General features: G+C 64.6%; 58 protein-coding genes, 1 rRNA gene and 3 pseudogenes (2 of these 62 only partly in view). 28 read left to right on the forward strand and 34 right to left on the reverse strand.

Annotated features, from left to right (window positions below):
• Positions 1-145: ribosomal RNA gene (locus HPF_RS15625) — 16S ribosomal RNA — on the reverse strand (it extends 1384 nt beyond the left edge of the window).
• A gap of 428 nt (positions 146-573) precedes the next feature.
• Between HPF_RS15625 and HPF_RS15630 the strand changes: the two are divergent.
• Positions 574-892, forward strand: a pseudogene (locus tag HPF_RS15630) (transposase); the annotation flags it as partial.
• 59 nt (positions 893-951) lie between these two features.
• On the opposite strand, the gene istB (HPF_RS15635) reads toward HPF_RS15630, so the two are convergent.
• From istB (HPF_RS15635) to HPF_RS15750, 24 genes and pseudogenes are all read right to left on the reverse strand, one after another.
• On the reverse strand, positions 952-1767 hold the full coding sequence (gene istB / locus HPF_RS15635) for an IS21-like element helper ATPase IstB (RefSeq protein WP_133157104.1): 816 nt from the start codon (positions 1765-1767) through the stop codon (positions 952-954).
• Positions 1760-2851 (reverse strand): annotated as a pseudogene (gene istA, locus HPF_RS15640) (IS21 family transposase); the annotation flags it as partial. The pseudogene istA and the gene istB (HPF_RS15635), both read right to left, overlap by 8 nt.
• Before the next feature lie 32 nt (positions 2852-2883).
• Positions 2884-4443 (reverse strand): IS66 family transposase, encoded by a 1560-nt coding sequence (gene tnpC / locus HPF_RS15645; protein ID WP_424955179.1) that lies wholly within the window; start codon positions 4441-4443, stop codon positions 2884-2886.
• Between the two features lie 74 nt (positions 4444-4517).
• A complete protein-coding gene (gene tnpB / locus HPF_RS15650; protein WP_133157105.1) occupies positions 4518-4850 on the reverse strand; it encodes an IS66 family insertion sequence element accessory protein TnpB in 333 nt (110 codons plus the stop codon).
• Positions 4847-5239, reverse strand: coding sequence for an IS66-like element accessory protein TnpA (gene tnpA, locus HPF_RS15655; RefSeq protein WP_079365167.1), 393 nt, complete (start codon positions 5237-5239; stop codon positions 4847-4849). Before tnpA ends, tnpB begins: the two co-directional genes overlap by 4 nt.
• 76 nt (positions 5240-5315) lie before the next feature.
• Positions 5316-5765 (reverse strand): annotated as a pseudogene (locus HPF_RS15660) (IS21 family transposase); the annotation flags it as partial.
• A gap of 109 nt (positions 5766-5874) precedes the next feature.
• On the reverse strand, positions 5875-6174 hold the full coding sequence (locus HPF_RS15665) for a hypothetical protein (RefSeq protein ID WP_079365169.1): 300 nt from the start codon (positions 6172-6174) through the stop codon (positions 5875-5877).
• A gap of 640 nt (positions 6175-6814) precedes the next feature.
• Positions 6815-7597, reverse strand: coding sequence for a HipA domain-containing protein (locus HPF_RS15670; RefSeq protein ID WP_279512591.1), 783 nt, complete (start codon positions 7595-7597; stop codon positions 6815-6817).
• Positions 7506-8822: a type II toxin-antitoxin system HipA family toxin gene (locus HPF_RS15675; RefSeq protein WP_133157107.1), complete on the reverse strand. Its 1317-nt coding sequence runs from the start codon at positions 8820-8822 to the stop codon at positions 7506-7508. Before HPF_RS15675 ends, HPF_RS15670 begins: the two co-directional genes overlap by 92 nt.
• Before the next feature lies 1 nt (position 8823).
• Entirely contained in the window at positions 8824-9060 is a 237-nt protein-coding gene (locus HPF_RS15680; protein WP_133157108.1) for a helix-turn-helix transcriptional regulator, read from the reverse strand.
• Positions 9061-9335: 275 nt separating this feature from the next.
• Positions 9336-10427: a HipA domain-containing protein gene (locus HPF_RS15685; RefSeq protein WP_133157109.1), complete on the reverse strand. Its 1092-nt coding sequence runs from the start codon at positions 10425-10427 to the stop codon at positions 9336-9338.
• Positions 10428-10445: 18 nt separating this feature from the next.
• Positions 10446-10694 carry a hypothetical protein gene (locus tag HPF_RS15690; protein WP_133157110.1) on the reverse strand — a complete coding sequence of 83 codons (249 nt, stop codon included), beginning with the start codon at positions 10692-10694 and terminating at the stop codon, positions 10446-10448.
• Positions 10691-11014: a helix-turn-helix domain-containing protein gene (locus tag HPF_RS15695; protein WP_133157111.1), complete on the reverse strand. Its 324-nt coding sequence runs from the start codon at positions 11012-11014 to the stop codon at positions 10691-10693. The genes HPF_RS15690 and HPF_RS15695 overlap by 4 nt, the downstream gene beginning before the upstream one ends.
• Positions 11015-11518: 504 nt before the next feature.
• Positions 11519-12157, reverse strand: coding sequence for a 3-oxoacid CoA-transferase subunit B (locus HPF_RS15700; protein ID WP_133157112.1), 639 nt, complete (start codon positions 12155-12157; stop codon positions 11519-11521).
• 11 nt (positions 12158-12168) lie between these two features.
• Positions 12169-12870 carry a 3-oxoacid CoA-transferase subunit A gene (locus HPF_RS15705; protein WP_133157113.1) on the reverse strand — a complete coding sequence of 234 codons (702 nt, stop codon included), beginning with the start codon at positions 12868-12870 and terminating at the stop codon, positions 12169-12171.
• Between the two features lie 27 nt (positions 12871-12897).
• Entirely contained in the window at positions 12898-13908 is a 1011-nt protein-coding gene (locus tag HPF_RS15710; RefSeq protein WP_133157114.1) for an NAD(P)H-quinone oxidoreductase, read from the reverse strand.
• Between the two features lie 3 nt (positions 13909-13911).
• A complete protein-coding gene (locus HPF_RS15715; protein WP_133157115.1) occupies positions 13912-14298 on the reverse strand; it encodes a nuclear transport factor 2 family protein in 387 nt (128 codons plus the stop codon).
• Positions 14295-15794, reverse strand: coding sequence for a bifunctional 3-(3-hydroxy-phenyl)propionate/3-hydroxycinnamic acid hydroxylase MhpA (mhpA, locus tag HPF_RS15720; protein ID WP_207959173.1), 1500 nt, complete (start codon positions 15792-15794; stop codon positions 14295-14297). Before mhpA ends, HPF_RS15715 begins: the two co-directional genes overlap by 4 nt.
• A gap of 8 nt (positions 15795-15802) precedes the next feature.
• The gene (locus HPF_RS15725) at positions 15803-17110 is read right to left on the reverse strand and encodes a TRAP transporter large permease (RefSeq protein ID WP_133157116.1); all 1308 of its coding nucleotides are present in this window, start codon (positions 17108-17110) and stop codon (positions 15803-15805) included.
• Positions 17103-17600, reverse strand: a complete 498-nt coding sequence (locus HPF_RS15730; protein WP_133157117.1) for a TRAP transporter small permease — start codon at positions 17598-17600, stop codon at positions 17103-17105. Before HPF_RS15730 ends, HPF_RS15725 begins: the two co-directional genes overlap by 8 nt.
• Position 17601: 1 nt before the next feature.
• On the reverse strand, positions 17602-18627 hold the full coding sequence (locus HPF_RS15735) for a TRAP transporter substrate-binding protein (RefSeq protein ID WP_165961719.1): 1026 nt from the start codon (positions 18625-18627) through the stop codon (positions 17602-17604).
• A gap of 43 nt (positions 18628-18670) precedes the next feature.
• Positions 18671-19564: a phytanoyl-CoA dioxygenase family protein gene (locus HPF_RS15740; RefSeq protein ID WP_133157119.1), complete on the reverse strand. Its 894-nt coding sequence runs from the start codon at positions 19562-19564 to the stop codon at positions 18671-18673.
• Positions 19565-19591: 27 nt separating this feature from the next.
• A complete protein-coding gene (locus HPF_RS15745) occupies positions 19592-20026 on the reverse strand; it encodes a PaaI family thioesterase (protein ID WP_133157120.1) in 435 nt (144 codons plus the stop codon).
• A gap of 10 nt (positions 20027-20036) precedes the next feature.
• Positions 20037-20888 (reverse strand): fumarylacetoacetate hydrolase family protein, encoded by an 852-nt coding sequence (locus HPF_RS15750; RefSeq protein ID WP_133157121.1) that lies wholly within the window; start codon positions 20886-20888, stop codon positions 20037-20039.
• A 100-nt stretch (positions 20889-20988) separates the two neighbouring features.
• Here HPF_RS15750 and HPF_RS15755 point away from each other — a divergent pair, with 100 nt between their 5' ends.
• Positions 20989-21540, forward strand: a complete 552-nt coding sequence (locus tag HPF_RS15755; RefSeq protein WP_133157122.1) for a VOC family protein — start codon at positions 20989-20991, stop codon at positions 21538-21540.
• 43 nt (positions 21541-21583) lie between these two features.
• The gene (locus HPF_RS15760) at positions 21584-22330 is read left to right on the forward strand and encodes an IclR family transcriptional regulator (RefSeq protein ID WP_133157123.1); all 747 of its coding nucleotides are present in this window, start codon (positions 21584-21586) and stop codon (positions 22328-22330) included.
• A gap of 69 nt (positions 22331-22399) precedes the next feature.
• On the opposite strand, the gene HPF_RS15765 is transcribed toward HPF_RS15760, so the two are convergent.
• Positions 22400-23335, reverse strand: coding sequence for a metallophosphoesterase (locus HPF_RS15765; protein WP_133157124.1), 936 nt, complete (start codon positions 23333-23335; stop codon positions 22400-22402).
• Between the two features lie 60 nt (positions 23336-23395).
• On the opposite strand from HPF_RS15765, the gene HPF_RS15770 reads away from it, so the two are divergent.
• Positions 23396-24055: an NUDIX hydrolase gene (locus HPF_RS15770; RefSeq protein WP_133157125.1), complete on the forward strand. Its 660-nt coding sequence runs from the start codon at positions 23396-23398 to the stop codon at positions 24053-24055.
• 166 nt (positions 24056-24221) lie between these two features.
• On the opposite strand, the gene istB (HPF_RS15775) is transcribed toward HPF_RS15770, so the two are convergent.
• Both istB (HPF_RS15775) and HPF_RS15780 read right to left on the reverse strand, forming a co-directional pair.
• The gene (gene istB / locus HPF_RS15775; RefSeq protein WP_133157126.1) at positions 24222-25055 is read right to left on the reverse strand and encodes an IS21-like element helper ATPase IstB; all 834 of its coding nucleotides are present in this window, start codon (positions 25053-25055) and stop codon (positions 24222-24224) included.
• A 253-nt stretch (positions 25056-25308) separates the two neighbouring features.
• Positions 25309-26247 carry a LysR family transcriptional regulator gene (locus tag HPF_RS15780; RefSeq protein WP_243721592.1) on the reverse strand — a complete coding sequence of 313 codons (939 nt, stop codon included), beginning with the start codon at positions 26245-26247 and terminating at the stop codon, positions 25309-25311.
• A gap of 130 nt (positions 26248-26377) precedes the next feature.
• Here HPF_RS15780 and HPF_RS15785 point away from each other — a divergent pair, with 130 nt between their 5' ends.
• Genes HPF_RS15785 through HPF_RS15830 form a run of 10 tightly spaced genes read left to right on the forward strand, consistent with a single transcriptional unit; the run spans position 26378 to position 37537 of the window.
• Positions 26378-27352, forward strand: coding sequence for a Bug family tripartite tricarboxylate transporter substrate binding protein (locus tag HPF_RS15785; RefSeq protein WP_133157127.1), 975 nt, complete (start codon positions 26378-26380; stop codon positions 27350-27352).
• Positions 27353-27374: 22 nt separating this feature from the next.
• Positions 27375-30338 (forward strand): xanthine dehydrogenase family protein molybdopterin-binding subunit, encoded by a 2964-nt coding sequence (locus HPF_RS15790; protein WP_133157128.1) that lies wholly within the window; start codon positions 27375-27377, stop codon positions 30336-30338.
• Positions 30335-31165: an FAD binding domain-containing protein gene (locus tag HPF_RS15795; protein ID WP_133157129.1), complete on the forward strand. Its 831-nt coding sequence runs from the start codon at positions 30335-30337 to the stop codon at positions 31163-31165. Before HPF_RS15790 ends, HPF_RS15795 begins: the two co-directional genes overlap by 4 nt.
• A complete protein-coding gene (locus HPF_RS15800) occupies positions 31162-31683 on the forward strand; it encodes a (2Fe-2S)-binding protein (RefSeq protein WP_015015897.1) in 522 nt (173 codons plus the stop codon). The genes HPF_RS15795 and HPF_RS15800 overlap by 4 nt, the downstream gene beginning before the upstream one ends.
• A 3-nt stretch (positions 31684-31686) precedes the next feature.
• A complete protein-coding gene (locus HPF_RS15805; protein WP_133157130.1) occupies positions 31687-33264 on the forward strand; it encodes an AMP-binding protein in 1578 nt (525 codons plus the stop codon).
• A gap of 22 nt (positions 33265-33286) precedes the next feature.
• Positions 33287-34738, forward strand: coding sequence for a UbiD family decarboxylase (locus HPF_RS15810; protein ID WP_133157131.1), 1452 nt, complete (start codon positions 33287-33289; stop codon positions 34736-34738).
• Positions 34735-35349, forward strand: a complete 615-nt coding sequence (locus HPF_RS15815; RefSeq protein WP_133157132.1) for a UbiX family flavin prenyltransferase — start codon at positions 34735-34737, stop codon at positions 35347-35349. Before HPF_RS15810 ends, HPF_RS15815 begins: the two co-directional genes overlap by 4 nt.
• A gap of 34 nt (positions 35350-35383) precedes the next feature.
• Positions 35384-36190 carry an enoyl-CoA hydratase/isomerase family protein gene (locus HPF_RS15820; RefSeq protein ID WP_133157133.1) on the forward strand — a complete coding sequence of 269 codons (807 nt, stop codon included), beginning with the start codon at positions 35384-35386 and terminating at the stop codon, positions 36188-36190.
• A gap of 30 nt (positions 36191-36220) precedes the next feature.
• Positions 36221-36658, forward strand: a complete 438-nt coding sequence (locus HPF_RS15825) for a DUF2390 domain-containing protein (RefSeq protein ID WP_133157134.1) — start codon at positions 36221-36223, stop codon at positions 36656-36658.
• Positions 36659-36688: 30 nt separating this feature from the next.
• The gene (locus tag HPF_RS15830) at positions 36689-37537 is read left to right on the forward strand and encodes an AraC family transcriptional regulator (RefSeq protein WP_133157135.1); all 849 of its coding nucleotides are present in this window, start codon (positions 36689-36691) and stop codon (positions 37535-37537) included.
• Between the two features lie 3 nt (positions 37538-37540).
• Here HPF_RS15830 and HPF_RS15835 read toward each other — a convergent pair whose 3' ends face one another.
• Entirely contained in the window at positions 37541-38218 is a 678-nt protein-coding gene (locus HPF_RS15835; protein WP_243721593.1) for a TetR/AcrR family transcriptional regulator, read from the reverse strand.
• A gap of 108 nt (positions 38219-38326) precedes the next feature.
• On the opposite strand from HPF_RS15835, the gene HPF_RS15840 reads away from it, so the two are divergent.
• The 6 genes from HPF_RS15840 (at position 38327) to HPF_RS15865 (ending at position 44636) form a co-directional block, all read left to right on the forward strand.
• Positions 38327-39169 carry a fatty acid hydroxylase family protein gene (locus tag HPF_RS15840; RefSeq protein ID WP_243721594.1) on the forward strand — a complete coding sequence of 281 codons (843 nt, stop codon included), beginning with the start codon at positions 38327-38329 and terminating at the stop codon, positions 39167-39169.
• Positions 39170-39390: 221 nt separating this feature from the next.
• Entirely contained in the window at positions 39391-40368 is a 978-nt protein-coding gene (locus HPF_RS15845; protein WP_133157136.1) for a TRAP transporter substrate-binding protein, read from the forward strand.
• A gap of 61 nt (positions 40369-40429) precedes the next feature.
• A complete protein-coding gene (locus HPF_RS15850; RefSeq protein ID WP_243721595.1) occupies positions 40430-41026 on the forward strand; it encodes a TRAP transporter small permease in 597 nt (198 codons plus the stop codon).
• The gene (locus HPF_RS15855; protein ID WP_133157138.1) at positions 41023-42285 is read left to right on the forward strand and encodes a TRAP transporter large permease; all 1263 of its coding nucleotides are present in this window, start codon (positions 41023-41025) and stop codon (positions 42283-42285) included. The genes HPF_RS15850 and HPF_RS15855 overlap by 4 nt, the downstream gene beginning before the upstream one ends.
• Before the next feature lie 58 nt (positions 42286-42343).
• A complete protein-coding gene (locus HPF_RS15860) occupies positions 42344-43102 on the forward strand; it encodes an SDR family NAD(P)-dependent oxidoreductase (RefSeq protein ID WP_133157139.1) in 759 nt (252 codons plus the stop codon).
• Positions 43103-43166: 64 nt separating this feature from the next.
• On the forward strand, positions 43167-44636 hold the full coding sequence (locus tag HPF_RS15865) for an aldehyde dehydrogenase family protein (protein ID WP_133157140.1): 1470 nt from the start codon (positions 43167-43169) through the stop codon (positions 44634-44636).
• 533 nt (positions 44637-45169) lie between these two features.
• Here HPF_RS15865 and HPF_RS15870 read toward each other — a convergent pair.
• The 4 genes from HPF_RS15870 to HPF_RS15885 all read right to left on the reverse strand — a co-directional run bounded on the left by HPF_RS15870 (position 45170) and on the right by HPF_RS15885 (position 48493).
• Positions 45170-46198 carry a hypothetical protein gene (locus HPF_RS15870; RefSeq protein ID WP_133157141.1) on the reverse strand — a complete coding sequence of 343 codons (1029 nt, stop codon included), beginning with the start codon at positions 46196-46198 and terminating at the stop codon, positions 45170-45172.
• Between the two features lie 347 nt (positions 46199-46545).
• Positions 46546-46854, reverse strand: coding sequence for a hypothetical protein (locus HPF_RS15875; RefSeq protein WP_133157142.1), 309 nt, complete (start codon positions 46852-46854; stop codon positions 46546-46548).
• A 26-nt stretch (positions 46855-46880) separates the two neighbouring features.
• Positions 46881-47519, reverse strand: a complete 639-nt coding sequence (locus tag HPF_RS15880) for an NUDIX hydrolase (RefSeq protein WP_133157143.1) — start codon at positions 47517-47519, stop codon at positions 46881-46883.
• A gap of 2 nt (positions 47520-47521) precedes the next feature.
• Positions 47522-48493: a restriction endonuclease gene (locus tag HPF_RS15885; RefSeq protein WP_165961720.1), complete on the reverse strand. Its 972-nt coding sequence runs from the start codon at positions 48491-48493 to the stop codon at positions 47522-47524.
• A 116-nt stretch (positions 48494-48609) separates the two neighbouring features.
• On the opposite strand from HPF_RS15885, the gene HPF_RS15890 reads away from it, so the two are divergent.
• The 5 genes from HPF_RS15890 (at position 48610) to HPF_RS15910 (ending at position 51790) form a co-directional block, all read left to right on the forward strand.
• A complete protein-coding gene (locus tag HPF_RS15890) occupies positions 48610-48942 on the forward strand; it encodes a helix-turn-helix domain-containing protein (protein ID WP_133157145.1) in 333 nt (110 codons plus the stop codon).
• Between the two features lie 49 nt (positions 48943-48991).
• Positions 48992-49204 carry a hypothetical protein gene (locus HPF_RS15895; protein WP_133157146.1) on the forward strand — a complete coding sequence of 71 codons (213 nt, stop codon included), beginning with the start codon at positions 48992-48994 and terminating at the stop codon, positions 49202-49204.
• Between the two features lie 152 nt (positions 49205-49356).
• A complete protein-coding gene (locus HPF_RS15900; protein WP_133157147.1) occupies positions 49357-49710 on the forward strand; it encodes a DUF3489 domain-containing protein in 354 nt (117 codons plus the stop codon).
• The gene (locus HPF_RS15905) at positions 49707-50102 is read left to right on the forward strand and encodes a DUF2924 domain-containing protein (protein WP_165961721.1); all 396 of its coding nucleotides are present in this window, start codon (positions 49707-49709) and stop codon (positions 50100-50102) included. Before HPF_RS15900 ends, HPF_RS15905 begins: the two co-directional genes overlap by 4 nt.
• Positions 50102-51790 carry a recombinase family protein gene (locus HPF_RS15910; protein ID WP_133157149.1) on the forward strand — a complete coding sequence of 563 codons (1689 nt, stop codon included), beginning with the start codon at positions 50102-50104 and terminating at the stop codon, positions 51788-51790. The genes HPF_RS15905 and HPF_RS15910 overlap by 1 nt, the downstream gene beginning before the upstream one ends.
• 238 nt (positions 51791-52028) lie before the next feature.
• On the opposite strand, the gene HPF_RS15915 is transcribed toward HPF_RS15910, so the two are convergent.
• Positions 52029-52880: a LysR family transcriptional regulator gene (locus HPF_RS15915; protein WP_165961722.1), complete on the reverse strand. Its 852-nt coding sequence runs from the start codon at positions 52878-52880 to the stop codon at positions 52029-52031.
• An 83-nt stretch (positions 52881-52963) separates the two neighbouring features.
• On the opposite strand from HPF_RS15915, the gene HPF_RS15920 reads away from it, so the two are divergent.
• The 3 genes from HPF_RS15920 to HPF_RS15930 form a co-directional block, all read left to right on the forward strand.
• On the forward strand, positions 52964-53707 hold the full coding sequence (locus tag HPF_RS15920; RefSeq protein WP_133157151.1) for a sulfite exporter TauE/SafE family protein: 744 nt from the start codon (positions 52964-52966) through the stop codon (positions 53705-53707).
• A 6-nt stretch (positions 53708-53713) separates the two neighbouring features.
• On the forward strand, positions 53714-53905 hold the full coding sequence (locus tag HPF_RS15925; RefSeq protein ID WP_133157152.1) for a hypothetical protein: 192 nt from the start codon (positions 53714-53716) through the stop codon (positions 53903-53905).
• A 242-nt stretch (positions 53906-54147) separates the two neighbouring features.
• Positions 54148-55252, forward strand: partial view of an IS1182 family transposase gene (locus HPF_RS15930; protein ID WP_133156498.1) — the 5' portion only. It continues 344 nt past the right edge of the window; 1105 of the gene's 1449 nt are visible here — the first part of the coding sequence; the start codon lies at positions 54148-54150; the stop codon falls past the right edge of the window.

The following is a 55252-nucleotide window of genomic DNA, read 5'->3' on the forward strand; positions in this document are numbered from 1 at the left end:
GTTATCCCCCACGACTGGGCACGTTCCGATGCATTACTCACCCGTTCGCCACTCGTCAGCACCTTGCGGCCTGTTACCGTTCGACTTGCATGTGTAAAGCATGCCGCCAGCGTTCAATCTGAGCCAGGATCAAACTCTTTAGTTCGATCTTGAATTACTCATAAAAACGGAATTGAAGTGAACTTCACTTCTATTCTCATGAGCGTTTAAAGTCTTGCGACTTGAACTCTTTCGAGTCCTGTTTCGCAATCGCCTTCAAACGCCCACGCTTATCGGCTGTATGTTTTTAATGATCCTCAAGAAACCCAAGCATCGCTTGCTTTCTTGTTTGCTTTGCTGCGATCAGCGAAGCCTTGCAGTATACACCAGTTTTTGAGCTTGTGTAAAAAAAATGAAAGAGGCACTGTCAAGGCAACGGGCTATTCCTCGAGCTGTGCCCACCATCCGCTGCGCGTGGATGCACCGAGCATCCGTGCCAAGCCGGCTAATCGCGGTATCCACATGACGCTGCACACGTTTAAGTAAGGTCTGCAAAGCCCCGGCGCCCATGGCCCGATGTGAGACATTGACGGCATGAAGCAACTGAGCCTGGGCGAGAACGGATTCGAGCGCTTGGGCCTTGAAGACGCGCGAGCGCGAGTTCCTAGACGAGATGAACCTGGTGGTGCCCTGGGCTGCGCTGGTGTCCTTGATCTCGCCACATGCGCCTGCACCGGGCGCCAAGGGCGGACGCCCGCTGTTTGCCGTCAAGACCATGCTGCGCATCCACTTCGTCCAACAGTGGTTCAACCTCTCGGACCCGGCTATGGAAGAGGCGCTGTACGACATGGCGCTGTTCCGTGAGTTTGCGGGCCTGGATACCGGTGAACACAACCTGCCTGTTGATTCATCAGCACAACTGAGCCAGTGATCACGTCGAATACTGAGCCACTGGTTTGATGGATATTCTGGCTACTCGGTTGTGGATAAGTCTATCGGGTCTGCTGTTTTTCGGTCTCCTTTCTGAGCTTTGCTGCGTGGCTTTGATGGTGCCGCGCCAGCGGCACTGGAATGCTTGAATCGCCAGCTCTCGTTGCCCGTCTCTACGATGTGGCAGTGGTGCGTGAGGCGGTCGAGCAAAGCCGTGGTCATCTTGGCGTCGCCGAAGACGCTGCTCCATTCGGAGAAGGTGAGGTTGGTGGTGATCACCACGCTCGTTCGCTCGTAGAGTTTGGACAGCAGGTGGAACAGCATCGCGCCGCCCGACTGCGTGAACGGCAGGTAGCCCAGTTCATCCAGGATCACCAGATCGACGTACATCAACCGGTGTGCCAACTGCCCGGACTTGTTCTGCGCCTTCTCCAGTTCCAGGGCGTTGACCAGCTCCACCGTGGAGAAGAAGCGCACCCGCTTGCCATGCTGGCGGATGGCCTCGATTCCCAGGCTGGTGGCCAGGTGGGTCTTGCCTGTGCCGGGGCCACCGACCAGCACCACGTTGTGGGCCGAGTCCACGAAGCCAAGGGTGTGCAGCTGGCGCACCAAGGCTTCATCAATGGGCGTGTGGGCGAAGTCGAAGCCGGCGAGATCGCAATGCGACGGGAACCGCGCCACGCGCATCTGGTAAGCCATGGAGCGCACCTCGCGCTGCGCGGTCTCTGCCTTGATGAGCTGGTGCAGCACGGCCTCGTGATCCAGCGACTTCATGCGCGCAGTGCCCAGCACCTCCGGCCAGGCACTGGCCATGCCGTGCAAGCCCAGCGCCTTGAAGGCATCCATGAGGTCATGCATGGTCGGACTCCGGTGAGGCCTCTTGAGGCTGGGCGTTGCGCAGCGTGTCGTAGCGCTGCAGGTTGGCCAGTGGCGGTGTGTTGAGCGCGAGCAGTGTGGCCACCGGCGGCTCGGGCATGCGCTGCTCCTGCAGGCGCGAGAGCAGGTTGAGCACGTGCTCGGCACTCACCCGCCCCGACTGCAGCGCCAGCTCCACGGCCACCAGCACGGCTTCGAGCCCATGCAGGCTCACGCCCATGAGCACCTGCGCCATCACCCTGTCGCCACCGCTGTGGCGCAGCAACTGGCGCTGCAACTCCTGCAGGGGTTCGGGCATGGTCTTGAAGGGCGCGCCGTTGCGCAGCGCGCCGGGCTTGCGCTCGATCAGCGCGATGTAGTGCATCCAGTCGTAGAGCGTCTGGTCCCGCTCGAAGCTGCGCTGCAGGCGCACCTGTCGCCCATCGGGACCGACCACCAGCAGGCCATCTGCGTAGGCCCGCAGACTGACCACCGCGTGGATCCATTCGCATGGCACGCTGTAGCGGTTGCGCTGGAAGTGGATCAGCGAAGTGGCAGAGACCCGCACCGGCTGCTCCACATAGCCATCAAACGCCCGGGGGTTGGGCATGAGGCGTGCACGTTCGTCCTGCCAGACGTCGGCCACCGTGAGGTGCCCCCACTCTGGGTGACTCATCTCGCCCCAGGCCTCCACACAGGCTTGCTCCAGCCAGTCGTTGAGCTCGTCAAGCGATCCCCAGCGGCACTCACTGGCCTCGCGCCAGATGTCCTTGCGCCGGTCCTGAACGTTCTTCTCGACGACTCCCTTCTCCCAGCCGGCGGCCCGGTTGCAGAACTCCGGCTCGAACAGGTAGTGCCCGGTCATGGCCTCGAAGCGCGCATTGACGCTGCGCTGCTTACCCTGACCGACCTTGTCGACCGCGGTCTTCATGTTGTCGTAGATGCCCCGCCGTGGCACGCCACCGAAGAGAGCGAACGCCCGCGCATGTGCATCGAACAGCATCTCGTGCGCCTGACTGTAGTACGCCACCAGACAGAAGGCGCGACTGGCCGCCAGCTTGGTGTGTGCCACCTCCAGGCGTAAGCGTCCGGCAAACCCAGGCCTACCGAGGCCGGTGATCAGGCGTCGGCGGGTTTCCAGCGGTGTGGCAGGAGCTCGACGATGCGGCTGGCCTTGTGCGTGGGCAGTCGCGTGAGCACGTCCTTGAGGTAGGCATACGGGTCGTGCCCGTTCATACGGGCCGACTGGATCAGGCTCATGACGGCGGCCGCTCGCTGGCCCGCACGCAGGCTGCCGGCAAACAGCCAGTTGTTACGACCGATGGCAATGGGCCGGATCTGGTTCTCGATCCAGTTGTTGTCGACCGGCAGTTGTCCGTCATCCACGAATCGGGTCAGCGCATCCCAGCGCCGAAGGCTGTAGTCCAGCGCCTTGGCGGTTGCTGATCCGTCGGGCACCTGGCGCCGTTGCAGCGTCATCCACTCGTTAAGAGCGTCCAGGATCGGCCGGGTCTGCTGCTGCCGAACGGCTTGCCGTTGCTCGGTGTCCAGCTCTTTGACGTCCCGCTCGATCTCATAGACCCGGGCGAACTGCTGCAGGGCGAACTCGGCGATCTGGCTCTGGTTGGCCGCGTGCAGGTCGAAGAACTTGCGCCGGGCATGGGCCAGACAGCCAACCTCGGTCACGCCGCTGGCGATCAAGGCCTTGTATCCGCTGAAGTCGTCGCAGGTCAGGCTGCCCTTCCAGGCCTTGACGGTGCCGTGGCCCAGGAAGCGCCGGGCGTGCTCGCCCGAGCGCGACTCGCAGAAGTCGTAGACCACAGCCTTGATGCTCTCGAAGGCCCCCGGCGCATAGGCCCAGAGGTAGGCGCGGTGCGTCTTGCCATCGCCGGGCTTGAGCATGGCCACCGGCGTCTCATCGGCGTGTAGCACCCGGTGGCTGAGGATCTCGGTCTTCAGGGCATCGACCAGCGGCTGCAGCCGCACCCCGCAGGTGCCCACCCACTGCGCCAGGGTCGAGCGAGGGATGGCCAGGCCAGCGCGGCCGAAGATCGCCTCCTGCCGGTACAGCGGCAGGTGATCGGCGTACTTGCCCACCAGCACCTGGGCCAGCAGGCCGGTGGTGGGGATGCCTTTGTCGATGACGTGCGCCTCGACCGGCGCTTGTTGAATGGTCTCGCACCGGGCGCAGGCCCACTTGCCGCGGATGTGGCGCTCGACACTGAAGACGCCGGGCACATAGTCCAGCTTCTCGGCCACGTCCTCCCCGATGCGTTTCATCTGGCAGCCACACGAGCAGGTGGTGGACGTGGGTTCGTGGCGGATCTCGCGGCGTGGCAGGTGCGCTGGCAAGGGCAGCCGCTTGGCTTGTTTCTTCTCGGGGGTGGTCGGCGTTTGCGCCTGCGACAGCACGTCGATCTCGCTGGCCACGGCCGCCAGGTCCGCTTCGATCTCGTCGTCGAGCAGGCTCTTCTGCTCAGGGCTGAAGCGCTCTGATTGGGCGGCGAACTTCATGCGATTCAAGAGCGCGTTCTCGTGCGTGAGCTTGTCGATGAGGGTCTGCTTGAAGGCAAGCTCCTGGTCCTTGGCAGCAGCGGCTTGCAGCATGGACAGCAGCGCCGAGCGCAATTGCTCGGGACTCAGACCATCCAGGGATTGCGGCTCTACGACCATGGGCATGACTGTGCCAGCGCCGGTAACGCCACGCCATTGGCACATGCACCGATTGGCAGGCCGCATGTCAGCGATCAGATTCAGAGCACGGTGATGAGGCCACCATCGCCCAGGCGCTGCCAGGGCAGGCCCAGCACCAGAGCGTCGAACTGCGAGCGGCTGAGCGTGGTGGTCAACGCACCGTCACGCGGCCAGACGAACTTGCCGCTGTTCAGGCGCCGCGCCGCCAGCCACACCCCAATGCCGTCGTGTACCAACACCTTCATCCGGTTGGCTCTCCGGTTGGCAAACAGGTAGGCGTGATGCGGGCGCGCAGCACCGAAGACCGCCACCACGCGGGCCAGGGCCGATTCCGTTCCGGCGCGCATGTCCAGCGGCTCGGTTGCCAGCCACAGGGCGTCAATACGGATCATCGCAGCAACTCACGCAGTGCCTGGGCGCATTGAGCAGCCGCCGTCACCGGCCAGTTAATCGTGATGGTGGTACCGGCACGCTGCAGCTCGATACGAATAAACTCGCCCTCCGCGCCCGAGGCAGCCCCTGCCGTCTGAGCAACGCGAACATCGCTGACGCCCGTCGGAACAGGTAGGGCAACAAAGGCCGGCGGTTGCTGCTGGACGTGTGTTCCCGTCAAGCGATCTTCGCGTAACCAGCGGTGCACCATGTTCGGGTGCAGGCCGTGACTCAAGGCTACACCCGCCACAGATGCACCAGGCCCACGGGTTCGAGTCAGTACCAGCGCCTTGAAATCAGCGCTGTACTCGCGCCGCAGTCGGCGCTGTCCATCGATCAATCGTTCCATCGTCCCCACGATCTCCTTCGTGGGGACGATCGTCGATTACCGTCATCGACTCAAGATGGGTTCACCGGACGCATACCTCCAGGCGGCGGCGCAGCCCACCGATGAACAGGTACTCGCCGCTACAGTCGAACTGGAATGCCTCGCCCAACTCGAAGCTCAGCGGCACAAACCCCGCGCCGCGTGACGCGTTGCCTTGCTCTTGCTGCCAGCGCTGGGCAAAGGCGTACACCGGTCCCCGACTGCCGCTGTAGCCCTGCGCCCGCAGCGCTTCAAACATCGCCTTGATCCCGCGCCGATCGCGTTTGCTGCGATGGCTATCGGCCTTGAGCCATTGGCTCAACTGATCCTTGTACGGGTCCAGGATGCTGGGGCCCGACACCCGTTGCGGGTATCGGGGCTCGACCATCTGTCCGTCCTTGAGCCACTTGGTGGCTGTATTGCGCGAGATGCCCAGCCTGCGGCTGGCCTCGCGCACCGACACGTCCTGCCTCAGCACGAGGCGGCGCAACTTGCTCAATGTGCTCACGTTGATCACTCCTGCTCCCCCGTGCTGAAAAACTCAGCACGATAGAGCGGCAACGTGGCTCAGATTTCAACGTGAACGCGTCCCGAAATGGCCCAGCTCTGGAAATGAATCAACATTCATACAAGGAGAGCAGCTTCCTTAGGTAGTGTCCTGTGGAGATGTCTCCGCCAAAACTGAAGCCACCTCTCCCCGTGAACTCATCTTGCAGTTCATCTGTGCTGCTGATTTGTCGCAAGAGTTCTGCGGTGAAGTCGTACCAGCGCCTGGCCTCATCGTTCTCATTGATCGACGCATTGGGAACCGCCCTGCCGCGCTCCAACTGCAGCTTGATCCGCTCCTTCGCCTCCGTGAGCGGAACAATCAATCGAGTCCGCTCTTGCGTTCTTTCGTCTTGCTTGCTGCGAGCCATGTGTCAAGTTGGATGAAAACGGGGGAGCTGCATGCTAAGGCATCTCACTGTTCGATCCCATGGCTACCGGCCCCAATGACTGCATGACGACGGACAGCGTGCGTTCGGCTAGCGGAGACGAGGGGCAGCAACCGCTGCGAACCGGACCACCCTACCCCACTCAACGACCTCTGGTCACCCCTACCTGCCATGGTCTGGGGAGATCAAAAGTCAGCACTGATTGAATTGACCTGAAGCTTTGCCAAAAGCCTCACTGCCAAAAAGCTGCGTTAGAGAATGGCCCGCAGCAAAGGCCAGAAAAGCTGCAGCGAGAGAAGCCACAGAGAATCGGCCACCGGCCGCAACCCCGCGAAAACACTGGGCCCAGAAAGACAAAAGGCCCCCACTTTCGTGGGAGCCTTGTCTTACTGGCGGTGGACGCAGTCCGCAGCGAACCTGTATCGCCCCTGCAGTCGTGTCAGCCGCTCTTTCTCTTGCTCAGAAATTTGGTGTGTGAACGCTGGGCCTTGCTGGCCAACACCCCATTAAAGAATAAATACGCGCGCGCGAAAAAGGGATTCCGCCTTCGGACCCTGCAAGCCCCCCACCCTCCTGCCCGACCTGCCCGACCCGCCCGGCCCTGCCTCCGTCGGCTTGGAGCTCATGGCCGCCGGCCGCCCACCAACTCCCGGGCCTTGCGAAGCTGCGCGTTCTCCATGGCCGCTTCAAGTGTTGCGATGTCGGTGTTCGTCATGCGCACCGGATACTGCTCGGCCTTCGCCTTCCACCGGCTGATGACCTCGACCATCCTCTTGAGGAGCGTGCGCGCCTCGTCGTGGGGTATATCGAATGCCGCCGAACGCCTGAGCAGCTGATCCACATCCCATCGCAGGCCCGGCCCCGGGATGTGGGACTGGGCCGGTTGGCATTCGGGCTCCATGGCGGGGCGCAGTGCGGTGGCGGGTGCCAGCTCCCAGCGAGCAAGGGACCGGTACACGAAGCCGAACTTTCGCAGCGACACACGGGCGTTGATCAGCTGCATGGACATCAGGCGGAGCCACAACTGTCGTGCGTCTGCCTTGAAATTTTTGCTGCATGCCCTCATGACCGCCAGCAGATCCAGCCAGTCCGGTTCTTCGCCCTCTTCCGCGAGCAACAGGCTTCGGGCGGACAGGTAGGGCTTTCGACCGCCATCCACGTCCCGATCCGATCGCTGGGTGATCAGCACCGTTGCGTTGCACAGGTTCTTCAGCGCCATGTCCACCACCCGGATGCCCACTTCCCGGGCCAGCTGAGCGATGAGGCCGAGCAGGCCGCTTTGGCGTCTGGAAAGGGCGCGGTGACCCCCTGGCTCAGGAATCTGAATCGGTTGCGGTGCTGGGCATGGCCAGACGGCGCAGGGTGGTGGCGCAGCGGTCCTCAATGAGCTTGCCAATCTGCGCAATGACGGCGTGCTGGTGGCCCTGCCCGGCCAGTTGGGCCTGGGTCTGGTGGGCACGTTCGGGCAGGCGCTCGGCGGCGCGCTTGAGGGCCTTTTTCACCTGGGCGGGTGACAGCCCGGCTTCGCTGGCGAACTGCGCCCAATGTCGGGGGTAGAGGTCGGTAAAACGGTACTTGCTGCCGATCTTCATGGCCATGCGATCGGACAGATCAGGGTAGGCTGCGGTGCAGAGCGCGTCGTACATAGGAGCCAGCACTGCGCCAAGTGGGGTGTAGAGCAGTGAGAAGTTCTTGGCGTGGGCGTCGTGGTTGCCGATGAGGGCGTTGAACAGCACGAAGTCCAGCAGCTTGATGAGCTGGGGCGCGCTGGGGCGGGTGGCGCTGCGCACCAGGGCGAAGGCCTGGGTCAAGTCGGGGCCACCCTCGTTCTGGTATTTCAGCTCGGGCGGCACGCCCAGGGCCTGGCAGAAGTCTTCCTGGTGCAGGCGTTGTGTGGCTGCTGGCGTTTGCTGGGCGTTGGACGGCTGGACGGCCAGACGGTCGTAGCGTTGAACGAGCAGAAATGGCTGGTCCTGCACGCGGCGGATCTCGGTGGGCGCGGCATCGAGCCCGATGGCCCGCGCGAGCGCCATGCAAAAGCCCTCGTTGTAGACGCTGCCCTCGATGCCCTGAATGGTCGGCTTGAGGATGTGGGTGCTGGGAGAACCGAACAAGGGCAGGCCGATGCGGTCGCCCTGCACCACCACGGGCAGCTTGTCTTGCGCACCCGCCAGCGACAGGCGCAGGTCGCCGTCGCCCGCCAGCATGGGCCTGCGCGGCATGTCGCCCAGCAGCTTGAGCAGGTCGGCATCGTCCAGCCAACGCACAGCGTTGGGAACCGCAGCGTCGACGGGCGCCTGCCCGGGCTCCAGCAGGGTGACAGCGCCCGCACATTCACCGCCGATGCCGTCGAGCAGGGCAAAGTCATTCTGACGGGAGACGCCCAGTGCCTGCGCCACGAGCCGGCGCTTGTCGCCCTCGGGCAGCAGGCCTGCGAAGAAAGGGCGCGTGGCGCGGTCGTCGAATTCGTCCGCCTGCAGCGGCAGCGATTGGGACAGGGGCGTGGCGTGGCCGCTGGCCAGCCATTCGGGCCGGTAGCGGAACGCGAGGCGGCCTTCGGACTGTGTGAGGGTGCCGATGAGGGTGCCCGGGTGAGCGCCTGTCAGCCAGACATCGAGTTGACGGACCATGTCAGACCCCCTCGCTCGGGGTGGGCAGGCCATCGACCTGCAGTTCGCCTCCCAGGGCTTGCAGCACGCGCAGCACGCTTTCGAGCCGCACGGTGGGTTTGCCGGCTTCCAGCTCGACGATGAAGCGCACGCCAACCCCGGCCGTCAGGGCGAGCTGGGGCTGGGTGAGCTGCAGCTGTTTGCGCGCGCGGCGCACGGCCTGGCCGAGAGAGGTGGGAGAGTCGATGCGGGCGGCCATAGAAATTTCCTGATCGGGGCATTATGTATGGACTTAGCGCGCTTAGCAAGAAAGTACCCCGATAGGGAAATTTCTGAACAAATCAACGCCGAGCCTGACCAGATGCACCGATCGGTAAACGCAGCAGCGCTGAGGGCAATCACTGCGTGGAATACGCACGTTCAAATCTGAGCGCATACACGCCAGCCTTTCAAGAAACACACGCGCGCACGAAAAAGGAGCTTCGCCCTCGGACCCTGCAAGCCCCCCTTCATCTGGCCTGCTGGATCCCGCCCTCATTGGTGCACCGCTCCTGCCCGGCGACTGCCCACCAACTCCCGGGCCTTCCGAAGCTGCGCGTTCTCCATGGCCGCTTCAAGTGATGCCAGGTCGGTGGTCGTCATGCGCACGGGGTATTGCACGGCAGCGACCTTCCACCGGCTGATGACCTCGACCATCCTCTGGAGGAGCGTGCGTGCCTCGTCGCGGGGTATCTCGAATGCCGCCGAATGCCTGAGCAGATGATCCACATCCCATCGCAGGCCCAACCCTGGGGCGCCGGATATGACCGGTTGGTGGTCGGGCTCCATGCCGGGTCGCAGTGCGGTGGCGGGTGCCAGCCGCCAGCGACCTAGGGCGCTGTACACAAAGCCGAACTTTCCCAGCGACACACGGGTGTTGATCAGCCGCATGAACACCAGGCGCAGCCACAGCTGGCGGGCGTCTGCCCCAAAATCTTTGCTGCATGCCCGCATGGCCTTCAGCAGATCCAGCCAGGTGATTTCTTCGCCCTCTTCCGCAAGCAACAGGCTCCTGGCAGACAGGTAGGGCAGCCGCCTCCCATCCGCGTCCCGATCCAATCGCTGGGTGATCAGCACCGTCGCGTTGCACAGGTTTTTCAGCGCCATGTCCACCACCCGGATACCCACTTCCCGGGCCAGCTGTCCGAGGAGCATTTCCGCCCTGGCCACCGGATAGCGATCGGCCACGCTGGGCAGCCGGGCCACCGCCAGCGTTCCCCTATCCTGCTTCTCTGCGTCCTGAACAAAGCAGACCTTGGGACGGGAACCGCCCAGAGCGGTGGCACTGGAGAGCAGTAGCCGGGTCTGGCGCTCGTCGGCGTCCCCGCGCTCGAAGGCCGCAGTTGCCCTGGCCATGGTGTCCAGGTCTGCGGCGAACGGCAGGTCGAAGCGCCTGCCGGACACAGTCAGTGCCGGGTTCCTGGGCCGGATCCGCAGTGCACCGAGCCGGCAGAGCTCGTGGGTCGCGCACAGGGACACCAGGGCCCGGGACTCCAGACCTGCGAGGGGATGGGTGGTGAGGGTGGCCTCACCCAGGGATCGTTCCAGGATGCCTTGTGCAAACCCGTCTGGTTGCGTGTCCGCCAAGGCCGCAAAGAAGGGGCTTCACTGACCCAGGGGACGGGTTCTCCACTGGCCGTGGTGGTGGCAGCGCAGATCGGGTGACGGGCTGAAGAGCAGTTCGCGGCCCAGCCACCGCCGATCGAAGGAGAACTCAGAACACTCGGTGGGTCCGTCCTGGATATGGTGCAGCACGCCCAGAGGCTGCTCGGACTTCCCCATGGTGATGTCGAGGATCTCGTCCCTGCGCGGACCGTAAGCGCTCGGTGGTGGCATCAGGGCTGTGGTGTTCATTCGGCGACCTCATCCGATGGGCAGCCCCGGATGCGCTCGGGCAAGGCGGCGTCCTGCATCAGCAGGCCGATGGTGTCTTGTGGGGTGTCGAGCAGGGCATTGAACTGGTCAAGCGATCCAAGAGCGGACATCACGCCGAGCAGGTGCTGGATGGCCACACCCGCATCGCCCGCCTCCAGACGCCGCACCGTGCTGACCGAGGCACCGATCTGCTCGGCCATCGCCCGCTGGCTCCAGTGGCGCCGCCGTCGGGCCAGTGAGATGTTGGAGCCCAGGCGCTTGAGCGCGCGTTCATGGGAAGGGGAAAGGGAGTTTTTCATGGCAGGTCCTCAGTAATGGAACTGCCTTGATTCGACTGTCACGACACCCTGCAAGAGGCGGCCGTTGGATTTTTGCCAACGAGCGAAGGATCAGATCAGAGCGCTCAAGCCTGACAAGTGCTCGTATTTGAACGATCTGTGGTGGACCTGTCCCAACCGGTCTGAGGCCTGTTGGTCATCACGGCGCCTTGCTCCAGTCCGGGGCCCTGCCCGGGTCAACACATACATGCGTGCAGATCTGAGCGCTTACAGCGCATAGACATCCAGATTCGAACAACCGACCTGAGGCTTATCCCCACCGGAGCTGGAGAAGCCTGTGGATATCTCGTGGACGGATGTGCTGCACCCGCGTCTTTACTGGCGGTGCGGCCCGTTGCCATAAATACAGGCGGCAAGAGTCACCAGATCGTCCCTGTGAGATAAGAGCACCGATCCGGACGCCAGAAAAGCGCCGCTTGCGGCAGCGCTGTGCACCAGCACCAACTCCACCAAATGTGCAAGCTGTCACTTGATAGGAAGTCCAACCAGCCGTTCCAACTCCGCCCGGGTCAAGCCGTCCACCGCATCGATCAGCCAAAGGCCATCTGGCCTGCATTCCAATGTGGCGAGGTCGGTGTAGATGCGCTTGACGCAGGCCACACCAGTGAGCGGGTAGCTGCATCGCTCGACCACTTTGCTCTGCCCTTGCTTGTTAAGCAGATCCATCATCACCCAGGTCTGGCGCGCACCTACCGCCAGGTCCATGGCGCCGCCAACGGCCGGTATGGCGTCGGGCTCCCCCGTGCTCCAGTTGGCGAGATCGCCCATGGCGGACACCTGGAATGCACCGAGAACACAAATGTCGATGTGGCCGCCGCGCATCATGCTGAAGCTGTCGGCATGATGAAAGAAGCAACCACCGGGAAGCAGGGTCACTGGCTGCTTGCCCGCGTTGATCAGATCAAAGTCTTCGGTGCCCTCAGACGGCGCAGGCCCCATGCCCAGAATGCCGTTTTCGCTGTGCAGCACCACCTCGACGCCGCTTGGCAGATGGTTGGCCACCAGGGTGGGCATGCCGATGCCGAGGTTTACATAGGCGCCGTTGTGGATGTCGCGGGCGACGCGTTGGGCCAGCGCGCTTCTGGAGAGGGGGGTGTACGTCATTGCGGGTCCTTTCAGGGCGTTGCCTTGAAGCCGCCTGCGCGGGTCGCGCTGCGAGCAACGCACACCACCCGGTCCACGTGAATGCCTGGTGTCACCACCGATTCAGGGTCCAGCCCACCGAGCTCGACGAGTTCGTGCACAGAAGCCACCGTGGTTCGGGCCGCCATGGCCATTACCGGTCCGAAATTGCGCGCGGCCTTGCGGTACGTGAGGTTGCCCCAGCGGTCGCCACGCTCGGCCTTGATGAGAGCCACGTCGCCATGCAGGGGCGACTCGAGCACATGGCCCTTGCCATTCACGACACGGGTTTCTTTGCCGGCGGCCAGTTCGGTGCCGTAGCCGGTGGGTGTGAAGAAGCCGCCGATGCCCGCACCAGCCGCTCGCAGGCGTTCGGCCAGAGTGCCCTGGGGAACCAGTTCCAGTTCAATTTTCCCGGCCCGGTACAGCCTGTCGAAGTGCCAGGAATCCGCCTGCCTGGGGAAGCTGCAGATGATCTTCCGCACACGGCCTTGTGCAAGCAGCAAGGCCAGGCCCTCGTCTCCGCTGCCGGCGTTGTTGGAAACCACAGTGAGATCACGGGCCCCCTGTTCGAGCAGCGCGTCGATGAGCTCGGTGGGTTGTCCGGCGGTGCCAAACCCGCCTATCAGAATGGTGGCGCCGTCGGCCACGCCCTCGAGCGCTGCACAAGCGGATGCCACGGTCTTGTCAATCATGTCTCTGCTCTCAGAAGGGTTCTCATATCACGTCAAGGAGGACGCGGTGGTTAATACGATCTTGCCGATGTGGTGGCCCTCTTCCATCGCTCGGTGGGCCTCTTGCGCTTGCCCCAGCGCAAAGGTTTGAGAGATCACGGGGCGGACTCCCCGGCTCGAGATCAGGGGCCACAAGACCACCCCCAGGCGCTCGGCGATGGCCGTCTTCTCTGCATCCGGCAAAGGCCGCAGAAGCGAACCTGTCACCACCGCCTCCTTGGCCATCAGCGCACGCAAGGGGACCTGCAAGGCCGCGTCTTCTCCTGGCGACAGGTGAACGATGCGACCCCGTCGGGCCAGGGCCTTCACATTGGCAGCCGAGTACTTGCCGCCCGACATGTCCAGAATCACGTCCACCCCCCGGCCTGCGGTGTGCACCAAGACCGCATCAGCAAAATCCTCATGGCGGTAGTCCATCGCCAGGGTCGCACCCAGGCGCCGCGCGGCAGCCACTTTTTCCCCGGAACCACAGGTGACGAACACGGGGTGACCGAGTGCGGACAGGATCTGAATGGCCAGTGTGCCCACGCCGCTGGTGCCCCCGTGGATCAGGATCGATTCACCCGCCGCGAGACGCGCCACAACAAAGAAGTTGTGCCACACCGTGAATGCCGCCTCAGGCAGCGCCGCAGCCTCTGTCCAGCTCAGACCCTCGGGCACCATCAGCACATGGGTCGCCGGTGCCGTCGCAAACTGCGCGTAGCCGCCGCCATCGGTCAGCGCGCAGACCCGTTGCCCCAGCCATTCGGGCGCCACGCCATGCCCCACCGCAACCACGAGCCCGGCGACCTCCAGTCCCGGAACATCGCTGTGTTCAGGGCTCGGGCCGCGCCGACGCTGGTTGCAATCGTGCCTGTTCACGCCCGCGGCCTGAACAGCGATCAGTACCTCGCCATGTTTCGGATGCGGCGTGGGAGCGCTGAACTGGGAGAGCACATCGGGCCCACCGGGCGCAGTGATCCTGATCACCGCTTGCAGGGTTGGTATGTCAATGCCCATGGGTCAGCCTGGAACAGGAGATTGCTGGCGGGTGGATTGCAGCAGGCGCAGCTTCCAGCCCGCGCCATCGCCCATGTCGCGCACCCATATCTCGCTCACCCACGAGCGAACGGTCACGGGTTGTTCCTCAGGGTTGCGTTGCAGACGCATCTCCAGCTCACCCACCACCAGCGCACAGTCGCTCATCACCTGCACACTCGGGTTGAGCAGGTCGATCGCCAGAAAGCGCGGACCGGTCCGCAGGTAAGCCAGGAGCTGCGCTTTGTCGTGCCGCAGTCCCGTGGCGTGCACGTAGACCAGATCCTCGGCCAGCCAATCCGCCAGCCGGTCCAGATCGCCCGCCATCACCTCGTCGGCACGGGCCCGTTCACATGCCAGCAGCGTGTTCATGCCGCATGCTCCCCGGCCACATAACGTTGCACCAAGGACTTGATGTCAGCGGCCTTCGTCGCGACCGCGGCGATGTGCCGGTCAGGTCGCAACAACAGGGCGACACACCCCAGGTCGTTCAGCCACTGCCTGACAGCCGCATCCCTGGCTTCCCGCACCACCAACTGCTCATGGCTCGAAACCGCGCACGCACCCAACGCGTCAGGTGCGACAACCAGTGCAAACCGGTCACCCAGGCCATCGTCAAAGCGATCTCCGTCGTCCAGCAGCGGCTGCGGCGCCACGCGTCCGGCCACGTCTCCGCCTGCATGCCAGCCCGGGCCCAGTGCCGGCTGGGGAGTCCTGAACACCTCGGGGTTGGCGGACATGCGGGCATCGCGCTCGCGTGCGACGGCTTCGTCGGTGGTCTGGATGACCCCGCCCAATCGCACAGCGGTTTTGATGAACTCGCGCACATGGGGCGATCGTTCGCTTTCATAGGTGTCCAGCAAGCTGGGCGGGAATCGGCCTTTCACTACGGCCACCAGCTTCCAAGCCAGGTTGAAGGCATCGCGGATGCCGGCGCACATGCCCTGCCCCATGAAGGGAGGAGTCTGGTGCGCCGCGTCACCGGCGATCAACATCCGGTCGCGGCGCCATCCACGCGCAACGACCGAATGGAAGGTATACACAGCCGGTCGTTCAATCACGCCGTCGTCCGGGGTGATCCAGCGCGCCAGCAAGGCCCAGACCGACTCCGGGCGGACGATCGAAACCGGGTCGTCGCCGGGCATGAGCATCAGCTCCCAGCGGCGTCGGTTGCCCACGCCACGAACGTACGTGGAAGGGCGAGCCGGATCGCAATACTGGATGCTGTGGTCCCCCAGGTCGGGCCGATCGCGGCGGAGCAACACGTCCAGCACCAGCCAGCGCTCGTGCGAGTTCATGTCGTCGAGTTCGGTGCCCATGAAGCGGCGCACCAGGGACCGTGCACCATCGCAACCCACGACATAGCGGGCTCGAGCGGTCATCAGCCGTCCGCTGGCCATATCCTCCACCCGAAGCTCAACGCGATCGTCCCTTGGTTCGACCGAAAAGACGTCGTGTCTGAGGCGAACCTGAACCGTCTTGTGATCAAGCAGCCGCTTCCGCAAGGTTTCTTCAAGCTGGGGCTGGTGAAAGCGGTAGCTCGGATGCCAGCCCTGCGGTCCGAGCTCCCTGGAGCGGCTGTAGTCGATCAGAACGCGACCTGCGGCATCCACGAATTTCATGCCCGGCGATACCAGCAGGTGCGGGTAGAGCATGTCGACGATGCCCATTGACTGAAAGACCCGCATGCATTCACCATCGAAGTGGATGGCGCGGGGCAGGCGGTAGATGTCGCCTTCCTTTTCGATCACCAGGACCTTGAGACCCTGCTGACCCAGCAGATTGGCCAGGGATGCACCACAAGGTCCAAGGCCGATGATCGCAACGTCGTGCAACGTGTCTTCGTCGAAGGCAGTGTCGTTTTTCATTGTTGATTTCAACCTTTCAGAACCTGCGGCAACCAGAGCGACAGCGCGGGAAACATCAGCAGCACGGACAGGCGCAGGATGTTGGAGACCAGGTAAGGCGTCACCCCCCGGTAGATGGCTGTGAGCGGGATCGTGGGGGCAATGCCCTTGACCACAAAGACGTTCATGCCCAGAGGCGGGGTCAGCATGCCGATCTCGATGATCACGACGTTGATGACGCCCCACCAGATCGGGTCAAAGCCCCAACTGATGATCAATGGCAGAACAAAAGGCATGGAGATCACCATGGCCGCGACCTCGTCGAACACAGCGCCGGCCAAGATGAACATCACCATCAGCGCCAGCACCGCCGCCCACACCGGAATGCCCGACGCCTGCACGGCTTCCACCATGGCCTGGGGTGCCTGGGTCACCGCCGCAAAGTAGCCGAACAGCGACGCACCGATGATGAGCACATAGATCATTCCGCTGGTGCCTGCCGTGCCCATGAGTGCCTGCCGCAGCGTTTTCCGGGTGAGCGCGCGACGCCAGACGGCGAAGCCAAACGCCAGCACCGCGCCCACCGCGGCGCTCTCGGTGGCGGTGAACACCCCCGCGGCCATGCCACCGATCACGGTGGCCGCCAGGAACACCACCGGGCAGCTCATGCGTGCGGCCTGCCAGCGCTCTGCCGCCGTTGCACGCGGGCCGATGGGGGCGTCCTGTGGGCGCAGCCGTGTGTGGACCGCGATGGCACACAGGTGGAACACCAACGCGATCAGCGCCGGGACGAGTGCGGCGATGTACAGGGTGATGATCAGTTCCTGTGCCAGCACCGCGTAGATCACCATGATGGAGGACGGCGGTATCAGAATGCCCAATGTGCCCCCGGAGGCCACCGTGCCTGCAGCAAAACCCGGGCTGTACCCGCGCGAGATCATGGACGGCAGTGAAGCCTTGCCGAAGGTGGCCGCCGTCGCAACCGAGCTGCCGCACACGGCGCCGAAGCCGGCACAGCCACCGACGGTGGCCATGGCGAGGCCGCCGCGTCGATGCCCCACCAGGGCATAGGCCAGGCGGTACAGGTCCTCGGGCAGTCCCGCCACGCTGGCGAACGACCCCATCAACACAAACAGCGGAATCGTTGCCAGCTCCAGCGAAGCCAGGTTGTTGGTGGTCTCCGATGCGATCATGGCCAGCGCGGGGTCGAAACCGGCGAGCAGGCCGAAGCCCACCACGCCCGCAGCGCCCATGGCCACGCCAACCGGTACGTGCAGCGCCACCAGACCGAAGGTCGCGAACAGCCCCAGCAAGGTCAGGACGACAGGATCATTCATTGCTGTTGTCCTCCGGCATGCGCTTCCACACCGTGAGCGCGGCGCCCGAGGCGGCCAGAACGATGAACAGCGCCACCGCTGACCACCAGAGCCAGACCGGCCACCTGAGCACGGGTATGAGCTGTTGGGTTTCGTGCATTTCCATGGCGAAGCGCACGTATTGCCAGGCCATCAAAGCGAAGAAGGCTGCCGTCACCACCGCGGCAAAGCGGTCCAGCGCGGTCTTGAAGCCACTGCCCAGGCTGCGGCCCAGAATGTCGACCGAGATGTTGGTGCGCGACACCAGCACATGAGGGAAGCAGGCCGCCAGAAGCACTGCACCGGTCAGCGAGGCGATGTCCACGAAACCGCGGATGGGGCTGGCGAACACGAACCGCAGCAGCACGTCCACCGCCGTGCCTGCGGCGAGCAGCAGCAGGCCACCGACCGCCGCGAGGGCGAGCCCTGCCGCCGCGCGTTCCACACGCGCGGACCAGATGCTGTCGCTCATGTCAGGCGCCGGCGCGGATGCGCTTGAGGTGTTCGGCAAAGGCCGCGTGGATGCGCTGATTGCGTGGCTTGGCCGTGCGCCAGCTTTCGTTCACCGGGTCGATGACCTTGCGCCATTCCGCGACCTCCGCCTCGCTCGGCGTGGTCACCGTGTTCCTGCCAGAGGCGGAAACACGCGCCCTGACTTCCTTTTCCTGGCGATCAAAGGCCTGACCCAGCTTGCGGGCCAGCGCCTCGCCACTGGCCCCTTCAAGGGCCGAGCGGGCTTCGGGCGGCAGCGCATCGAAGCGGTCCTGGCGCATCACGATGCCCACCGCCACCGCACCCAGCGGCAGATCCAGATGCTGCGAACTGACTTCGTTGACCTTGAAGTCACCGACGAAGCCCCAGTTGTTGAGCGTCATGTCCACCACGCCGCGCGACAGCGATTCAGCGATCTGGCCGCCACCGACCTGCACCGGGGCCCCGCCCAGCGCTTCGATCACGCGGGTGAGGTGGTCACCGGATGCGCGGACCCGCTTGCCCTTGAGATCTGCCGGCAGTCGCACCGGCTTGTTGGCGTGGATGACCACCGGCGGCGTGGCCCCCACCGCGAGCATTTTCAAACCTTCGAACCCGACCAGCGTACCCTCGGCATAGAGCCGATGCAGCGCGACGCTGGCTTCGGTGGCGTTGCTGGTCACGAAGGGCAGACCCACGATCTCGGTGTCGTCGAATCGGCCTGGCGTGTAGGGCAACACCACCCACCCCACGTCCGCCACGCCGTCGGTGACCAGCTTGAGTTGCTGCAAAGGGTTTCGCCCCAGCGTACCGCCGGCGAACATGTCGATCTGCAAGGACCCTTTGGACGCTGCCGTGGCTTCTTTCGCCAGAGGCGTCAGCACGTTGGCCGTGATGTTCGCCATGGGGGGCTCGAAACTGCTGAACTTGAGTTTCACTGGATCGGCGGAGCGCGCGATCGTGGGGGCCAGGCACAGGGTCGCCATGGTGGCGACTGCGCGACGACGAGTCAGATAGGAAGTGGGCATTTTCTTTGTCTCCTGGGTGGTTGGGGTGTCGGTGTCGGTTTCGTCAGCCAGCGCGGGCCAGCAGCCCCCGCTCGCGTTCCCAGACGACAGGCAGCGCAACGTCATCTGCGGGGAACTCACCAGGTGCGACGCCGGGGTTGCGGCGCAGCGACATGGTGTGAGGCCGCGGGTCCCATTGCACGTCTCGGCCCAGGTAGCGGATCGACAGACCGATGCGCCACTGTGTCTGCGACGCATTGCCGGCGGCGCCGTGCACGGTCATCGGGTGGTGGCACAGCACGTCGCCCGGCTGCATGTCCCAGCAGGAAATCTGCGCCTCCGGGTGGCTGCCATCGCCATAGTCGGGACAGACCTCCATCGACTCGTCCATGAAACGGGGGTCGAAGTCGGGCGTGACCGCACGGAACATCTTGTTCCACCGATGCGAGCCCACGACGTACTGCACACCACTGGTCTGCCTCGAGACCGGCGCCAGCGCGATCCACAGGGAGATCAGGTCGTTGCCGCGGAAGGGCCAGAACGGCAAGTCGTTGTGCCAGGGTGTCGGGGCCGCTGTACCAGGGGACTTGATGAAGAGCTGGTCGTAGAAGAAGCGCACGCTGTCGGACCGCATCAGACGCGCGGCTACCTCGGGCGCTGGCGATGCATCCCGCAGAAGGGCAAAACGCGGGTCCAGGTCCGACTGATAGACGCTCGAATAGAAGCGCCCCTCGCCTGCACCGAGCTGGGGTTCTCGCACACGGCCTTGTCCGCTGTCCATGGCCTGCAACGCCGCTTCGCGAAGCATCTCGCACCAGGAAGCATCGAAGACCTGGCGCAGGCAGACCACGCCATCGCGCTCATAGGCCGCGACGTCTTCGTCCGTCACGGTCCGCAGGGCATGCAGGTGCAAGTCAGGCACAGGTGTGGAGGTGGTGTCAATGACGGGATGAGACATGAAGAACTTTCCGAAGTACTTGCGGGGTCAACGCCCTGCCTGTGGAACAACCATGCAGACAGCCGTGGCGCTGGCCACGGCGATGTCGCCCTGGACCAGCTCCGCGCCCGCATGCGCGACGGTGCGTCCTTTGCGCACCAGATGCGCCCTTCCCTGGATCGGGCCGACCTGCGCCGCCTTCAGGAAGGACACGTTCAGACTCAGTGAGGCCACACGCTCACCCGCCTGCAACGTGGCATCGACCACGCTGGCCGTGAGCGCATCCAGCATGGCGGCCAACATGCCGCCCTGGACATGCCCCGCCGGGTTGGCGAAGCTGGCATCAGCCTCGAAATCCGCATCCAGTTCGCCACGTTCCAGGTCGATGCGAACGATGCGCTGTTTCAACAACAGCGACACCGGCGGCGGTGGCAGCTCGCCCCGGTGCATGCGCCAGAACCAGCCGCCTGAAAATTCGTGCATCGAAGGAACTTCAGACATCGTCGGCCACGGGGTTGCGCAACACGCCGATGCGGTCCACCTCGATCTCGACCACATCACCGGCCTTCATCCACACGGGTGGCGTGCGCCTGGCCCCCACGCCACCCGGTGTGCCCGTGACGATCACATCGCCTGGTTCCAGCGGCGCGATGGTGGACACATAGGCAATCTGCCGCGCGATGCTGTGAATCATCATGTCGGTGGTCGCGCGCTGCAGCTCCTCGCCATTGAGCCGCGTAGTCAGCGTCATCAGGGAGCCGAAGGGGATCTCGTCGGACGTCACCATCCAGGGCCCGAAGCCACCGGTGCGCCAGAAGTTCTTGCCCGGTGCCCATTGCTGGGTGTGACGCTGCCAGTCGCGCACGCTTCCGTCGTTGTAGCAAGCGTAGCCAGCGACATGCCGGCCTGCATCGGCCTCGGCGATGCGGCGGCCTGGGCGGCCAATGACCACTGCGATTTCCGCTTCGTAGTCGAACTGAGTGGACTCGCGTGGCCGGAGCATGGCCTGCCCGTGGCCCACCTGGGAATCGGCCACACGCAGGAAGAACGTCGGCTGTTCAGTGATCTCGCGGTTGGTCTCGCGCACATGTTCGCCGTAGTTGAGGCCGCAGCACCAGATCTTTCCCGGGTTGGGGATCACGGGCAGCAGATCGACGTCCGCCAAGCCAAAACCCGCCACTCCCTGTGCGACCACCGCGGCGGCCTCAGTCAGGGCATCTGCGGTCAGCAAGGCCTTGAGATCGGTGTAGCGGGAGCCCAATACAGCGCCCAGATCCACCACCCCTTTTTCAGTGACCGCGCCGTAACTCTGCTGACCATTCCTTGAAAAGCTCACCAGTTTCATGTTGTCTCCTGTCCTCTTATGAAAGTTGCAAAATCTCGAATAGCGAGATTTAATCACTTTTCAGTTTTGACCGTCAACACTCGTCTTGTGAGGGAAAACCATGAGCAGACCCGGCTTCCGCTTCAGTCACTTCGGCATGTTCGTGACCAACATCGCCCGGCTCGAAGACTTCTACACACGCATCCTCGAATTCACCGTGACAGACCGCGGCGAACTGCCCGGCCCCAATGGGCCGATGGAGCTGGTGTTCCTCAGCCGAGATCCGGACGAGCACCATCAGATCGTGCTCATCAGCGGTCGTCCGGCCGACATGGGGTTCAATCCCATCAACCAGATCTCGCTCAAGGCCGACAGCCTGGCCACCCTGCGCGCCATGCTCCAGACCCTTCAGCGCGAAGGCGCTTCCGATGTCACGCCGGTCACGCACGGCAACGCCGTTTCCATCTATGTGCGAGACCCTGAAGGCAACCGCCTGGAGCTCTACATCGACCTCCCGTGGTACGTCTCTCAGCCGATGCGCGTGCCAGTCGATCTGTCGGGCGACGAAGGCGCGCTCATGCAACGCCTGGAAGCGCATGCAAGGTCGTTGCCGGGTTTCAAGCCGCGCGCCGAATGGCGGGCGGAGATGGCCAGGCGCATGGGTGTGGAGTGAGCGCGCCCTAGAATCCGGATACCCCATCTTCGGTCAGCCGCGCATGAGCAGTTCTTCCAATGTGTTTGCCATCCTCGGGTTGTTCACACAGGAGCGCCCGGTATGGCAACCCGACGAAATCAATGCGGCGCTGGGGTACACGCGTCCCACCGGCTACCGCTATGTGAAGGAGCTGGTCGAAGCCGGCATGCTTCAGAAAGTTTCGGCTGGGCACTACGCCCTAGGCGGACGGATCATTGAGCTCGACTACCAGCTGAGGCAAAGCGATCCGGTCCTGCTGGCCGCGGCCCCGGCGATGATGACCGCTGCGAAGCGCAGCGGGTACGACCTGGTGCTCAGTGTTCTCTATGCCGGACCGCGGGTGATCGACATTCACCGCGCGAACGGAACGGAGAATCTGGTGCTGACCTATGGGCGTGGCAGGCCCCGCCCCATGTTCCGCTCTGGTGCGCCCAAGGTACTGCTGGCTTGGCTGGAACGGGCGCAGTTGGTCAAGATCTACGCCCAGCATTCGCAAGAGATTGCTGCCAACGGCATGGGCCAGGATTGGGCCGAGTTCCGCACCTTTCTGAAAAACATCCGTCGCCAGGGCTACTACCGGTCGCTGGGTGAGTTGCAGCCTGGGGTTGGCGCGATGGCCGTGCCTGTGCTCAATGCCGATGGCGACTGTGTGGGTGCACTTGCCATCGTGGGTTCGGGTCCACGAATTGCAGAGGAAAGCGACGCCAAGCTGTTCAGATGGCTCAAAGCAGCGACCGACGATATTCAGGTGCGGCTCAAGGCATCCTGAAGTACCCTCAATTTCCCTAGCCTGTCAGAAACAGAGCTTGTGAGACGTCACCGTTAGCACCCGTCACATCTAGGCTGCGCTCACGAAGTGGCCAGGATCAAGTTGATCCTCCCCCTCCCACCGATAGGCCACCAGCGGCCCTCCCTTGCCGGCGCTGTAGTCCACGCATGCAAAGTGGCTGCCCTGCAACACCGGGTCTCCCTGCATCCAGTAGTGGCCGTAGAACACAGGCTTGCTTTTGTCGTAGACAGGCTTGGCCTTCGCGCTCAGCGGCAGGTCCGGCAACTTCTGTCGCTCAGGCTCCGGCATGATCGCCAGATCACGGTAGGTGTCGCTGCCCTCTTCCCACCAACGGATGCGGACGTTGCGCCGCTCGTGGCCGTCTTTGTCGTGGAAGAAGTGCCCATCAGGCAGTGGCACTTCGATGCCCTTGGTCAGCGCTTCCACGGCAGAGAACACAGGATCATCCTCCCGACTCGCCCTGACTATCAATTCCGGCGTCAGAGTGCGACCAGGCCCCAGCAGTGGCGCCAGCGAGGACATCAGCCCGTCGTGCCAGCAGGCGTGCACCACTCGTAGTTCAGGCAGCTCCAGCCAAAGGGGCAAGGTCAGAAACCAGTCAATCAGCTCCTGATGCATGGGAGTGCCCTCCACTTCGGCCAGGAAGGCCTGGTGCTGGTGGCGGTTCTTAATTCCCTTCTCGCCGTGGCGCGGCCGCAGATAGTGCTCTGCGCTTTCGCCCTCCGGATCCTGCATGAACCACGCCACCGCGTTGAACTCGTGGTTGCCCATCACCGCCTGCGCGCTGCCAGCGTCCACCATTTCGCGCACCAGTCGGCAGCTGTCCACCTGGCGCGGGCCTCGGTCGATGAAGTCGCCCACAAAGATGGCCGTTCTCGACGGATGGCGGTAAGCACCTGCCTTGCGCTGGTAGCCCATGGTCTCGAGCAGCGCCTCCAGCTTGTCCGCCTGCCCATGAATATCTCCCACGATGTCATACGCCATATCGTCAACCCTTAGTGGCACAATGCAAATATCATAACAACATATTGACACTCTGCAACTATGGTCGTCGTGCGAGAGCTGTTTCCTCTGGTCGGTGTGGACGTGGCCCTGTTCTGTGTGGACGATGACGGCTTGAAGGTGCTGCTGGTCAAACGGGCCGAAGATCCGTATGCCCGCCACTGGGCACTGCCCAGTGGCGTCCTCAAGCCACACCTGGACGACTCGCTGATGGCCGCCGCTCGACGTGTACTGGCCCACAAGGTGAGCGTGGAGCTGCCGCATGTGGCCGAGGTATCCACCTTCAGTGGTCCTACCCGTGATCCCCGAGGCTGGTCCATTGCCACTCTGTTCTACGCCTTGCTGCCCAAGGACAAGATCAATGCACTCGTACGCAACAAGGTCGAAGCTGTCCAGTGGGTCAGTGCCACCAGTACCCGTCATCGTCTGGCCTTCGACCATGAGGAACAGCTGCAGGCCGCATTGCGGGCTCTGCGCTCGCGGGTGGAAGGCGACGTGCTGCCGCTGCACCTGTTGCCCGAGAAGTTCACCCTGACCCAACTGCAGAAGGTCTGTGAGGCCATCCTCGGCCGTGCCCTGGACAAGAGCGCGTTCCGGCGTCGACTCAAGGGCTCTACAGACCTGGTGGAACTGGACGAGTACGAGCGTGGTCCACAACGACCAGCGCAGCTCTTCAAGGCTCGGGAGGGCTTCACGTTCTGAGCAGATGCAAGGGCGGTGACACGAGGTCCTTGCAAGCTCCTCGCTCAAGTTGTCCTGGTGCTTCAGAAAATCTCGCTCAGCGCACAGCACACGTTGTTGATTTCCGCGCAATCCTGACCCCGGTTTTTCATCCAATATTGACCCCACCTGTTGGGGTGTAGCCGGGCTACGCGTCTGTGGATAAGTCTACTGTTGGTGCGTTCGTTTCTCCTTTCTCAATGACTTCCGGCAGGGCCGTCCTGGGCCGCCTTTTCTGAACGGTCTTGGGTGCTGCGCTGGAATGCTTGAACCGCCAGCTCTCGTTGCCGGTCTCCACGATGTGGCAGTGGTGGGTCAGCCGGTCGAGCAGTGCGGTGGTCATCTTGGCGTCGCCAAATACCTGACTCCATTCCCCGAAGCTGAGGTTGGTGGTGATCAGCACGCTGGTTCTCTCGTAGAGCTTGGAGAGCAGGTGGAACAGCAGCGCTCCACCGGCCTGGCTGAACGGCAGGTAGCCCAGCTCATCCAGGATCACCAGGTCCATGTAGACCAGCCGGTGGGCCAGCTGTCCGGCCTTGCCCTGGCTCTTCTCCAGCTCCAGCGCGTTGACCAGCTCCACGGTCGAGAAGAAGCGCACCCGCTTGCCGTGCCGCTGGATCGCCTCGATCCCGATGGCCGTGGCCAGGTGTGTCTTGCCGGTGCCCGGACCGCCGATGAGCACCACGTTGTGCGCGGCCTCGATGAACGCGCGGCCGTGCAGCGTGCGCACCAGTGCCTCGTCCACACTGGCCTGGCCGAACTCGAAGCCGGCCAGGTCACGGTGGGCCGGGAAGCGGGCTGCGCCCATCTGGTACGCCATCGAACGCACCGAACGCTCGGCCTGCTCGGCCCGCAGCAGCTGACTGAGGAAGGCTTCAGGGCTGAAGTCGGTGTGCCGTGCCTGCGCCGCCACCTCTGGGTAGTTGGCGGCCATGCCATGCAGCTTCAGGGCTTTGAGGGCGCCGATGATCTCCTGGCTCATGCGCGCACCCCCTGTGCGTCATCGTCGCCGACCGAGCGAAGCCGGTCGTAGCGCTGCACGTTGGCCTGCGGCGCCACCGTCAGGGTCACCACGCGCTACTACCTGATCGAGCGCGGCCGGGTGGTGGCCCAGGGCGATTACTCGAACGACGCCGGCCGGGCGGCACTGCTGAGCCGAATCAGCGTATCAGACGGCCCTGTTGGATTGGGTTGTGGCGCATGCGGCCAGCAATGGCACGGCAGCGGCCAGGGCTTCACGGCCGTCCGTCATCGCCGTGAGGCGGCACAGACCCCAGGCCCACCAGATGGCGGCGCAGAACGGAGAGGAAAGCGGCGGCGGCAGGATTGAGCGGCCTGCTCGGGTCGGTCACGGCCACGATCTGGCGCCTCAATCGAGGGGAGACGAAGCGATGCACCTTCACTTCCGCTCGTTCGAGCAGGCCGCGCACGGCGACATGGGGCAGGAGCGTGCAGAAATCGCTCTCGCGCACCAGCTTCAGGATGGCGCTGATGGAATCGATCTCGAGGCTGGGGCTCAGGTGGACATCCTCCGCTTCGGCAAAGTTCTCGATGATCCCGCGCAGACCGTGCCGGCGTGTGGGAAACACCAGCTTCAAGGCCGACATGCCGCTGAAACTCAAGGAAGCAGGCACGTCTGCGTGGGCCGGCCCCATGACCAGAAGCAGATCCTCGTCGGCGATGGTTTCGCTCTTGAGCGTCAGCGCCCGCCGTGGCTTGTTGATCACAGCGGCATCGAGTTGGCCGAGCGCCACCGCATCGATGAGGTCGCCGCTGAAGCCATCCGTCATCGACAGTTCGACCTTCGGATGGGCCGGGGAGAACTCAAGGATCGCGTCGACCAGCACGCCCTGCGCGATGGTCACGATCATACCGAAGCGCACCTCGCCGCTCAGCTCGCCCGTGGCTTCAACCACCTGTTCGCGCGCGCGTTGGTAACCCGTCACGACCGGTAAAAACAGGCGGTACAGGCGGCGGCCTTCGGGGGTGGGTTGCATACCTTGCGGCGTGCGCACGAAGAGTCGCTGCCCCACCTCCGCCTCGAGCTTGGCCATCTGCATGCTGAGTGCCGACTGGACGATGTGCAGGCGGCGTGCCGCGCGGGTTACCGAGCCGTCCTCGTAGAGGGTGATGAAGTACTGAATCTGCCGGAATTCCATGGTCGTCCAAGCCATCACTTAATCTGATTCACATCATCATAAAACTTTAATTGACCTGATACCAACGAACTCCTAGACTCGCCCTCCACTAAGCAGTCCCGCCCCCGTGCCCCCTGAGAACAATCAATCAACGGAGACAACATTCATGATCCCTACACCCCGCAAGGCGTTGCAATTGCTCGCGGTGCTCGCCGCCTTCGGCACCGGTGCCGCACAGGCGCAGGAGTACCCCACCAAGCCGGTGCGCATCGTTGTGCCTTATCCGGCCGGCGGCTTCAACGACACGCTCGGCCGGCTCGCGGCCAAGCACCTGGGCGACTACTGGAAGAAGCCGGTGATCGTCGACAACAAGCCGGGCGCCGGCACCATGATCGGAACCAAGGAGGTAGCCGGCGCGGCGCCCAATGGCCACACCATCCTGGTCGTGCAGTTCCCGTATGCCGCCAACCCCTGGCTGTACAAGAACATCGCATACGACACGCAGAAGGCCTTCGCGCCGGTGCTGCTGGCGGGACGCTCGCCCATGCTGCTGGTGACCCACGCACAGAGTCCGTACCGCACCGCCTCAGAACTCCTTGCAGCGGCCCGCGCCAAGCCGAATGTGTTGACCTATGGCTCCTCGGGTGCCGGCTCTTCGAACCACCTGGCGATGGCCTTGTTCGAAACCGCCACCGGTACGCAGATGCGCCAGGTCCCCTACAAGGGGAGCACCCCCATGCTGACCGACCTGGCCGGTGGCCAGTTCGACGTGGCCATGGACCTGCTGCCGCACGCGATGCCCTTCATGCAATCGGGGCGCGTGCGCCCGCTCGCCATCGCAGCACCGAAGCGGTCGCCCCTGCTGCCCGACGTGCCCACGGCGGCAGAAGCCGGCATCCCCGGCTACGAGGTCTCGTCCTGGCATGGCTTCGTGGTGCCGTCCGGCACCCCGCAATCCGTCATCGACAAGCTCAACACCGACCTCAACCGGATGCTGCACGAGGACGAGGTGCAGAAGGCCTTCGCCGCGCAGGGCGTCGTGCCCGACGGCGGAACGCCGGCGCAGTTCCGCGGCTTCATCGATGGCCAGATGGCCCTGTGGAAGAAGGTCGTGAGCGACCGCAACATCACTGTGGACTGAGAGGCCGTGCCCGGCTCCACACATGCTTGAAACACCCACTCCCCACCTGGGCCGCCGCGCGCAGCGTGTCGAAGACCGCCCGCTGCTCACCGGCCGGGGCCGTTACGGTGACGATGCGCCCGTGCGCGCCGGCACGCTGCATGCAGCGGTGCTGCGCTCGCCGCATGCACATGCCCGGCTGCTGGCCGTTCGTGCCGACAAAGCCTTGGCACTGCCCGGCGTGCGCGCCGTCCTGACCGCCGCGGACGTGCAACGCTGGTCTAAGCCCTTCATCGTTGGCGTGAAGGCGCCGATGGAACTGTGGGCCCTGGCCGTGGACAAGGTGCGCTACGTGGGAGAGCCGGTCGCCGTGGTGGTCGCCGAGAGTCGCTACATCGCGGAGGATGCGCTGGAACTGCTGGAGGCCGACTACGAATCCCTGCCGCCGGTCACGGACATACGCGCCGCGATCGCAGAAGGCGCTCCGGTGCTGCACGAGAAGGTGGGCAGCAACGTGGTGAGCGACCGCAGCTTCCGCTATGGCGACCCCGAACAGGCCTTCGCCAGCGCTCCGCACCGGGTTGCGCTCACGGTCGAATACCCGCGCAACTCCTGCACGCCGATCGAATGCGCGGTGGTGGTGGCGGAGTTCCTCTGCGAGAATGATGGCTACGACGTGCAGTCCAACTTCATGGGGCCGTTCTCGCTGCACACCGTGATGGCGATGGCACTGAAGGTTCCAGGCAACAAGCTGCGCCACCGCACCTTCCCGGATTCCGGCGGCAGCTTCGGGGTGAAGCAGGCCGTGCTCAATCCGGCCGTGCTGATGTGCCTAGCGGCGCGCAAGGCCGGCGCCCCGGTCAAGTGGGTGGAAGACCGGCTCGAGCACCTGACCGCCGCCACCTCGGCCACCGGCCGCCTGTGCCACGCGGCTGCGGCGGTCGAAGCCGACGGCCGCATCACCGCCCTGTCGCTGGACCAGTTCGACGACTGCGGCGGCTACCTGCGCGCGCCCGAGCCCGCCACCTTCTACCGCATGCACGGCTGCCTGACTGGCGCCTATGCCATCGCCAACCTCAGCGTGCGCAACCGGGTGGTGCTGACCAGCAAGACGCCCTCCGGCCTGGTGCGCGGCTTCGGCGGGCCGCAGGTGTACTTCGCGCTGGAACGCCTGGTGCAGCGCATCGCAGTTGAACTGAACATCGACCCGCTGGACGTCTACCGGCGCAACTTCATCCCCCGCGACGCGTTCCCCTACCGCGCGGCTGCCGGGGCGCTGATCGACTCCGGCGACTACCAGCGAGCCTTGGAACTGGCGCTGCACGAGGGCGGCCTGGCCGAGCTGCGCCAGCGCCAGGCGGCCGCCCGCGCCGAGGGCCGGCTATACGGCATCGGCTTCGCTGCCATCGTGGAGCCCTCCGTCTCCAACATGGGCTACATCACGACGGTGCTGCCCCGCGAGCAGCGCGCCAAGGCCGGGCCGAAGAACGGCGCCATCGCTGCCGCCACCGTCAGCATCGACCCGCTGGGCGGCGTGACGGTGGTCATCGCTTCCGCGCCGGCCGGCCAGGGCCACCGCACCGTGTGCGCCCAGCTGGCGGCCGACGTCTTCGGCGTCGATCCGGACGAGGTGGCTGTGAACGTTGAATTCGACACCGCCAAGGACGCTTGGTCGGTCGCAGCCGGTAACTACTCCAGCCGCTTCGCCGGTGCCGTGGCGGGCACGCTGCATATTGCTTGCCAGCGCCTGCGGGACAAGCTGGCGCGGATCGCCGCCGCGCAGTTTGGATGCGAGCCCGACCAGATGGTATTTGCAGGCGGCAAGGTCTATCCCAAGGACGCGCCCGAGCGTGGCCAGCCCTTCGGCCGGCTGGCGGCCAGCCCGCACTGGGCGCCCGGCCTGCTGCCCGAGGGCGAACCCGTTGGTTTGCGCGAAACGGCCTTCTGGTCACCGCCGCAGCTGACCGCCCCGGACGATGACGACCGCGTCAACACGTCGGCGGCCTACGGCTTCGCCTTCGACATCTGCGCTGTCGAGGTGGACCGCGCCACCGGCCGCGTCCGCATCGACCGCTATGTGACCACGCACGACGCCGGCACCCTCCTGAACCCGGCCCTGGCCGACGGCCAGATCCGCGGCGCCTTCGCCCAGGGACTCGGCGCGGCGCTGATGGAGGAGTTCCGCTATGGCAGCGACGGCAGCTTCCAGTCCGGCACCTTCGCCGATTACCTGGTGCCCACCACCTGCGAGGTGCCCGACCCGGTCATCGTGCACCTGGAAACGCCCAGTCCGTTCACACCGCTGGGTGCCAAGGGACTGGGCGAGGGCAACAACATGAGCACGCCGCCCTGCATTGCCAACGCGGTGGCCGACGCGCTCGGTTTGGCCGACGTCACGCTGCCGCTGACCCCCTCACGCGTGATGGACCTGCTGGGCATGGCCGACCCGCCACCCTCCCAGGGCGCCGCGCCGGCCCGGCCTGCGGGCGGCAAGGCCGGCAAGGCCTTGGCGGCGCAAGGCGAGATCCTGCTGCCGGCCGAACCCGAGGCGGTGTTCGCCGTGCTGATGGACCCGGCGGCCCTGGCCAAGGTCATCCCCGGTTGCCATGCACTGCATCAGACCGGCCCCTATCGTTACCGTGCGGACGTGACGGTGGGCGTGGGCATGATCAAGGCGCGCTATGCCGCCGAGATCGCGCTGAGCGACCTGGAGCCGCCGCACCGCCTGCGGCTTGCCGGTTCCGGCCTGTCCAGCATGGGCTCGGCCAGGGGCAACGGCCTGGTCACGCTCGAGCCCAGGGACGGCGGCACGCTGCTGCGCTACGACTACGAGGCCGAGGTCTCGGGCAAGGTGGCGGCCGTGGGTGGCCGCATGCTGGAGGGCGCGGCCAAAATCGTGCTGCGGCAGCTGTTCGAACAACTCGGCCGGCAGGCGGGCGGCAAGGGTGCCACGCCTTCGGGTTCATGGTGGCAGCGCTTGCTGGCCCGCATGGGAGTGGCGCGATGAAGCCGGCGGCCTTCGACTACGTGCGCGCGGAATCCTCCGAAGAGGCGGTGCAGCAGCTCAAGGCGCTCGGCCCCGAGGCGCGGATACTGGCCGGCGGCCAGTCGCTGATGGCCGTGCTCAACATGCGGCTGGCGCAGCCCAGCGTGCTCATCGACATTTCGCGCACCGACGACTTGAACTTCGTGCGCAGCGAAGGCGGCATGTTGGCGGTGGGGGCGGCAGCCACGCAAGCGTGTGTGGAGTGGCGCTCGACGCTGGCGCAGGAAGTGCCGCTGCTGTCGCAGGCCTTCCCTTTCATCTCGCATTTCCAGGTGCGCAACCGCGGCACCGTGTGCGGCTCTGTGGCCCACGCCGATCCGAGCGCCGAGATCCCGCTGGTGCTGCTGGCGCTGGGCGGCGAGGTGGTGCTGCGCAATGCCAGGAAGCGGCGCACCCTGCCTGCGGCCGAATTCTTCCAGGGCATGTTGATGACGGCGCGCGCACCCGACGAACTGGTGGAGCAGGTGCGCTTTCCGCTGGCCCAACCGGGCCAGCGTAGCGCCTTCACGGAGTTCTCGGCCCGCCATGGCGACTTCGCCATTGTTTCGGCCGCCGCCGTGGTCGACGCGCGCGGCCTCTGTCTCGCCATCGGCGGGGTGTCGGACCGGCCGCGTCTGGCGCAGTGGCCGGCCGGCCTGCGCGGCGCCGAGCTGGACAGCGCCCTCAACGACTTCGCCTGGGAGCTCGAAGCCCAGGACGACGCGCATGCCAGCGCTACCTTCCGCCGCCACCTCGTGCGCCAGCTCGGCGCGCAGGTAATCGCCCAAGTCACGGAGACCTCCCGATGAAGCAGTGCAGCCGCGACCACCAGCACACCGTGCGCCTGACGCTCAACGGCGCCGCCCGCAGCGCAGCCTGCGAGCCGCGCATGCTGCTATCGGACTTCCTGCGCGAAGGCCTGGGCGCGACCGGCACGCACGTGGGCTGCGAGCACGGCGTGTGCGGTGCCTGCACCGTGCAGATCGACGGCGTGGCCGGCCGCTCCTGCCTGACGCTGGCGCTGCAGGTCGACGGCCGCCGCGTCGACACGGTTGAAGGACTGTGCGATGGGGACGGGCCGATGTCCGACCTGCAGGAGGCCTTCAAGCGCCACCACGCCCTGCAGTGCGGCTTCTGCACCGCGGGCATCCTCATGAGCTGCGACGACTACCTCAAGCGTGTCCCGGACCCCAGCGAAGCGCAGGTGCGCGACATGCTGTCGGGCCATCTTTGCCGCTGCACCGGCTACACGCCCATCGTGGCGGCGGTGCTCGAAACCGCGTCGCTGCGCCGCCAGGCCGCGACCACCCCCCACCCCGGAGACTGATCCATGCTCGACCTCGGTACGACCTTCCTGCAAAGCGTCGAACGCAGCCCGCACGCGCTTGCCCTAGTGGACAGCGGCGTGCGTCTCACCTATGCGCAGTGGCACGAGCAGATCGGCCGCACCGTGGCGGGTCTGCAGCGCCTGGGACTGGGCCGGGGCGACCGGCTGCTGTCGGTGCTGCAGAACCGCCACCAGGCGGCCACGCTGCACTGGGCCTGCCAGTTCCTGGGCGTGGTGATCGTGCCGTTGAACTGGCGCGCCAAGGCCGACGAGATCGACTACTGCCTGGCCGACGCTGAGGCCAAGGCCGTGTTCTTCGACGCCTCCAGCGAGGAGGCCACCCGTGCCAGCGGCGGTGCGCGCGCGCTGCCGCGCATCGGCGTGGGCACGTTAGAAGGCAGCGATGCCACCGGCGATTGGGAGACCCTGCTGGCCGGCCCGGCGTCGCCGCTGCAGACCGCGGCCGATGCCGAGGATTTGTCGCTGATGCTCTACACCTCGGGCACCACCGGCAAGCCCAAGGGCGTGCCGCGCCGCCACCGCCAGGAGCGTGCTGCAGCGCTGGCGCACGTGGCGCAGAACCTTTACCGCCGCGGTGAACGCACGCTGGGCGTGATGCCCCTGTACCACACGATGGGTGTGCGCTCCCTGCTCGCCATGGCCCTGGTCGACGGCGTGTTCGTGTGCATGCCCCGCTTCGACACGCAGGAGGCGCTGGCCCTGATCGAGGCCGAGTGTCTGACCTGCCTGTACCTGGTGCCCACGCTCTACCACGACCTGCTGACGCAACGCGAGCGCGCCGGACACGGCAGCGGCCCAGGGCCCGACATCGCCTCGGTGAAGAAGCTGGGCTTTGCCGGCGCCCCCATGCACGACGCGCTGCTCAAGCGCCTGCAGGCGGCCTTCGAGCCCGAGCTCTTCGTGAACCACTACGGCTCCTCGGAGGTGTACACCTTCTCGATCGACCAGCAGGCGCTGGACAAGCCCGGCAGCGCAGGCCGCGCCGGCATCAACACCAGGCTGCGAGTGGTGCGCCTGGACGCATCCGGCGTCGACGACCGCGTGGCCCCCGGGGTGGAGGGCCAGATCATTGCCGACCTGCGCGGCGACGAAGCCTTCGAGGGCTACTGGAAACGCGAGGACGCCAACACCAAGTCGCTGCGCAGCGGCTGGTACTTCACCGGCGACACCGGCTACCTCGACGAGGACGGCGACCTGTTCGTCACCGGCCGGGTGGACGACATGATCATCAGCGGCGGCGAGAACATCTCGCCGGTCGACATCGAGTCCGTCATCTCGCTGTGCCCCGGCGTCGGCGAAGTGGCTGTGGCCGGGCTGTCGGACGAGCGCTGGGGACAGCGGGTCGTGGCCTTCGTCACCACCCGCGACGGCGGTGCGCCGCTGGATGCGCACGCGCTGGACGCGCACTGCCGCAGCTCCGACCTGCCCAACTTCAAGCGGCCACGCGAATACGTGTTCGTCGCCGAAATTCCCAAATCCCCCGTCGGCAAGGTGCTGCGCCGCAAGCTCGTGGCGGGTGAGTACACGCCCCTGCCGGCCGGCGAAGACCGTTCCGCCTGATCCCACTTCTCCCCGCACGCTCATGACCACTTCCGCCCCCGCCCTTTCCACCGACCTGCGTCGCTGGCTCGCCCACCTGTCCGACACCGGCCGCCTGGCCGTCATCCGCGAAGGTGTGAAGCTCGAACACCAGCTGGCCGCCATCGCCAAGCGGCTCGACGGCCGGCAAGCGGTCTATTTCCCCCGGCCCGGCGGGCATGACATGCCAGTGGTGTCGGGCTTCATGTCGCGCCGCGGCTGGATTGCCGAAGCCATGGGCGTGACCGAGTCGCAACTGCTGCAGCGCTTCCGCCAGGCCGCCGAGAACCCGCTGCCCTGGCGGGAGGTGCCGACGGGCGAGGCACTCTGCCAGCAGGTGGTGCAAAAGGGCGTCGATCCGCGCGAGGTGCTGCCCATCCCCACCCACAGCGAGCACGACAACGGCCCCTACATCACCGCCGGCCTGGTGATCGCCCGAAACCCGAAGACGGGGGCGCAGAACGTTTCGATCAACCGGATCCAGGTCCACTCCAAGGAGCGCATGGCGATCCTGATGCTGCCGCGCCACCTCTGGGCCTTCTACAAGGAAGCCGAAGCGCGCCAGCAGCCGCTGGACGTGGCGGTGGTGATCGGCGTCGACCCGCTCACGCTGCTGGCCTCGCAGGCCATTGCCCCGCTCGATTGCGACGAGCTGGAGATCGCCGGCGCCCTGCACGGCGCCCCGTTGCGCGTGGTCAAGTGCCTCACCAATGATGTACGCGTGCCGGCCGACGCCGAGGTGGTGATCGAAGGACGCATCCTGCCGGGCGTGAAGGAGCTGGAAGGCCCCTTCGGCGAGTTTCCCAAGTACTACAGCGCGCGAGAGCACCGCGAGGTGATCCAGGTGGACGCCATCACCCATCGCCGCGATCCGGTCTTCCACACGATCGTCCCCGCCGAGATGGAGCACCTCCTGCTGGGTTCCATCCCGCGCGAGGCGACGCTGCTGGCCCACCTGCAGCGCAGCTTCCCCAACGTGCTGGACGTCCATCTGTCGGTTGGCGGTGTCGGCCGCTACCACCTGTTCGTCAAGATCCGGAAGACCCACGAGGGCCAGCCCAAGAACGTGATCTGCGCTGCGTTCGGCGCGCACTACGACATCAAGCAGGTGGTGGTGGTGGACGACGACGTGGAGGTGCACGACCCGCTGCAGGTGGAATGGGCAGTGGCCACGCGCTTTCAGGCCGACCGGGACCTGGTCGTGATCGCCGGGGCGCAAGGCTCGGTGCTTGATCCTTCCACCACGGTGGGCCAGGAATTCGGCGAGAACAGCGCGCCGCCATCCCACGTGCAGGGCATCAGCGCCAAGATGGGCCTGGACGCCACCAAGCCCGTGGTCTACCACGAGCATGTCTTCACCAAAGTGCGCGTGCCGGGCGAGGACACCGAGGACCTGGACGCGCTGATTGACACGTCAGCCCGCGTCAACTTCGAGACCGGCAAGGTGCAAAGATGACCACAAAGCGCCTGATCGTGGCGATCACCGGTGCCAGCGGCGCCATCTACGGCATCCGCCTGCTGCAGGTGCTGCGCACGCTGCCCGGTTGGGAGACGCACCTGGTGATGTCCGCCTCCGGCGCGCTCACCGCGTCTCAGGAGGTGGACCTCAAGCGCAGCGAGATCGAGGCCCTGGCCGACGAAGTGCACAGCGTCAAGGACATCGGCGCCGCCGTCTCCAGTGGCTCCTTCCGCACCGCCGGCATGGTGGTGGCACCCTGCTCGATGAAGACACTGGCCGGCATCGCTCATGGGCAGGGCGACAACCTGGTCAGCCGCGCCGCAGACGTGGTGCTGAAAGAGCGGCGTCGCCTGGTGCTCCTGGCGCGCGAGACGCCCCTGAACCTGGCGCACCTGCGCAACATGGTCGCCGTGACCGAGATGGGCGCCATCGTGTTCCCGCCCGTGCCGGCGTTCTACGTCCGTCCCGCGTCGCTCGATGACATGGTCAACCACACCATCGGCCGCGTGCTGGACCTTTTCGACGTTGAGCACGCCGATCTCGTCACACGCTGGGAGGGCCTGCGCCAGCCTCAGCCGGCCGCCCTGGTGCGCATGCCCAATCCCTGAATCCTCTTCTTCCATCGATCACCAGGAGACCTTTATGACCCAACTGACCCACCCGGCCCAAACCCTGCTCGAACATCTGGACGGATTCAGCGTTCAGATCGACGCCGCGCGCGAGCGCGCAGACATCGTGCTGCACCGTCCGCCCTACAACATCATCTCCATGGCCCAGCGCGACCAGCTGCGGCTGGTGTTCGAGTCGCTGGACGAGAACCCGGCCGTGCGGGTGATCGTGCTGCGTGCGCAAGGCGAACACTTCTCCAGTGGTGGCGACATCAAGGGCTTCCTGGAAGCCTCCCCGGAGCACGTCTCCAAGCTGGCCTGGAACATCGCCGCCCCCGCTCGTTGCAGCAAGCCGGTGATCGCAGCCAACCGGGGCTACTGCTTCGGCGTCGGCTTCGAGATTTCGCTGGCCTGCGATTTCCGCCTGGTGACCGAAACCACGCGCTACGCCTTGCCCGAACAGAAGCTGGGCCAGATCCCCGGCTCCGGCGGATCGGCACGCCTGCAAAAGATGGTGGGCATCACCCGCACGAAGGACATCGTGATGCGCTCGCGCCGAATTTCGGGCCTGCAGGCGCACGAGTGGGGCGTGGCCACCGAATGCGTGCCCGATGCCGAGCTGGAAGCGGCCACCGATCGACTGGTGGACGAGCTGCGCGCTTTCTCGCCGATTGCGCAACGCACCGCCAAGAAGCTGCTGAACGATACCGAGGACGCCACGCTGACCGTGGCCATCGAGCTGGAAGGCCATTGCTACAGCCGGCTGCGCAGCTCCGATGACTTCCGCGAGGGCGTCGAGGCCTTCCACGGCAAGCGCAATCCCAACTTCATCGGTTCCTGAACGTCGTTCGGATTCGAAGCGCTGCCTCCCATGAACCATGTAAAACCCGTCAGCAGGCAGGATGCGTGGAACTTCATCGTGGCACGCTATCGCGACCTCACACCCGACGAGTTGAAGCATCTCCACGGACAGCAGGATGCGCATGGGCTGGACATCGTGCTGCATCTGTTTCAGGCGTACTCGGCCTTGCGGCTCGGACGATCACTCACGCCAGACGAAGTCGCCTCCGCCGGATCGCAGATCGCCGGTTGGCGCTCCGAAGTGATCTTGCCCCTGCGGCGACTGCATCGGGCGCTGAAGGATCCGCCGGGCTTCGCTCCAGTCCCGCCGGAAAGTGCGCAGGCGCTTCGTACCCTCATTGCCCGGGCAGAACTGGAAGCCGAGCAGGCCGAGTTGTACGCGCTGTGCGACTGGCTTTCTTCGATGGCGGCCCCGCAGATCCACGGCGCCGACCAGCCACATCGGTGAAACGACGGCCGCGTTCCTTCAGGAGGATCGATGACGACAGCACTCAGGATTGCGCAGGGCGGATTCGGACGCCTGGCACTGCTCGACATGGACACCCCGCTGGTTTCGCATGCGCATTCGCAGTGCCATGTGATCTTCAAAGCCAGCGGCGCCGATTCCGCGTTCTACGTCAGCGAGGAGCGGCTCCCGGTCACCGACCGCACCGCCATCCTGGTGAATGCCTGGGAGCCGCACTACTTCTACAGCGAGCCGGACTTTCCGCGCACCGTCTACCTGGCGCTGTACATCGAACCCCGGTGGCTGGCGACGCTGCACGACCCGCTGCGTCTGGCGGCCCATCCCCGCTTCTTCCCGCGGCCCTGCGTGCAGATCACGCCCCGCATCCGCAAGCTGGCGGATGATCTGATCGGTGATCTGATGTCGCCGATCCCGATGAAGCAGGAGCGCCTGGAGATCGCCTTGTTCGACCTGATGCTGGCGGTCAGCGAACAGTTCTCGGCGTTGGAGAGCATCCAGGACCTGATGCGGCCGGAAGGGTTGAGACTGCCCGATTCGCGCATCCAGCGCGCGCTCAACCACATTGGCGATCACCTCGGCCAGGCACTGGATGCAGATCGGCTGGCCGCCTCCGCGCATCTGTCGCGCGCGCAGTTCTTCGTGCGCTTTCGCCGCTGTACAGGGATGACGCCACACGTCTATGTCAACACCTTGCGGGCCGAAACCGCCTGCCGGCGGCTGGCGCAGGCGGACGATCGCACCAGCCTCGGGCGCCTTGCGGAAGACCTGGGCTTCCCCGACCAGGGCCACTTCACGCGCTTCATCCGTGGCCAGATCGGTGTGACGCCCGGCGAGTACCGGCGCGTGGTGCAGGTGTATTGACTGCTACTTCAGCTTCTCCAGTGTTCCCGCAGAAGGCACACAGACCAGCATCGCCTCAAAAGTGTCAAGGATGTTGTCCAGTGTGAAGTTTCGCGTCCACAGGCGTGACGACGCGGGCGCGTCGTCAGCCGGCGCTTCCTTGATCGAGAACACCGTCGTCGTGTAGATCGCCACCAGTGACATGCGCTGTTCCAGCACCGGCGCAGGGATGTGGGCCAGCAGCTGTCGGAAGTGCTCGAGGCAGCGGCGATAGCCGGCATTCCACTTGGCGCCGATGTGAACGCGGAAAAGCGCGCGATGCGTGAGCTGCACGTTTGACAGGAAGCGCAGGTAGGTGCTGCCTTCGGCTTCCGTCACCGTCAGCTGGTACACCGGCCGGACGAAGGCATCCAGCACATCACGCACATGGCGCGGACCACCGTCCGCGGCCATCTGGTCGAGCAGGGCCAGGCGGAAGGCATCTACCTTCTGCGCGCCGTCGACCAGCAGCTCGCCGATCAATTCGTCCTTCGATCCGAAGTGGTACTGCAGCGAAGCCTTGTTGCGCTGCCCGGCCGCCGCAACGATATCGGCCACAGTGACGCCGTCGATGCCGTGCTGCGCGAACAGGCGCTGTGCAACGGCCTTCATCCGGACCTTCGTTTCCCTTCCGTCCGAGCGCACGGGTTTCAATGTTGACATGGTTAGTTAAGTGTGTAGAATTAACTAAGTAAGTATACTTAAATCAATGCCGAAAGGCCAGTCCGGTGCGTCCGTGCCGGATTGCTGTGCGAAATGAAAGGAACCATCATGAATCGCGAAGAGGAAATCGTTGCACGGTCCCTGTCCTACAGGAAGCAATACGTGGAAGACACCCCCGGCTGGTACCGCGGCGAGCTGCACCTGGGCTTCACGCTGGCATTCACCATCGGCGTGGTCTGGTATTGCGCAGCGCAACTGCAGAACACGACCTGGCAGGAATGGCTGTTCGTAGTGATTCCGATGTTTCTGTTCGGGAACTGGGCGGAGTGGGCCGGGCACCGCTATTTGTTGCACAGCCCCAAGAGCTGGATCAAGCCGGCCTACAAGCGCCACGTCGCGACCCACCACCAGTTCTTCTCCCACAAGACGCTCGATTACAACGGACACAAGGAGTGGCGCGCGTTGCTGTTCCCGCCATTTGCGCCCGTGCTGTTTGTGCTGGCGGCCCTGCCGGCGGCCCTGCTGATCGGCAACCTGTGGTCTGCCAACGCGGGGTACATCGCCATGCTGACGATGGCGTCGTACTTCCTGATGTACGAAGGCCTGCATACCTTGTCGCACCTCGAGCACCCGATTCTGGATCGCCTGCCGCTGGTCAACACGGTGCGGCGCATGCATGTACTTCATCATAACCCTGACTTCATGCACACCCGCAACTTCAACCTCACCTTCCCCATCTGCGATGCAGTGTTCGGCACCAGCGACCTGAACAAGGGCCTGCTCGGCACGCTGTTCAATGGCATGTCGGACGAGGCGCGAAACGAGGAGGACCAGGCCAAGTTGCGTGCCCAGCAGGTTGACCGCACCGGCCAGACAAATCCTGCCGGTAAGGACGCTGTGGGCGCCGCCACGTGCGAAGCGTCTGGTATGCAGGACGCCAGGCAGGGCTAATCAGGAGGGGCGCCTTTCGCCCCTCGGTCGCGAACCCATGCTGCTACTGCACATCGATCCAGACTCCATGGCAAAAAGTCGGAGCTTCTGTCAATGCGGTGCCCGGCGCCGGCTCGTAAAGTGCATCAAGCGTTGCGGGCCTGCATGCAGGAGTGCCGGTCACTGGCAACCAGTCCAGGAAATTTGAGAGCCACCCACACATCGAACGAAGGAGACAACACATGAAATTCAACAAGCTGCTCACTATCCTCGCCGCCGCCGCCGGACTCGCCCTCGGCGCGGCAGCCCATGCGAAGGAAATGCGCCTGGGCCTCATCGTGCCGGCCAGCCACGAATGGTCAAAGGCCGCTGTCGCGATGGGCGAAGAGCTCAAGCAAAAGACCAATGGCAAGTACTCGGTCACGATCTTCCCGTCTGGCCAGCTGGGCAACGAGGCGCAGATGCTGCAGCAGTTGCAGACCGGCGCGCTCGACATGGCCTTCATGACCGCAGCCGAAATCACCAACCGCGTGCCCGACTACAGCGCGCTGTTTGCGCCCTACCTCGTCAAGGACGTGAGGCAGGCCGGCTTGCTGCTGAACGGCCCGACCGCGCAGAAGATGCTCGACCGCCTGCCGCGTGAAGTCGGGGCGGTGGGGGTCGGCTACGGCGTGGCCTCCATGCGGCTGATGCTCAATGGCTTCCCGACCAACGCCGTCGCCGATCTGAAGGGTCGCAAGATGCGCATCACGCCGTTCCCGCCGGTGCGCGACTTCTACCAGCTACTGGGAGCGGCTTCGACCCCGATGCCACTGACCGACGTTTACGACTCGCTGGCCAACGGCCAGGTGGATGGCGTGGATGCGGACATGGAACTGGTGTTCCGCATGAAGTTCTACGAGCGCGGCAACACGCTGCTGCACTCGAACCACATGATGTTCCCGGTCGTTGGCCTGGTTTCCGGCCGCCTGTGGCAGACCATGACCCCAGCCGATCGCGAACTGGTCAGCGGCGCTGCGCGCAAGCACCTCAACGGCCTGTTCGATACGTACGTCCGAGTGGAGCAGGAGATGGAGAAGAGCGTGCAGGGCACCAAGGTCAAGGTGGTGAAGGTCGGCCCCGAGTTCTTCGGTGACACGCTCAAGCAGTGGGAAGACCTCTGGCTCAAGCGCACGCCGGTGCTGGCCGATCTGCGCCGCGAGGCTGCAGCCATCAAGTAAGGGCACGAGGGCAGCCGGCGGCGCCCCGGGCGCCATGCTGCTTTCAAGCTGGAGACCTGCCGTGCTGAAAATCATTACGGGCCTGAGCGACTCGATCGCCCAAGCCGAACGCAGCGTGCTGCGCCTGATCGCCCTCGCGCTGCCGCTGATGGTCCTGGCCAACGTGGCCGGTCGCGCCATGCGCAACCCGATCTACTGGATGGATGAGTTGTCCATTCTGTTGATGGTGTGGCTGGCGATGATCGGAATGTCGTTGACGCTCAAGACGCGCGACGCGGTCGCGGTCACGATGCTGGTCGACGCGGTGCCACCATTACTGGCTAAAGCGATGAAGATCCTGATCGATCTGCTGGTGCTGCTGTTCGGCATCGCCCTGCTGGTGCTGTGCTACCGCTGGTTCGACCCGATGACGCTGATGCGCCTGGGATTCGACACACGCGAATTCTCCGGCGAGACCTTCAACTTCATGTACCAGGACACCACGGCCACACTCGGGGTCGCAAAGTTCTGGTTCTGGCTGGTCGTTCCGCTGGTGGCCGTCACCATCAGCGTGCATGCGCTATCCAATCTGCTGCGAACCGTGGCAACGCCCGTCACGGCGCGCATCCCGTCCGGTTTGCCGGTCACCCCGACCGGCGACGGAGGAGCGAAACCATGATCGCAGCCGTATTCACCTCACTGCTGTTTCTCGGCCTCCCCATCGCGTTGGTGCTGGCGATGGTTGCGCTGGTCTATATCTATGCCAGTGGCAACCCGGTGCTCTACCTGTCGTTCCCACAGCAGTTGTTTGCCAGCCTCGAGAACTACGGCCTGCTGGCAATACCTCTGTTCCTGGCGGTGGGCGAACTGATGAACGAAGGCGGCATCACGCGCCGACTGGTGGCGCTGGCCTCGGTGTTCGTGGGGCACCTGCGTGGCGGCCTCGCCTACATCAACATCCTGGCCAATATGTTCCTCGCCTCCATCATGGGCTCGGCCAACGCGCAGGTCGCGGTGATGGCGCAGGTGATGGTGCCGGAAATGGAAAAGAAGGGTTATTCGCGCGGCTTCGCGACGGCCACCACCTGCGCCGGCGCCCTGCTCGCCCCGGTGATTCCTCCGTCCATGCTGTTCGTGATCTTCGGCGTGCTCGCCCAGATCTCGATCGGCGACATGTTCATCGCCGGCATCGTGCCAGGCCTCTTGATGGCCGTTACCTTCATATGCGTGATCGCGCTGCTTGGCTACCGCTACAACTACCCACCGGGTGAGCGCCTGACAAGCCAACAGAAGCTGCGCAACATCGGGGCCGCCATTCCCTCGCTGCTGGTGCCAATCGTCATGATCGGCGGGATTCTCGGCGGGATCACGACGCCGACCGAAGCCGCGGCGGTGGGTGGCCTGACGGCCGTGCTGGTCGGCGGCTTCGCGCACCACGAAATTCGTTTCGACCGCATGGGTGAAATGTTGCTGCGGGTGGCCGTCAACAGCGCTGTGGTGCTGGGTCTGGTGGCCGCAGCCGGCGTCTTCGGCTGGGTCATCGTATTCGAGAAGATTCCGCAGCAACTGGCCGTGCTGCTGCAGCAGATCACCGCCGACCCGTTCACCTTCATGCTGCTGGTCACTGCATTGCTGCTGGCGGTGGGCACCGTGATCGACGGCATCGCCGCTCTGATCCTTCTGGTACCCATCCTGCTGCCGGTAGCAACCCAGGTTTACGGCATCAACCCCTACCACTTCGGCGTGGTCATCTGCATCAACCTGACGCTGGGCCTGCTGACGCCTCCGGTCGGTACGGCTCTCTACGTGGCCGCGCGCGTGACCGGAGCGACGCCGGCTGAGATCCTGCGCCCGCTGATGCCGTTCCTGGTGGCCACGCTGCTGATCCTGATCCTGCTGTGCTGGCAACCATATCTGGTGACCGCATTCATCGCTTAACCGGTCCGGGCGTCGCGTCTGCGGCGTCCTCCATCTCCTCATTCAAAGGAACAAATCCATGCAGAAACTCAAAGATCGCGTCGCCATCATTACTGGTGGCGCGCAAGGGATAGGTGCTGCCTACGCGCGTGCGATGGCGGCCGAAGGCGCGCGCGTCGCCATCGCCGACATTCTCGACGGCACGTCGCTGGCCAAGGAAATCGAGGCGGCCGGAGGTCGTGCGATGGCGGTCCAGGTGAACGTCGCCGACGAAACTTCGGTCCTGGCGATGGCCGAGGCGGTCAACGAGCATTTCGGCCGCATCGACATACTGGTCAACAACGCGGCGGTGTATGCCTCGTTGCAGTTGAAGCCGTTTTCTGAGATCGACGTGGCCGAGTGGGACAAGGTCATGGCGGTCAACGTCCGTGGGCCCTTCGTCTGCGCGAAGGCTGTGGTGCCTTTCATGCGCAGCAACGGCTACGGACGCATTGTCAACATTTCGTCCGGGACACCGTTCAAGGGCACGCCGAACCTGCTGCACTACGTGACCTCCAAGGGCGCCATCCTGGCGCTGTCCCGGGCACTGGCACGCGAAGTGGGCGGAGACGGCATCTGCGTCAACACGCTGGCACCTGGCCTGGTGCTCAGCGAAGGGGTGATCCAGAACACCGACATGCGCGAGAAGCTGACCGGCCCCGTGCTCGCGAGCCGCGCCATCAAGCGTGACCAGACCCCGGAAGACCTGATCGAGCCGCTGCTGTTCCTCGCCTCCGACGCCTGCGCCTTCATGACGGGCGAGACGCTGGTGGTGGACGGCGGCTCGGTCATGCATTGACGACCGCCGGCCCGGGCCCGAATCGCAGTTGCCGCAGTGCGGCCTCATAAGAGAGAGAACGAACATGACCCCCATCGCGCAACCCTGGATCGGCGGCCAATGGGCGCCGGTCGCCAGCCGTGCCGTCGCCGAAAGCGTCGACCCTTCCACCGGCATGGTGCTCGGCCAATTCACCGACGCCGACGTCGGTACGGCCGAGGCCGCCATCGGTGCCGCCCGCCACGCCTTCGAACACAGCGACTGGGCGCATGCGCCGCGCCTGCGTGCGGCCGTCATGCTGGAGTTCGCCAACCGCGTCGAGCGTCGAGCCGATGAACTTGCGCTGCTCTTGGCCCAGGAAACCGGCAAGTTGTTGAAGCCGGCGCAAGCCGAGCTGGCTGGCACCGTGTCGGAGATCCGCTTCTACGCAGGGCTGGCACGCACCATCTTCGGCCGTACCACCGAGGTCGAGCCGGGCGCCCTGTCCGTGCTCAGCCGTGAAGCGGCCGGCGTGGCCGGCATCATCGTGCCCTGGAATGCCGCAGCGATCCTGCTGGTGCGCTCACTCGCCCCGGCGATGGCTGCCGGATGCACGAGCGTGGTCAAGATGGCGCCACAGTCGGCGCTGTTCCAGACCGAACTGCTGCGCTGCCTGACCGAGGTGCCGAACCTCCCGGCCGGCGTGGTCAACTTCTACAGTTGCACCGGCAGCGAGCCAAGCGAGTCCCTGGTGGTGTCCAGCGACGTCGACGTGATCAGCTTTACCGGCAGTGTGCGGGTCGGCCAGCGCATCATGGCGAGCGCCGCGCCGACGCTCAAGCGCCTCAACCTGGAACTCGGCGGCAAGGCACCCGCCATCGTGTTTGCCGATGCGGACCCGAAGACCATCGCCGCGCAGCTGGCGGCAGCCGCCACGATCGCCGCGGGCCAGCAGTGCACAGCGCTCGACCGGGTGCTGGCGCACGAAAGCCTGATCGAGCCCCTGCGTGACGCCCTGGCCGCGCATTTCCGCAGCCTCGCGGTGGGACCGGCCACCGAGCCGGACAGCATGATGGGTCCGCTGATCGACATCGCCAATCGCGACCGCATCGCGCGCCTGGTCGACCAGGCGCACGAGCAGGGGAAGGTGATCGTGCGTGGCGAGGTTCTGGACGGCCGTCTTGCACGCGGCGCCTTCATCCGCCCCAGCCTGATCCAGGTGGACGCGCTCGATTCACCCTTCGTGCAGGAGGAGTTCTTCGGTCCGGTGCTCAATCTCGAGAGCTTCCGTGAAGAGAGCGAGGCCGTCGCCCGGGCCAACGCCACGCGGTATGGGCTCTCTGCGAGCGTGTGGACGCATGACGGCGCACGTGCGCGCCGGGTGGCGCGTGCCATGCGCAGCGGGACGGTGTGGATCAACACCCACAACAAGCTGCTGCCCGAAGCGGAAACCGGCGGCTTCGGTGCTAGCGGCTATGGCCGCCTGCACGGGGCCGAAGCGATGCTGGAGTTCTTAGAGACGAAGCACGTGTATGAAGACATCGGACGTGTGAAGCCGCGCACGGAACCGACGTGAAGTCGGATTGGTAACCCCTGAGTGAACTTGCGGCGAATCCCCAAGTTGCTGCAAATCTGAGCGGACTGCTTGGTTCGCCCCTCACGTGGCAGGAAGAGCGAGTTAAAGTCCTGGTCGCGTTCATCTTCGGCGGCCTCGCCGCGCCGGAAGCCGTCGAGGGGTAGAGACCGACCAATTGCCCGCCGTTCCCGTCCGGCCTGGGAATGGAAGGTCAGGGCGCTGTCAGGCTTGTGAGGAGCACGCACGCTGCTTTGCGGAGAGTGGACATCCTGTGGGTTCGCATATTCCCAGGCAAGAATCAGCGTGGGGACAGAGTCTCTAGCCAGCCGGCCAAATTCTCTGTTCGCTAGGCCTTGAATGACCGCACCGTGGCAAGGACCACGAACGCATAACTGCATCCTCATCGTCTGCAACCGCTGGAGGCTGTGTGAAAACCCTCTCACTGGAGTTAGGGTTGACCCATTTCCGTAGACTGGTACCGTTTTGATTCTCAAACTGCTTTGACGTTCCCCCGTAAACCGGGCGGCGCCAAATTATCGCGCTCCGCCTGCAATGTTCACCAGCGCCCTCATCTGCGCCGACGGCGGCCCGTAGCTCACCAGCCGCACATCCAGGCCATGGCCCCGCGCCTTCTCGAGCGTACGTTCGATGGCGGTGTAAATCCACTCCGTCGCGTTGCCGAACGCGCCACCTCCGAGCATGGTCAGCAGCACGGTGTTCGAGCCGCCCTGGCGGCTGTTGAGCACGGCGGCCAATACGGTGGATTCATACGCCGCATCCAGCACCAGTTGGGCGAAGCCTTGCCAGTGCGGCGGCGCTACGCTGCCGTAGGCCACAGGCAGCGCCGAGCAGAACGCCTGACTGACCAGTGGTCCCGGTGAGGTCGGACCATCGGTCACCTCCACGTCCCGGTGCAGGCCGATCCTCAGGTGCCCGGCCAATTCACTTCTGGCGGCGTCATCCATCTGCAGCAACAGCGCGGCAATCTTGTCCAGCCCCGACCTGCTCGCCAGCGCGTAGCCGTTCTGCATCTGCCAGAGGTCGGCGACCGGGCAGCCCAGCCTGTCGCCGAGTGCCGCTCCTAGATCCGCCAGCCCGTCGAGCTGGTGCTCTGCGCTCTGCCCGATCTGCTCGCCCACCGGCACGAAGTAGTTGCGGTAGATCGTGGCTGCGCCTGCGGCGATCGCGCAGGCCGGCCCTTGCGTGCGGTCGTGCTCGTAACGGGTCACACCGTCTTCCGGCGTCACACTGGGCCCCACCATCTCCAGCGCATTGAACTGGCTGGCCACCTGGAACAGGGCCCCCGCGTACTGCGGCATCTGGTGCATCTGCCTCACGTCGCCGGTGACGATGCCCACCTGTGTCGGTGCCTCTTTCACTTGCTCTTGCGCCACCCTCTGCCGCAGTTCGGCCAGCGAAACCATTTCAAAGCAACCAATGCTGAAGCTGCGTCCGTTGACCTTGGAGCGAAGGGTGTTGCCCTGAACTTCCATCTGCGCCTGCGTGGTGGCGTAGGCCTCTTCGTTGAAGCCGGTCAGGCGGCTGAACCAGTTGTTGTGCATGTCTTTTCTTTTTGATGTGTGGTGTGTGCGGCGGCACAGTGTGCCGACGACAAAACACAAGTCAAGACAATCAGGAAAGGTCGGCCGGAGGCTGCCCAGCCACGCAACGCCATTGCACTTCTGCCGGTTGTGAAGTGGCGGATGGACCGCTCGAACAGGATGCTTCGCGCTCGTAGAACTGCGCCCTGCCCCACCCCGCTCGGATGCCTTCGGTCACGGTGCAGGTCTTGCAAAGCACGCCCCACCGGCCACCGTGTGCCGGTAACTGCGCGTCGCAGAAAAACCCCTCATCCCTCAGCGGTCGACCGCACACATCGCAGTCCCCAGGATCACCGACGTATTGGCATTCAGCGGTCTTGCACCGCATACATCGCTGACCAGACGTTCATGTAGGCATCGTGCCGCTTCTTGGCCTTCACGGTCCCCTTGAAGTTGCTCCAGTCCAGGTTCATCACCTGGTCGTGCAGCACCTGGGCCACGGCTTCTCGGGGCACCCTCGCCCGGTACTTGTAGTCCGTCCCCTGGTTCGCCTCGACCCTGGCCTGCGGGAACACCGATTCGATGTCGCCCTTGATGCGGGCCCGAACCGTGAGTACGTCCGTGTCTCCGGGCTTCTGGACCACGCTGATGAAACTCTTCGGTAGAAAAATCCACATGCTTCTGGCTCCGTGATCCTGGGTCCTCAGCCCAACGCGGCCAGTGCCTGCAGCACACCCTGGTCGTTCGGGTGGGTGACGAAGCTGCCCAGCAGCTCCCGGGGCACCAGGTGCACCGCCTGGCTCTCCCAGCACATGTCGGCCGGATGGCCTCCTACCCGCCTGGCGGTGTAGTAGCGGGTCACCGAGGTGCTGCGCACCGAGTCGCACAGGAAACCGGTCAGGATCACCTGCAGCCCGGATTCCTCAAATGCCTCCTTCAGGGCATTGGCACGCAGGCCCATTCCGGGGTCCAGCTTGCCCTTGGGGAAGGTGTTCACATAACCCCCATGCTGGTTGCTAGGCGAGACCACCCAGACCCGACCATCGCTCTCGAGGATCACCACGCCTGAAGCGGCGGGTTTGCCGGGTGCGCTCATCATCGGCGGCTCAGTGAACACCTCGGTTTGCTGTATCGCGAGGGTCGCCCATGCGGCGGTGTCGGTGGGTGCGCCTATCCAGGAGACCACGTCGATACCGTTCAGCCTGGCTGGCATCGGCCCGTCCGGGATGACCGTGGCCCGCTCAAGCGGACCCGCCCAGCTCTCCAGGCTCGTGGGCGCGCTGGGGGACTTGAGTTCGACCGGCCGGCCGGAGTCATCTTTGCGGGGGTGGAGGCTCTTCATGATCAACACAGCACATCATTGGTCGACTGCGCCGAGACAGTCAACGGCAATTGCAGCGTTGGAGCACCGGGCCAAGTCTTTTTGTACTGCTCGAAGAACGCTGCGTCCACGACCGGTTCAGGATCGCTGGTCACGCCCAGTTCGAGTTTCCTGAGCATTTGGATGAGCTGGTCCAGCGGGACCAGGCGGATGGGTGTCTTGCCCAGGGCCTCGCTCTCTTTCATGGCCTCGGCCGTGAAGGTCGAGGTGGTGAAGAAGATCCCGTGATCGGTTGTGTGGTCCAGCGAACCGCGAAAGTTGCGGATCTCTTCGGACTTGACGGTGTGGTTGCCGGTGTAGCGCTTGCATTGCCAGGCCACCCGAATCGACAACAGACCGGCGTCGTCCAGGTACATCAGGCCAATACCATCGACACCCTTGTCGTTGGACTGACCGGTCACCTTGGTCTGGTCCAGACCGTTGGCGGTCATGATGGCTGCGCACAGGTGCTCGAACCCCTTGTCCGAGAGCGACCAGAGGATGTCCTTGAGTTGCACCTGCCAGTTGACCGTGCCCTCCAGTTCCTGCTGCAGATCATCGCCACTGGGTGCGGGCAGGTCCGCCTCGTCCTTGTTATTGCTGCCCCGGCTGGCGGTCTTGAAGTAGATAGCCGCCGCGGTGGCCATGTCCAGGGGCGACTCCCAGCCTTCGGTGGTGAGTTTCCAGATCCCGTGCCCTGCCGTCTTGGTCGGCTCCAGCAGACCCGCATTGACCAGGTACATGCGCGCCCAATAGATGTCGTTCTGGTACTTGGGCACGCCGCTGGCGAGCATCTGGTCGTTGACCTTCTCGCCGGCTTCATCAATGGCCTGCACCACGGCGGACTTGACGGCACCGGCCTTGGCCACGCCGTTCATCTCGCGCAGGGCGGCGAGGATGCGGGGGATGAACCGCACGACTTCGGGCAGCTTCTCGGTATCGATGTTCTGGTTCATGGGACTGTGTTCTTGACGCGATCCCATTGCCGAACAACCAGCGTCCTCCCTGAGATCAATTTTTAGTCTACGAATAACGTAGAGAAATGTACAGAGCGTTCTACGAATATCGATGAATGCCTCGGCAATCCCCCACTTCAACGCTATTCGGTCGGCGCCTGCGTGCCGCCCGCAATCGCGCCGGGGTACCGCAGGACAAGCTGGGCGTCATGATCGGACTGGACGAGAGTTCCAGCAGCGCCCGCATCAGCCGCTACGAGACCGGCATCCACGAACCGCCCTTTGCCACCGCCCAGAACCTGGGACAAGTGCTCAATGTGCCGGCGGCCTACTTCTATTGCGAAGACGACAAGTTGGCCGAGTTGCTGATTCAGTACACCCGGCTGGATGCGAAGCGCAGAAAACAGGTGCTGAATCTGGCGGCAGAACTTCACGCCGAGATGGATTGATCCCCTCTTTTGTTGTTCCCATCCGTGCGCTGGCCAGCACAATGCAGCCATGGACAACAAGACCCCAGCCAACGCCTGCCACCGTTGTGGAGCCACCGCCTACCGACCGGTGATCGCGCGCGACGCCAGCGGTGCCATGACGCCCAGCGGGGCCTACCGCTGCGTTCAGTGCAAGCTGGAGTTCACCTCCATCGATCAGTGGCGCCTCTCAGGGCCTGCGAATTCGGCGTCGTCATGGACCCAGGGCCGATCCGCCGCCTGAGCGGCCCACCACACATGCCGCAGAGCGCCGTGCAAGGCAAGCACCGGATGCGAATCACGACCACACACCACGGCTACTGCGCTGCATCAGTTGATCAAGGGTGAAGACAGAGCGTTACTTGCTCCGTGCCGCTGTTGGCACTGGAGCATTCAATGAAACGCAAACCGTCCCCCTCTTCCAAGACTTCCTCGGCCAAGCCGGCCCGTGCCGCTTCAGGCACTCGTACCAAGGCAGCCGCCGCCACCAAGCCCGTGGTCAAAAGGGTCAAGCCTGCGCCCGCCCAGACCCCTGAAATCGCCACCACCAAACAGTCCCAGCTGATCACCCTGCTGCGCAGTGCGGCCGGTGCCAGCATGGAGCAGATGATGGCGCTCACGGGCTGGCAGTCCCACACCGTGCGCGGCATGCTCAGCGGCTCGCTGCGCAAGCGCCTGGGTCTGGATGTGCAATGCCAACGGGTCGATGGTGTTCACCTCTACCGGATCGTGGAGGCGGCGGCGGCATGAGCGTGGTGGAGCAGATCCTTCAGGCGGACCGGGCCACGCTGGTCGAGCGCTGGCAGTCCTTGTTCGATCGGGAGCCCCCGGCCCATGTGCAGGTGAACCTGATCCGCCGGGTCCTCTCCTGGCATGCGCAGGACCAGATGCTGGACAACGACTGGTGTGGCCCCAAGGGCGCGGCGCGCCTGAAGCGTGTGCTGCGCAGCACCGCTGCCGCTCCGGTGCTGGCACCGGGTACCCGTCTGCTGCGGGAGTGGCAGGGTGTCACCCATGAGGTGCTGGTGCTGCCCCAGGGGTTCGTCCACCAGGGCCAGACCTACAAGAGCCTGAGTGCGGTGGCCAAGGCCATCACCGGCACCCACTGGTCCGGGCCGGTGTTCTTCGGGGTGCGGCGCTGATGGCCACGAAACCGGCTGCCTATTCCGGCGCTCCGGCAGTTCCGTCGTTGGCTTGTGCGATCTACACGCGCAAGTCCTCCGAGGAAGGGCTGGAGCAGGACTTCAATTCGCTGCACGCGCAGCGCGAGGCCTGCGAGGCCTTCGTGCTCAGCCAGAAGGGTCTGGGCTGGAGCCTGATCCCCACGGCCTACGACGACGGTGGCTTCTCGGGCGGCAACGTGGAGCGCCCTGCCCTGCGCCGCCTGATCCAGGACATCGAGGCCGGCAAGGTGAATGTGATCGTGGTCTACAAGGTGGACCGCCTGACCCGGTCCCTGGCCGACTTCGCCAAGCTGGTGGACCTGTTCGATGCCAAGGGCGTGTCCTTCGTATCGGTCACCCAGCAGTTCAACACCACGACCTCGATGGGCCGGCTGACCTTGAACGTGCTGCTCTCGTTCGCGCAGTTCGAGCGCGAGGTGACCGGTGAACGCATCCGGGACAAGATCGCTGCCTCCAAGCGCAAGGGGCTGTGGATGGGTGGCATCCCACCCGTGGGCTACCGGGCCAAGGGCAGGACGCTGGAGGCCGATGAGGAACAGGCGCCCCGGGTGCGTGAGATCTACGAGCTGTACTTGAAGCTCGGCAGCGTGACCGATCTGGGAGAAGAGCTGCAGAAGCGCGGCTGGCTCACGCCCGAGCGGGAGCACAAGCGGCCGGGCTTCGGAGGCAACAAGCCGTTCAGCCGCGGACACCTGTACCGGATCCTGAGCAACCCGGTCTACGTCGGTCAGATGGTGCACAAGGGAGAGATGCATCCTGGGCAGCATCCGCCGCTGATCGACAAGAGCCTGTGGGATGCCGTGCAGGCCAAGCTGGAGGCCCAGCGCAGTGGGCACAAGAGCCAGGCCCATGCGGCGCATCCGAGTCTGCTGTGCGGGAAACTCTTTGACGAGTCGGGGCGGCGGTTGATTCCTTCGCACGCGCGCAAGGGGAACAAGCGCTACCGCTACTACGTGACACCTGCGGACGATCCCGGGACTCCAGTTCGGCTGCCGGCCAATGAGATCGAGCAACTGGTGAGCACGGCCGTCTTGAACTGGGCATCGGATGCGAAGCGGGTGGTGGATGCCGTGGGCTGGAGCGATGCCAAGGCGGCGGAAGACGCCATCTCGGTCGGGCAGAAGCTGACACAAGCCCTGGCCAAGGGAGAGCTGGAGCAGAACGTCCGGGAAACGCTGGGTCGCTGTGTTGAGTCTGTGGAGGTCGGACCGACGGCGGTGCGGATCACGGTCGACCTGCTGGGTGCCGGCATGGTCAAAGCCGGGACTGGTCCGGAAACGGCTCAGATCGAAGTCGAAGCAGAGAGAAAACGCTGCGGCATGGCGGTGCGTCTGGTCATCGGTGGAGCCAATGCCAATCGGCCAACAGAGCCCGATCAGACCATGATCCAGCTGATCAACAAGGCACGCGACTGGCTGGAGCGTCTGACCAGGCTGGGCCACGGTATCGGAGACATCGCCCAGAGCGAGAACGTCAGCCCAGGTTACGTGACCAGGTTGCTGCACCTGGCGCTGCTGGCGCCCGACATCACGCAGGCCATCGCTGCGGGGGATCACCCCGTCGAGGTGACCGCCACGCGGTTGATGCAGGCCCTGCCCTTGCCGCTGGACTGGGCGGAGCAGCGCAAGGTGCTGGGGATGGGTTGAGGGGCTGAAGCCCCGGACACTCAGGACATGGGCCCTATGGCGGGATGCCAGAAGGGCTGTTGGGCAGCGAACCGTTCATCGGCTCAAGTCTGGCCGCTGACTACAAACGCCTCCTGAAGTTGTCGTTCCCCCGTGTCTGACAAAGTGTCCCCAGGTCATTGACTGAACACCTTCGATCGAGCGCCCAGCAGCGCATCGGCGAGCGCGCAAACGCTTGGCAGTTCGCTACCCGCTGTGGTCATGCACACCAGCAGCTTTCTGCGAGACCATGCATCTGAAAGTGCAACGATGCGGGTGCCTGCCTTGCCAAAGCGCACGGCAGCGCTCTCGGGCATGACCGCCGCCCCACGCCCGCAACCACTAGTTCTGCGACAGCGTCAAACCCGCCCAGACGCACCCGATGGCGCGGGACGCGGCCGCTGCGGCTGGCCTGGGCTGCCAGAAAGCGGCTGAGACCACTGTCCCGGGCCAGGCCAACAAAGGGGTGCTCCAACAACTCGCCATAGGCCATCGAGCGGCGGCGGCCCAGGGGCCAGCGCGCAGGCAACAGCGCCACCAACCGGTCATCGACCCACGGCTGCACCAGCAGCCCTGAGGTGTCGACGTAGTCCGCGACGATGCCCAGGTCAGCGGTGCCACGGCGCAATGCGTCAATGACCGCCTCGCTCGGCAGCTCTTGCACGTCCACATCAAGATCAGGTGTCTTCACCAAGAATTGTCCGATCGTGCGCGGAAGGATCTCGGACATGGCGGCGGTGTTGCAAAGCAGTCGAACCGTACCGCGCAATCCATGGCCAAAGCTCGCCATCTCGACATGCAGCGATTCGAGTTCAGCAAGCACACGGTTGGCGTGACGCATCAGCGCGCGCCCCGCATCGGTGGGCACCGCACCTGACTTGGAGCGCTCCAGCAGGCGCGAACCGGTCGCGTCTTCAAGATGCTTGAGGCGTGCACTGGCCGCGGCGAGCGACAGGTTCACCGCTGATGCGGCGCCAGTGATGGTTCCATGCGTCATCACTGCGGCAAAGAGGTGCAGATCGAACGGATCGATGCGGTAATCGGTAGTGCGGCGCTTGGGGGTGGTGCTCATGACCTTCATCCTACGGAATCCACGAAGGACATGTTCGCAGCAATCCATTGGACAGCGCTTGCCCTGCGCAGACACCATTGGGCATGGACACATTGCAGCTCTCGATGGTGGTCGTTGTCTTCGTTCTCGCGGGCGGCGTGAAGGGCGTCACTGGCATGGGACTGCCCACGGTGGCCATGAGCTTGCTGGGCCTGTGGATGCCACCGGTGCAAGCGGCCGCGCTGCTGGTCATCCCTTCGCTGGCGACCAACGTGGCGCAGTGCTGTGGCCCTCACCTACGCTCGCTTGCATCCCGGCTTTGGCCTGGCTGGTTGGCGATCGCCATCGTGACTGTCGGCGCGCCAGGCCTGGGAGGAGCCGTCCACATGCCATCGGCCAAGGCCTGGTTGGGCGGAATTCTCATTGCCTATGGCATCTGGGGTCTGTGGCGACCGTATCTGCCCGATCTTTCATGCTCCAGCAAATGGCTCAGCGTGCTTGCAGGCACGGCCACCGGGGTTGTCACGGCGCTCACGGCCGTCTTCGTGTTGCCCTGGGTTCCCTACCTGCAGACGCTGCGGCTGAACAAGGATGAGATGGTGCAAGCGCTGGGCCTGTCATTCACCGTCGCCACACTGTCTCTGGCGGTGAGGGTGCAAATGTCAGTCCCATTCGAGTCGGGGTTGGCCTACCTTGCCATTGCAGTGGGCGGGGCATTGATCGGAGCATTTGGCGGGCTCAAGCTCGGTAAGGTGCTGCGGTGCCGCCTTGCTGGCCCCGCCTTCCAGAAGGCGCTTTTCGTGACCTTTGTGGTCTTGGGCGTGGCCAACCTGATCCAGGCCCAATAACATGCCATGAATAAGCCGATGGGCTTGCTGGCTGCCGCTGCATTGTTGGAGCGGGCTTACAGACTGGCACATGTGCTGCAAAGCGAAGGCTTGCTCGAAGTCGAGAGTCGTCAGTTCGTTGCAAACGAGCTTGTCGAGGTACTCGACGAGGCTCGTGTTGCGCTGCTTGCGGCAAGTGACTTGCCCAGGCTGACCTGAGCTGCGCATATCAGTGGAGAGTTGCCGCCGCTGCATGCACGCCATCTGTGCGTGCCAGTAAATAGGCTGGAATGGGGGCGGGCTTCTGAAAGTCATCTAGCCGCGCGCCAACGGCCACTCCCGCCCTCAAGCAGTCATAGCCTGGTCAGCGGCAGCTTCGCAGCGAGGCCGTGTGAAAACCCTCTCGCAGCTTTGTTATCCAGCCGGTAGAGTCCGCAGACATATTGAACAGCGAGGTCAATATGTCCAGATTCATCGAAGGTCAGGACAGGCAGCAAGTCACATTGCTGCCGGAATGCTTGGATGACTTCATCGCAGAGGACAACACGGTTCGAATCGTGGATGCCTTCATCAACGAGTTGGACCTTGCGTCTCTGGAGTTCCAGGGCTTGCAGCCGGCGTCAACCGGGCGGCCTTCGTACCACCCCTCAGTGCTGCTGAAGCTGTACCTCTACGGCTATCTCAACCGCATCCAGTCCAGCCGCAGACTGGAGCGCGAATGCCAGCGCAACGTGGAACTGATGTGGCTGACCGGCCGGCTCGCCCCTGACTTCAAGACCATTGCAGACTTCCGCCGCGACAACGGCAAAGGCATTCGCAACGTCTGCCGTCGCTTCGTGATGTTGTGCCGCGAGTTGAAGCTGTTCACCGACGCCGTTGTGGCCATCGACGGCAGCAAGTTCAAGGCTGTCAACAACCGCGAGCGCAACTTCACGCCAGGCAAGATCGAGCGACGTGAACGGGAGCTGGAGGAGAGCATCCAGCGCTACCTTGATGCCCTTGAGACTGCGGATCGAACCCAGCCCATTGAGATGCAGGCAAAGACCGAGCGTCTGCAAGGCAAGATCCAAAAGATGCGCCAGCGCTTGCAAGACCTTCAAGTCGTCAAGGCGCAACTGGAGACGCTGCCTGATCGGCAGCTCTCCCAGACGGACCCTGACGCACGTGCAATGACCACCCACAGCGCCAAGGGGACGGCCATGGTGGGCTACAACGTGCAGACAGCGGTCGACACGAAGAATCATCTGATCGTCGCCCATGAGGTCACCAACAATGGCAGCGACCGGTCACAGCTCAGTGCAATCGCAATGGCCGCGCGTGATGTGATGGGAAAGCGCCGATTGAAGGCCATTGCCGACCGCGGTTACTACAACGGTATGGAGCTCAAGACTTGTGACGACGCCGGGATTGCAGCGCTTGTACCCAAGCCCATGACATCCAATGCGAGAGCAGAGGGCCGGTTTGACAAGACAGACTTCATCTACATCGCTGATGCCGACGAATACCAGTGCCCAGCAGGCGAACGAGCCATCCACCGCTTCAGCCGAGAAGAGGCTGGACTGCAGA

The sequence above is a fragment of the Hydrogenophaga pseudoflava genome (assembly GCF_004353865.1).
In the GTDB taxonomy this organism is placed as follows: Bacteria; Pseudomonadota; Gammaproteobacteria; order Burkholderiales; family Burkholderiaceae_C; genus Hydrogenophaga; species Hydrogenophaga pseudoflava.

Excerpts from the sequence above, each read along its gene's own strand:
- HPF_RS15920 (WP_133157151.1), top strand. The coding sequence starts at position 52,964 with ATGGACACATTGCAGCTCTCGATGGTGGTCGTTGTCTTCGTTCTCGCG.
- HPF_RS15905 (WP_165961721.1), top strand. The coding sequence starts at position 49,707 with ATGAGCGTGGTGGAGCAGATCCTTCAGGCGGACCGGGCCACGCTGGTC.
- HPF_RS15870 (WP_133157141.1), bottom strand. The coding sequence starts at position 46,198 with ATGCACAACAACTGGTTCAGCCGCCTGACCGGCTTCAACGAAGAGGCC.
- HPF_RS15800 (WP_015015897.1), top strand. The coding sequence starts at position 31,162 with ATGAAGCAGTGCAGCCGCGACCACCAGCACACCGTGCGCCTGACGCTC.
- HPF_RS15750 (WP_133157121.1), bottom strand. The coding sequence starts at position 20,888 with ATGAAACTGGTGAGCTTTTCAAGGAATGGTCAGCAGAGTTACGGCGCG.
- HPF_RS15725 (WP_133157116.1), bottom strand. The coding sequence starts at position 17,110 with ATGAATGATCCTGTCGTCCTGACCTTGCTGGGGCTGTTCGCGACCTTC.
- HPF_RS15675 (WP_133157107.1), bottom strand. The coding sequence starts at position 8,822 with ATGGTCCGTCAACTCGATGTCTGGCTGACAGGCGCTCACCCGGGCACC.
- HPF_RS15710 (WP_133157114.1), bottom strand. The coding sequence starts at position 13,908 with ATGGGCATTGACATACCAACCCTGCAAGCGGTGATCAGGATCACTGCG.
- HPF_RS15770 (WP_133157125.1), top strand. The coding sequence starts at position 23,396 with ATGGTCGTCGTGCGAGAGCTGTTTCCTCTGGTCGGTGTGGACGTGGCC.
- HPF_RS15740 (WP_133157119.1), bottom strand. The coding sequence starts at position 19,564 with ATGTCTCATCCCGTCATTGACACCACCTCCACACCTGTGCCTGACTTG.
- HPF_RS15900 (WP_133157147.1), top strand. The coding sequence starts at position 49,357 with ATGAAACGCAAACCGTCCCCCTCTTCCAAGACTTCCTCGGCCAAGCCG.
- tnpC (WP_424955179.1), bottom strand. The coding sequence starts at position 4,443 with ATGCCCATGGTCGTAGAGCCGCAATCCCTGGATGGTCTGAGTCCCGAG.
- HPF_RS15840 (WP_243721594.1), top strand. The coding sequence starts at position 38,327 with ATGAATCGCGAAGAGGAAATCGTTGCACGGTCCCTGTCCTACAGGAAG.
- HPF_RS15835 (WP_243721593.1), bottom strand. The coding sequence starts at position 38,218 with ATGTCAACATTGAAACCCGTGCGCTCGGACGGAAGGGAAACGAAGGTC.
- HPF_RS15705 (WP_133157113.1), bottom strand. The coding sequence starts at position 12,870 with ATGATTGACAAGACCGTGGCATCCGCTTGTGCAGCGCTCGAGGGCGTG.
- HPF_RS15665 (WP_079365169.1), bottom strand. The coding sequence starts at position 6,174 with ATGGCTCGCAGCAAGCAAGACGAAAGAACGCAAGAGCGGACTCGATTG.
- HPF_RS15700 (WP_133157112.1), bottom strand. The coding sequence starts at position 12,157 with ATGACGTACACCCCCCTCTCCAGAAGCGCGCTGGCCCAACGCGTCGCC.
- HPF_RS15815 (WP_133157132.1), top strand. The coding sequence starts at position 34,735 with ATGACCACAAAGCGCCTGATCGTGGCGATCACCGGTGCCAGCGGCGCC.
- mhpA (WP_207959173.1), bottom strand. The coding sequence starts at position 15,794 with ATGAAAAACGACACTGCCTTCGACGAAGACACGTTGCACGACGTTGCG.
- HPF_RS15915 (WP_165961722.1), bottom strand. The coding sequence starts at position 52,880 with ATGAGCACCACCCCCAAGCGCCGCACTACCGATTACCGCATCGATCCG.
- HPF_RS15785 (WP_133157127.1), top strand. The coding sequence starts at position 26,378 with ATGATCCCTACACCCCGCAAGGCGTTGCAATTGCTCGCGGTGCTCGCC.
- tnpB (WP_133157105.1), bottom strand. The coding sequence starts at position 4,850 with ATGATCCGTATTGACGCCCTGTGGCTGGCAACCGAGCCGCTGGACATG.
- HPF_RS15795 (WP_133157129.1), top strand. The coding sequence starts at position 30,335 with ATGAAGCCGGCGGCCTTCGACTACGTGCGCGCGGAATCCTCCGAAGAG.
- HPF_RS15845 (WP_133157136.1), top strand. The coding sequence starts at position 39,391 with ATGAAATTCAACAAGCTGCTCACTATCCTCGCCGCCGCCGCCGGACTC.
- HPF_RS15680 (WP_133157108.1), bottom strand. The coding sequence starts at position 9,060 with ATGGCCGCCCGCATCGACTCTCCCACCTCTCTCGGCCAGGCCGTGCGC.
- HPF_RS15830 (WP_133157135.1), top strand. The coding sequence starts at position 36,689 with ATGACGACAGCACTCAGGATTGCGCAGGGCGGATTCGGACGCCTGGCA.
- HPF_RS15690 (WP_133157110.1), bottom strand. The coding sequence starts at position 10,694 with ATGAACACCACAGCCCTGATGCCACCACCGAGCGCTTACGGTCCGCGC.
- HPF_RS15895 (WP_133157146.1), top strand. The coding sequence starts at position 48,992 with ATGGACAACAAGACCCCAGCCAACGCCTGCCACCGTTGTGGAGCCACC.
- HPF_RS15820 (WP_133157133.1), top strand. The coding sequence starts at position 35,384 with ATGACCCAACTGACCCACCCGGCCCAAACCCTGCTCGAACATCTGGAC.
- HPF_RS15760 (WP_133157123.1), top strand. The coding sequence starts at position 21,584 with ATGAGCAGTTCTTCCAATGTGTTTGCCATCCTCGGGTTGTTCACACAG.
- HPF_RS15925 (WP_133157152.1), top strand. The coding sequence starts at position 53,714 with ATGAATAAGCCGATGGGCTTGCTGGCTGCCGCTGCATTGTTGGAGCGG.
- HPF_RS15805 (WP_133157130.1), top strand. The coding sequence starts at position 31,687 with ATGCTCGACCTCGGTACGACCTTCCTGCAAAGCGTCGAACGCAGCCCG.
- HPF_RS15890 (WP_133157145.1), top strand. The coding sequence starts at position 48,610 with ATGCCTCGGCAATCCCCCACTTCAACGCTATTCGGTCGGCGCCTGCGT.
- HPF_RS15715 (WP_133157115.1), bottom strand. The coding sequence starts at position 14,298 with ATGAACACGCTGCTGGCATGTGAACGGGCCCGTGCCGACGAGGTGATG.
- HPF_RS15735 (WP_165961719.1), bottom strand. The coding sequence starts at position 18,627 with ATGCCCACTTCCTATCTGACTCGTCGTCGCGCAGTCGCCACCATGGCG.
- HPF_RS15825 (WP_133157134.1), top strand. The coding sequence starts at position 36,221 with ATGAACCATGTAAAACCCGTCAGCAGGCAGGATGCGTGGAACTTCATC.
- HPF_RS15885 (WP_165961720.1), bottom strand. The coding sequence starts at position 48,493 with ATGAACCAGAACATCGATACCGAGAAGCTGCCCGAAGTCGTGCGGTTC.
- HPF_RS15780 (WP_243721592.1), bottom strand. The coding sequence starts at position 26,247 with ATGGCTTGGACGACCATGGAATTCCGGCAGATTCAGTACTTCATCACC.
- istB (WP_133157104.1), bottom strand. The coding sequence starts at position 1,767 with ATGCATGACCTCATGGATGCCTTCAAGGCGCTGGGCTTGCACGGCATG.
- HPF_RS15730 (WP_133157117.1), bottom strand. The coding sequence starts at position 17,600 with ATGAGCGACAGCATCTGGTCCGCGCGTGTGGAACGCGCGGCGGCAGGG.
- HPF_RS15875 (WP_133157142.1), bottom strand. The coding sequence starts at position 46,854 with ATGTGGATTTTTCTACCGAAGAGTTTCATCAGCGTGGTCCAGAAGCCC.
- HPF_RS15880 (WP_133157143.1), bottom strand. The coding sequence starts at position 47,519 with ATGAAGAGCCTCCACCCCCGCAAAGATGACTCCGGCCGGCCGGTCGAA.
- HPF_RS15745 (WP_133157120.1), bottom strand. The coding sequence starts at position 20,026 with ATGCACGAATTTTCAGGCGGCTGGTTCTGGCGCATGCACCGGGGCGAG.
- HPF_RS15755 (WP_133157122.1), top strand. The coding sequence starts at position 20,989 with ATGAGCAGACCCGGCTTCCGCTTCAGTCACTTCGGCATGTTCGTGACC.
- HPF_RS15865 (WP_133157140.1), top strand. The coding sequence starts at position 43,167 with ATGACCCCCATCGCGCAACCCTGGATCGGCGGCCAATGGGCGCCGGTC.
- HPF_RS15790 (WP_133157128.1), top strand. The coding sequence starts at position 27,375 with ATGCTTGAAACACCCACTCCCCACCTGGGCCGCCGCGCGCAGCGTGTC.
- HPF_RS15695 (WP_133157111.1), bottom strand. The coding sequence starts at position 11,014 with ATGAAAAACTCCCTTTCCCCTTCCCATGAACGCGCGCTCAAGCGCCTG.
- HPF_RS15910 (WP_133157149.1), top strand. The coding sequence starts at position 50,102 with ATGGCCACGAAACCGGCTGCCTATTCCGGCGCTCCGGCAGTTCCGTCG.
- HPF_RS15810 (WP_133157131.1), top strand. The coding sequence starts at position 33,287 with ATGACCACTTCCGCCCCCGCCCTTTCCACCGACCTGCGTCGCTGGCTC.
- HPF_RS15765 (WP_133157124.1), bottom strand. The coding sequence starts at position 23,335 with ATGGCGTATGACATCGTGGGAGATATTCATGGGCAGGCGGACAAGCTG.
- HPF_RS15860 (WP_133157139.1), top strand. The coding sequence starts at position 42,344 with ATGCAGAAACTCAAAGATCGCGTCGCCATCATTACTGGTGGCGCGCAA.
- istB (WP_133157126.1), bottom strand. The coding sequence starts at position 25,055 with ATGAGCCAGGAGATCATCGGCGCCCTCAAAGCCCTGAAGCTGCATGGC.
- HPF_RS15855 (WP_133157138.1), top strand. The coding sequence starts at position 41,023 with ATGATCGCAGCCGTATTCACCTCACTGCTGTTTCTCGGCCTCCCCATC.
- tnpA (WP_079365167.1), bottom strand. The coding sequence starts at position 5,239 with ATGGAACGATTGATCGATGGACAGCGCCGACTGCGGCGCGAGTACAGC.